The sequence below is a fragment of the Oerskovia sp. Root22 genome (genome assembly GCF_001429135.1).
Lineage (GTDB): Bacteria > Actinomycetota > Actinomycetes > Actinomycetales > Cellulomonadaceae > Oerskovia > Oerskovia enterophila.
Genome location: NZ_LMIL01000013.1, coordinates 57,185 through 110,863, shown reverse-complemented (window position 1 = coordinate 110,863; position 53,679 = coordinate 57,185). Strand labels below are relative to the sequence as shown.

The 53,679-nt window shown below is 73.4% G+C and carries 60 protein-coding genes, 1 pseudogene and 1 riboswitch (2 of these 62 only partly in view); of the genes and pseudogenes, 23 read left to right on the top strand and 38 right to left on the bottom strand.

From position 1 onward, the window contains the following. On the bottom strand, positions 1-170 hold the 5' end (the start) of the coding sequence (locus ASE15_RS19325) for a response regulator transcription factor (RefSeq protein ID WP_056765251.1). Its footprint begins 505 nt before the window's first position; 170 of the gene's 675 nt are visible here — the first part of the coding sequence; the start codon lies at positions 168-170; its stop codon lies off the left edge, out of view. Next, positions 167-1,345, bottom strand: a complete 1,179-nt coding sequence (locus ASE15_RS19320; RefSeq protein WP_157277290.1) for a sensor histidine kinase — start codon at positions 1,343-1,345, stop codon at positions 167-169. The genes ASE15_RS19325 and ASE15_RS19320 overlap by 4 nt, the downstream gene beginning before the upstream one ends. Positions 1,346-1,600: 255 nt before the next feature. Here ASE15_RS19320 and ASE15_RS19315 point away from each other — a divergent pair, with 255 nt between their 5' ends. From ASE15_RS19315 to ASE15_RS19305, 3 genes are read left to right on the top strand one after another with little or no spacing between them, the layout of a single operon-like run. Further along, positions 1,601-2,629 carry an alpha/beta hydrolase gene (locus tag ASE15_RS19315; RefSeq protein ID WP_200960586.1) on the top strand — a complete coding sequence of 343 codons (1,029 nt, stop codon included), beginning with the start codon at positions 1,601-1,603 and terminating at the stop codon, positions 2,627-2,629. After that, a complete protein-coding gene (locus ASE15_RS19310) occupies positions 2,626-3,603 on the top strand; it encodes an ATP-binding cassette domain-containing protein (protein WP_056765244.1) in 978 nt (325 codons plus the stop codon). The genes ASE15_RS19315 and ASE15_RS19310 overlap by 4 nt, the downstream gene beginning before the upstream one ends. Continuing rightward, a complete protein-coding gene (locus ASE15_RS19305; RefSeq protein WP_056765241.1) occupies positions 3,600-4,433 on the top strand; it encodes an ABC transporter permease in 834 nt (277 codons plus the stop codon). The genes ASE15_RS19310 and ASE15_RS19305 overlap by 4 nt, the downstream gene beginning before the upstream one ends. Positions 4,434-4,476: 43 nt before the next feature. On the opposite strand, the gene ASE15_RS19300 is transcribed toward ASE15_RS19305, so the two are convergent. Next, positions 4,477-5,331 (bottom strand): UbiA family prenyltransferase, encoded by an 855-nt coding sequence (locus ASE15_RS19300; RefSeq protein ID WP_200960585.1) that lies wholly within the window; start codon positions 5,329-5,331, stop codon positions 4,477-4,479. A gap of 64 nt (positions 5,332-5,395) precedes the next feature. Between ASE15_RS19300 and ASE15_RS19295 the strand changes: the two genes are divergently transcribed. The 3 genes and pseudogenes from ASE15_RS19295 to ASE15_RS21625 all read left to right on the top strand — a co-directional run. Beyond that, a complete protein-coding gene (locus ASE15_RS19295; RefSeq protein WP_056765239.1) occupies positions 5,396-6,577 on the top strand; it encodes a type III polyketide synthase in 1,182 nt (393 codons plus the stop codon). Continuing rightward, entirely contained in the window at positions 6,577-7,125 is a 549-nt protein-coding gene (locus ASE15_RS19290) for an isoprenylcysteine carboxyl methyltransferase family protein (RefSeq protein ID WP_056765237.1), read from the top strand. The genes ASE15_RS19295 and ASE15_RS19290 overlap by 1 nt, the downstream gene beginning before the upstream one ends. Positions 7,126-7,209: 84 nt before the next feature. Beyond that, positions 7,210-8,553: pseudogene (locus tag ASE15_RS21625) on the top strand (FAD-dependent monooxygenase); the annotation flags it as partial. Here the strand turns inward: ASE15_RS21625 and ASE15_RS19275 are convergent. The 5 genes from ASE15_RS19275 to ASE15_RS19255 all read right to left on the bottom strand — a co-directional run bounded on the left by ASE15_RS19275 (position 8,520) and on the right by ASE15_RS19255 (position 11,804). Then, the gene (locus tag ASE15_RS19275) at positions 8,520-8,951 is read right to left on the bottom strand and encodes a hypothetical protein (protein WP_056765234.1); all 432 of its coding nucleotides are present in this window, start codon (positions 8,949-8,951) and stop codon (positions 8,520-8,522) included. The pseudogene ASE15_RS21625 and the gene ASE15_RS19275 sit on opposite strands and share 34 nt — an antisense overlap. A 104-nt stretch (positions 8,952-9,055) precedes the next feature. Continuing rightward, complete coding sequence (locus tag ASE15_RS19270) at positions 9,056-9,373, bottom strand: cupin domain-containing protein (RefSeq protein WP_056765231.1); 318 nt, start codon at positions 9,371-9,373, stop codon at positions 9,056-9,058. Between the two features lie 144 nt (positions 9,374-9,517). Beyond that, the gene (locus tag ASE15_RS19265) at positions 9,518-9,766 is read right to left on the bottom strand and encodes a helix-turn-helix transcriptional regulator (protein ID WP_056654260.1); all 249 of its coding nucleotides are present in this window, start codon (positions 9,764-9,766) and stop codon (positions 9,518-9,520) included. A 129-nt stretch (positions 9,767-9,895) separates the two neighbouring features. Next, complete coding sequence (locus tag ASE15_RS19260; RefSeq protein ID WP_056765227.1) at positions 9,896-11,092, bottom strand: MFS transporter; 1,197 nt, start codon at positions 11,090-11,092, stop codon at positions 9,896-9,898. A gap of 61 nt (positions 11,093-11,153) precedes the next feature. Beyond that, on the bottom strand, positions 11,154-11,804 hold the full coding sequence (locus ASE15_RS19255) for a GntR family transcriptional regulator (RefSeq protein ID WP_068626035.1): 651 nt from the start codon (positions 11,802-11,804) through the stop codon (positions 11,154-11,156). A 144-nt stretch (positions 11,805-11,948) separates the two neighbouring features. Between ASE15_RS19255 and ASE15_RS19250 the strand changes: the two genes are divergently transcribed. Beyond that, on the top strand, positions 11,949-12,371 hold the full coding sequence (locus tag ASE15_RS19250) for a hypothetical protein (protein ID WP_056654250.1): 423 nt from the start codon (positions 11,949-11,951) through the stop codon (positions 12,369-12,371). 141 nt (positions 12,372-12,512) lie between these two features. Here the strand turns inward: ASE15_RS19250 and ASE15_RS19245 are convergent, their stop codons facing one another. Both ASE15_RS19245 and ASE15_RS19240 read right to left on the bottom strand, forming a co-directional pair. Then, the gene (locus tag ASE15_RS19245; protein WP_056765221.1) at positions 12,513-14,378 is read right to left on the bottom strand and encodes a sodium:proton antiporter; all 1,866 of its coding nucleotides are present in this window, start codon (positions 14,376-14,378) and stop codon (positions 12,513-12,515) included. Positions 14,379-14,440: 62 nt separating this feature from the next. Beyond that, entirely contained in the window at positions 14,441-15,058 is a 618-nt protein-coding gene (locus ASE15_RS19240) for a TetR/AcrR family transcriptional regulator (protein ID WP_056654243.1), read from the bottom strand. A gap of 145 nt (positions 15,059-15,203) precedes the next feature. Here ASE15_RS19240 and ASE15_RS19235 point away from each other — a divergent pair, with 145 nt between their 5' ends. After that, on the top strand, positions 15,204-15,590 hold the full coding sequence (locus ASE15_RS19235) for a DUF1304 domain-containing protein (protein WP_056654240.1): 387 nt from the start codon (positions 15,204-15,206) through the stop codon (positions 15,588-15,590). 131 nt (positions 15,591-15,721) lie between these two features. Beyond that, positions 15,722-16,726, top strand: coding sequence for an NADP-dependent oxidoreductase (locus ASE15_RS19230; RefSeq protein WP_056654238.1), 1,005 nt, complete (start codon positions 15,722-15,724; stop codon positions 16,724-16,726). 43 nt (positions 16,727-16,769) lie between these two features. On the opposite strand, the gene ASE15_RS19225 is transcribed toward ASE15_RS19230, so the two are convergent. Beyond that, positions 16,770-17,987: an LLM class flavin-dependent oxidoreductase gene (locus ASE15_RS19225; RefSeq protein WP_082618614.1), complete on the bottom strand. Its 1,218-nt coding sequence runs from the start codon at positions 17,985-17,987 to the stop codon at positions 16,770-16,772. A gap of 120 nt (positions 17,988-18,107) precedes the next feature. Beyond that, complete coding sequence (locus ASE15_RS19220) at positions 18,108-19,151, bottom strand: CPBP family intramembrane glutamic endopeptidase (RefSeq protein ID WP_056765219.1); 1,044 nt, start codon at positions 19,149-19,151, stop codon at positions 18,108-18,110. A gap of 137 nt (positions 19,152-19,288) precedes the next feature. Here ASE15_RS19220 and ASE15_RS19215 point away from each other — a divergent pair, with 137 nt between their 5' ends. The 4 genes from ASE15_RS19215 (at position 19,289) to ASE15_RS19200 (ending at position 24,158) form a co-directional block, all read left to right on the top strand. Next, positions 19,289-20,926: a histidine kinase gene (locus ASE15_RS19215; protein WP_056765216.1), complete on the top strand. Its 1,638-nt coding sequence runs from the start codon at positions 19,289-19,291 to the stop codon at positions 20,924-20,926. Then, on the top strand, positions 20,923-21,576 hold the full coding sequence (locus tag ASE15_RS19210) for a response regulator transcription factor (protein ID WP_056765213.1): 654 nt from the start codon (positions 20,923-20,925) through the stop codon (positions 21,574-21,576). The genes ASE15_RS19215 and ASE15_RS19210 overlap by 4 nt, the downstream gene beginning before the upstream one ends. 68 nt (positions 21,577-21,644) lie before the next feature. Next, positions 21,645-22,451, top strand: coding sequence for a M15 family metallopeptidase (locus ASE15_RS19205; protein ID WP_056765210.1), 807 nt, complete (start codon positions 21,645-21,647; stop codon positions 22,449-22,451). A 99-nt stretch (positions 22,452-22,550) separates the two neighbouring features. Further along, entirely contained in the window at positions 22,551-24,158 is a 1,608-nt protein-coding gene (locus ASE15_RS19200) for a PP2C family protein-serine/threonine phosphatase (RefSeq protein WP_056765207.1), read from the top strand. A 30-nt stretch (positions 24,159-24,188) separates the two neighbouring features. Here the strand turns inward: ASE15_RS19200 and ASE15_RS19195 are convergent, their stop codons facing one another. From ASE15_RS19195 to ASE15_RS19185, 3 genes are all read right to left on the bottom strand, one after another. Continuing rightward, positions 24,189-24,857 carry a response regulator transcription factor gene (locus ASE15_RS19195; protein WP_200960584.1) on the bottom strand — a complete coding sequence of 223 codons (669 nt, stop codon included), beginning with the start codon at positions 24,855-24,857 and terminating at the stop codon, positions 24,189-24,191. A 5-nt stretch (positions 24,858-24,862) separates the two neighbouring features. Next, positions 24,863-26,089, bottom strand: coding sequence for a sensor histidine kinase (locus ASE15_RS19190; protein ID WP_056765204.1), 1,227 nt, complete (start codon positions 26,087-26,089; stop codon positions 24,863-24,865). A gap of 209 nt (positions 26,090-26,298) precedes the next feature. Beyond that, positions 26,299-27,210 carry a histone-like nucleoid-structuring protein Lsr2 gene (locus ASE15_RS19185; RefSeq protein WP_157277289.1) on the bottom strand — a complete coding sequence of 304 codons (912 nt, stop codon included), beginning with the start codon at positions 27,208-27,210 and terminating at the stop codon, positions 26,299-26,301. A 223-nt stretch (positions 27,211-27,433) separates the two neighbouring features. Here ASE15_RS19185 and ASE15_RS19180 point away from each other — a divergent pair, with 223 nt between their 5' ends. Continuing rightward, positions 27,434-28,324: a pentapeptide repeat-containing protein gene (locus tag ASE15_RS19180; protein WP_056765200.1), complete on the top strand. Its 891-nt coding sequence runs from the start codon at positions 27,434-27,436 to the stop codon at positions 28,322-28,324. 124 nt (positions 28,325-28,448) lie between these two features. Here ASE15_RS19180 and ASE15_RS19175 read toward each other — a convergent pair whose 3' ends face one another. Then, complete coding sequence (locus tag ASE15_RS19175) at positions 28,449-29,399, bottom strand: zinc-binding alcohol dehydrogenase family protein (protein WP_056765197.1); 951 nt, start codon at positions 29,397-29,399, stop codon at positions 28,449-28,451. A 73-nt stretch (positions 29,400-29,472) separates the two neighbouring features. Beyond that, positions 29,473-30,294, bottom strand: a complete 822-nt coding sequence (locus ASE15_RS19170; protein ID WP_056765194.1) for a mechanosensitive ion channel family protein — start codon at positions 30,292-30,294, stop codon at positions 29,473-29,475. A gap of 266 nt (positions 30,295-30,560) precedes the next feature. Between ASE15_RS19170 and ASE15_RS19165 the strand changes: the two genes are divergently transcribed. Next, positions 30,561-31,370 (top strand): LppX_LprAFG lipoprotein, encoded by an 810-nt coding sequence (locus tag ASE15_RS19165; RefSeq protein WP_056765192.1) that lies wholly within the window; start codon positions 30,561-30,563, stop codon positions 31,368-31,370. 283 nt (positions 31,371-31,653) lie between these two features. Here ASE15_RS19165 and ASE15_RS19160 read toward each other — a convergent pair whose 3' ends face one another. The 5 genes from ASE15_RS19160 to ASE15_RS19140 form a co-directional block, all read right to left on the bottom strand. Continuing rightward, complete coding sequence (locus tag ASE15_RS19160; protein WP_056765189.1) at positions 31,654-32,034, bottom strand: hypothetical protein; 381 nt, start codon at positions 32,032-32,034, stop codon at positions 31,654-31,656. A 14-nt stretch (positions 32,035-32,048) separates the two neighbouring features. Further along, positions 32,049-32,258: a type II toxin-antitoxin system HicA family toxin gene (locus ASE15_RS19155; RefSeq protein ID WP_056654197.1), complete on the bottom strand. Its 210-nt coding sequence runs from the start codon at positions 32,256-32,258 to the stop codon at positions 32,049-32,051. Positions 32,259-32,383: 125 nt separating this feature from the next. Continuing rightward, positions 32,384-32,821 (bottom strand): alternative ribosome rescue aminoacyl-tRNA hydrolase ArfB, encoded by a 438-nt coding sequence (gene arfB, locus ASE15_RS19150; protein ID WP_056765185.1) that lies wholly within the window; start codon positions 32,819-32,821, stop codon positions 32,384-32,386. A gap of 79 nt (positions 32,822-32,900) precedes the next feature. Continuing rightward, complete coding sequence (locus tag ASE15_RS19145) at positions 32,901-33,539, bottom strand: SRPBCC family protein (protein WP_056765183.1); 639 nt, start codon at positions 33,537-33,539, stop codon at positions 32,901-32,903. A gap of 129 nt (positions 33,540-33,668) precedes the next feature. After that, complete coding sequence (locus ASE15_RS19140; protein WP_235534582.1) at positions 33,669-34,430, bottom strand: SDR family oxidoreductase; 762 nt, start codon at positions 34,428-34,430, stop codon at positions 33,669-33,671. A 55-nt stretch (positions 34,431-34,485) separates the two neighbouring features. On the opposite strand from ASE15_RS19140, the gene ASE15_RS19135 reads away from it, so the two are divergent. Beyond that, positions 34,486-35,085: a TetR/AcrR family transcriptional regulator gene (locus tag ASE15_RS19135; protein ID WP_056765177.1), complete on the top strand. Its 600-nt coding sequence runs from the start codon at positions 34,486-34,488 to the stop codon at positions 35,083-35,085. Positions 35,086-35,109: 24 nt separating this feature from the next. On the opposite strand, the gene ASE15_RS19130 is transcribed toward ASE15_RS19135, so the two are convergent. From ASE15_RS19130 to ASE15_RS19110, 5 genes are all read right to left on the bottom strand, one after another. Next, the gene (locus tag ASE15_RS19130) at positions 35,110-35,910 is read right to left on the bottom strand and encodes a class I SAM-dependent methyltransferase (RefSeq protein ID WP_056765173.1); all 801 of its coding nucleotides are present in this window, start codon (positions 35,908-35,910) and stop codon (positions 35,110-35,112) included. Positions 35,911-35,986: 76 nt separating this feature from the next. Then, positions 35,987-36,802, bottom strand: a complete 816-nt coding sequence (locus ASE15_RS19125) for an MBL fold metallo-hydrolase (RefSeq protein WP_056765169.1) — start codon at positions 36,800-36,802, stop codon at positions 35,987-35,989. A 201-nt stretch (positions 36,803-37,003) separates the two neighbouring features. Next, on the bottom strand, positions 37,004-38,404 hold the full coding sequence (locus ASE15_RS19120) for an MFS transporter (RefSeq protein WP_068626055.1): 1,401 nt from the start codon (positions 38,402-38,404) through the stop codon (positions 37,004-37,006). Then, complete coding sequence (locus ASE15_RS19115) at positions 38,401-39,393, bottom strand: polysaccharide deacetylase family protein (protein WP_082618612.1); 993 nt, start codon at positions 39,391-39,393, stop codon at positions 38,401-38,403. Before ASE15_RS19115 ends, ASE15_RS19120 begins: the two co-directional genes overlap by 4 nt. Then, positions 39,377-40,615: an ROK family transcriptional regulator gene (locus ASE15_RS19110; RefSeq protein WP_056765166.1), complete on the bottom strand. Its 1,239-nt coding sequence runs from the start codon at positions 40,613-40,615 to the stop codon at positions 39,377-39,379. Before ASE15_RS19110 ends, ASE15_RS19115 begins: the two co-directional genes overlap by 17 nt. A 339-nt stretch (positions 40,616-40,954) precedes the next feature. Here ASE15_RS19110 and ASE15_RS19105 point away from each other — a divergent pair, with 339 nt between their 5' ends. Beyond that, positions 40,955-41,689: a DUF4097 family beta strand repeat-containing protein gene (locus tag ASE15_RS19105; protein ID WP_056654175.1), complete on the top strand. Its 735-nt coding sequence runs from the start codon at positions 40,955-40,957 to the stop codon at positions 41,687-41,689. A gap of 72 nt (positions 41,690-41,761) precedes the next feature. Here ASE15_RS19105 and ASE15_RS19100 read toward each other — a convergent pair whose 3' ends face one another. The 3 genes from ASE15_RS19100 to ASE15_RS19090 all read right to left on the bottom strand — a co-directional run bounded on the left by ASE15_RS19100 (position 41,762) and on the right by ASE15_RS19090 (position 43,913). Next, positions 41,762-42,283: a hemerythrin domain-containing protein gene (locus ASE15_RS19100; RefSeq protein ID WP_082618610.1), complete on the bottom strand. Its 522-nt coding sequence runs from the start codon at positions 42,281-42,283 to the stop codon at positions 41,762-41,764. A gap of 192 nt (positions 42,284-42,475) precedes the next feature. After that, positions 42,476-43,108: a hypothetical protein gene (locus tag ASE15_RS19095; protein ID WP_056765163.1), complete on the bottom strand. Its 633-nt coding sequence runs from the start codon at positions 43,106-43,108 to the stop codon at positions 42,476-42,478. A gap of 4 nt (positions 43,109-43,112) precedes the next feature. Continuing rightward, positions 43,113-43,913 carry a helix-turn-helix domain-containing protein gene (locus ASE15_RS19090; RefSeq protein WP_056765160.1) on the bottom strand — a complete coding sequence of 267 codons (801 nt, stop codon included), beginning with the start codon at positions 43,911-43,913 and terminating at the stop codon, positions 43,113-43,115. Between the two features lie 93 nt (positions 43,914-44,006). Between ASE15_RS19090 and ASE15_RS19085 the strand changes: the two genes are divergently transcribed. Next, complete coding sequence (locus ASE15_RS19085) at positions 44,007-44,810, top strand: sulfite exporter TauE/SafE family protein (RefSeq protein WP_056765158.1); 804 nt, start codon at positions 44,007-44,009, stop codon at positions 44,808-44,810. Between the two features lie 295 nt (positions 44,811-45,105). Here ASE15_RS19085 and ASE15_RS19080 read toward each other — a convergent pair whose 3' ends face one another. From ASE15_RS19080 to ASE15_RS19060, 5 genes are all read right to left on the bottom strand, one after another. Next, positions 45,106-45,909, bottom strand: coding sequence for a C40 family peptidase (locus ASE15_RS19080; RefSeq protein ID WP_056765156.1), 804 nt, complete (start codon positions 45,907-45,909; stop codon positions 45,106-45,108). After that, positions 45,910-46,104: riboswitch (cyclic di-AMP (ydaO/yuaA leader) on the bottom strand. 172 nt (positions 46,105-46,276) lie between these two features. Further along, positions 46,277-46,567, bottom strand: a complete 291-nt coding sequence (locus ASE15_RS19075; RefSeq protein ID WP_056654164.1) for a DUF4287 domain-containing protein — start codon at positions 46,565-46,567, stop codon at positions 46,277-46,279. Between the two features lie 73 nt (positions 46,568-46,640). After that, positions 46,641-46,925, bottom strand: a complete 285-nt coding sequence (locus tag ASE15_RS19070; RefSeq protein ID WP_056654161.1) for a response regulator transcription factor — start codon at positions 46,923-46,925, stop codon at positions 46,641-46,643. A gap of 158 nt (positions 46,926-47,083) precedes the next feature. After that, the gene (locus tag ASE15_RS19065) at positions 47,084-47,698 is read right to left on the bottom strand and encodes a DUF305 domain-containing protein (RefSeq protein WP_056765154.1); all 615 of its coding nucleotides are present in this window, start codon (positions 47,696-47,698) and stop codon (positions 47,084-47,086) included. Positions 47,699-47,887: 189 nt separating this feature from the next. Then, positions 47,888-48,418 carry a DoxX family protein gene (locus tag ASE15_RS19060; RefSeq protein WP_200955981.1) on the bottom strand — a complete coding sequence of 177 codons (531 nt, stop codon included), beginning with the start codon at positions 48,416-48,418 and terminating at the stop codon, positions 47,888-47,890. 212 nt (positions 48,419-48,630) lie between these two features. Here ASE15_RS19060 and ASE15_RS19055 point away from each other — a divergent pair, with 212 nt between their 5' ends. The 3 genes from ASE15_RS19055 to ASE15_RS19045 all read left to right on the top strand — a co-directional run bounded on the left by ASE15_RS19055 (position 48,631) and on the right by ASE15_RS19045 (position 51,467). Continuing rightward, positions 48,631-49,230 carry a hypothetical protein gene (locus ASE15_RS19055; protein WP_056765151.1) on the top strand — a complete coding sequence of 200 codons (600 nt, stop codon included), beginning with the start codon at positions 48,631-48,633 and terminating at the stop codon, positions 49,228-49,230. A gap of 84 nt (positions 49,231-49,314) precedes the next feature. After that, positions 49,315-49,701: a helix-turn-helix transcriptional regulator gene (locus ASE15_RS19050; RefSeq protein WP_056654155.1), complete on the top strand. Its 387-nt coding sequence runs from the start codon at positions 49,315-49,317 to the stop codon at positions 49,699-49,701. After that, a complete protein-coding gene (locus ASE15_RS19045; protein WP_082618609.1) occupies positions 49,698-51,467 on the top strand; it encodes a SulP family inorganic anion transporter in 1,770 nt (589 codons plus the stop codon). The genes ASE15_RS19050 and ASE15_RS19045 overlap by 4 nt, the downstream gene beginning before the upstream one ends. On the opposite strand, the gene ASE15_RS19040 is transcribed toward ASE15_RS19045, so the two are convergent. Further along, positions 51,457-51,750: a DUF1905 domain-containing protein gene (locus ASE15_RS19040; RefSeq protein ID WP_056654153.1), complete on the bottom strand. Its 294-nt coding sequence runs from the start codon at positions 51,748-51,750 to the stop codon at positions 51,457-51,459. The genes ASE15_RS19045 and ASE15_RS19040 overlap by 11 nt on opposite strands. Before the next feature lie 103 nt (positions 51,751-51,853). On the opposite strand from ASE15_RS19040, the gene ASE15_RS19035 reads away from it, so the two are divergent. Next, on the top strand, positions 51,854-52,636 hold the full coding sequence (locus ASE15_RS19035; RefSeq protein ID WP_056654150.1) for an SMI1/KNR4 family protein: 783 nt from the start codon (positions 51,854-51,856) through the stop codon (positions 52,634-52,636). 56 nt (positions 52,637-52,692) lie between these two features. Here ASE15_RS19035 and ASE15_RS19030 read toward each other — a convergent pair whose 3' ends face one another. Both ASE15_RS19030 and ASE15_RS19025 read right to left on the bottom strand, forming a co-directional pair. Continuing rightward, positions 52,693-53,097 carry a hypothetical protein gene (locus ASE15_RS19030; protein WP_056765148.1) on the bottom strand — a complete coding sequence of 135 codons (405 nt, stop codon included), beginning with the start codon at positions 53,095-53,097 and terminating at the stop codon, positions 52,693-52,695. Further along, on the bottom strand, positions 53,094-53,537 hold the full coding sequence (locus ASE15_RS19025; protein ID WP_157277287.1) for an SMI1/KNR4 family protein: 444 nt from the start codon (positions 53,535-53,537) through the stop codon (positions 53,094-53,096). The genes ASE15_RS19030 and ASE15_RS19025 overlap by 4 nt, the downstream gene beginning before the upstream one ends. A 124-nt stretch (positions 53,538-53,661) precedes the next feature. Between ASE15_RS19025 and ASE15_RS19020 the strand changes: the two genes are divergently transcribed. Next, positions 53,662-53,679, top strand: partial view of a type II toxin-antitoxin system VapC family toxin gene (locus tag ASE15_RS19020; protein WP_056765144.1) — the start only. 390 nt of this gene lie beyond the right edge of the window; 18 of the gene's 408 nt are visible here — the first part of the coding sequence; the start codon lies at positions 53,662-53,664; the stop codon falls past the right edge of the window.

Here is a 53,679-nt window from a genome sequence, read left to right as displayed (position 1 = left end):
ATGCGCACGTCCATGAGGATGACGTCCGGCCGGAGGCTGCGCGCACGTGCCACGGCCTGTGCCCCGTCCTCGGCCTCGCCCGCCACGGTGATGTCGCTCTGCGCCTGGAGGATCGCGACCAGCCCGACCCGGAACATCTCCTGGTCGTCGACGACCAGCACGCGGATCATGCGGTCCCTCGCGGTGCCGTCGCGACGACCTCGAAGCCGCCCGGGACGGGCCCTGCCGTGAGGGTGCCGCCGATCGCCGTCATGCGCTCGATCATGCCGCGGATGCCTGAACCTCCGCGATCCGGCGCTTCGGCGGACGGGGCGCCACGACTCGTGATCGTGAGGACGACGTGCTCGCCCGCCTCGACGGTGAGGCACGCGGTCGCGCTCGGGGCGTGCCTGGCGATGTTCGCGACGGCCTCTTGCGCCACGCGGTACAACGCGAGCTGTACCGACTCCGGCGGATTGGGCTCGATGGTGTCGATGCGTGCCGAGAGGTCGATCTCGGCGGCGCGCGCGCCGTCGACCAGCTCGAGGAGCTGCGCGATCCCGGGCTGCGGTGCGAACTGTGCCACGTCGTCGCCGCGAAGCACCCCGAGGACTCCCCGCATCTCTCCGAGCGCCTCGCGCGCCTGGACGGCGATGCCGTCGAACTCGGCGACCGCCGCGTCGGAGAGGGCCGGGACGCGGTACTTCGCCGACGTCGCGCGCATGTGCACGATCGACATCGAGTGCGCGACCACGTCGTGCATCTCCCGCGCGACACGGGCGCGCTCCTCGGCCCACGCGCGTGCCGCGTGCTCCTGCTGCGCCTCGAAGCGCGCTTCGTCCAGGTCGGTGCTCGCACGCGACCAGGCCATCAGGAGCAGCCCGATCGACAAGGTGGCGAGCGTCACGCTCGCCGTGACGATCAGGTTGCCGACCGCGTCGTCGGCGGGTCGCGTCGTCCCGGCGATGACGACCAGGCCGAGGCACGCGACCGCCCAGGTGCCGACGCTCACCCACCAGCGGGTCACGGTGGCGAGCACGAGCAGCATGGCGACGAGGGCGAGGATCGTGACCACGGGTGCCGGCCAGGGTTCTCCGGTCGAGAACAGCGCCGTCGTGAAAACGCCCGCCACGTGCAGCACGGCGCCGGTCACGGGCCGCTCGAGAGCGACGACGATCGATCCTGTCAGCAGCAGCGTCGCGATGAGCGCTGCGCCCAACGGCATGCCGTGGACCATGGACCCGAGCGCGAGGCCGAGCACGAACAACGTGAGCAGGAAGACCCCCGCGATCACCCAGGCCCACATGCCCAGGCCCCGCAACGGAGCGGGCAGCGCCGCACGGGCAGCATCGTTGGCCCGGGTCACGACGCGCACCGTGACGGCCTGTCGACGAGGGTCCGGACGGGGTCGAGCGACACGGGGTCGAGGGACAGCAGCATACGGTCGACGGTAGACGGTTCGGCGGTGCCACCGCGTCCCGCTCGAGGGCCACCCACCCCCGTACCGGAGAGTGACACCGCCCCGGCGCACGGCGTCCGGCTCGCAGCCGTACCCGGGTACGGGAGGAATGGCTCCGGGGCGGGACGCGGCCGGTGAGAGCCGCTTCCTACCTTCGCCTGCATGACAGCGAAGACACTCGTCCCGACGCCGCAGCACCCGGCGGACGCGCGCAGCGACGTCGGGCAGAACCTCGACCGGTCCCCGCAGCGCTCCCTGCCCCCTCTGCCACGACGCGCACGACGCGCACGACGGCACCACCCTGCGTCGCACGGTGCAGCCGCCCACCACCACCTGAGCGGCCCGCGCTCGGCAGGAGGCGTCCTGACGGTCGACGCGGCACCGGGCACGCCACCCAGCACCGGCATGCTGCGATACGGGCTCCAGGAGTTCGGCGATCGCACGATCCTGGCGTGCGACCCCCCTGGAGGGGCTCGTATCGTCGAGGCCCTGGGTGATGTCGCCACGGCCGACCACATCGCGGTCATCGTGCCGGGAAACGGCCACCACCTCGGGAACTACCTCACCGACGACGGGCCGGACAGCCCCCGGGCACGGGGCGAGCTCCTGCTCCGCACCATGCGGGCCCTCGACCCGGACGCTCGCGTGGCCGTCGTGGTGTGGGTGGGTTATCACACGCCGTCGGACCTGGCCGCGGCGGTGTCCAACGTCCCTGCCCAGGAGGGCGCCCCCGAGCTCGCGCGACTCACCCACCATCTTCCTCGGGCCGCCCACCTCACCCTCGTCGGTCACAGCTATGGCAGCACGGTCTGCGGCCTCGCCCTGGCCACGGCCCGGGTGGACGACTGTGTGGCGCTCGGCAGCCCGGGCATGGGGGTGTGGCACCGGGACGAGCTCGGGACGGGCGTGCGCCTGTGGGCCGCCCAGGCCGAGACCGACTGGATCCGGCACTTCCCGCACGCCAGGCTCGGCCCTCTCGGGCTGGGGCGCCCGCCGCTGCACCCCGCGCTGGGGGCGACGCGGTTCGCGACCGGAGACGTCACGGGCCACTCCGGCTACTTCCTGGAGGACAGCGAGTCGCTGCTCAACATCGCCCGCATCGCGCTCGGACACGTCAGCGGCGTCACCTCGAGGCACTTCGGCGCGGTCCGAGCGGAGCGACCCGTCTCCCTGTCCGCGGAGCACGCATGACCGCGGCCGACGGCCGCGAGCCGGCCGTCCTCGTCGAAGGCCTCCGGAAGTCCTACCCGGGCCGGGGAGCAGCACTGGACGGCCTCGACCTCTCCGTCGCTGCAGGATCGATCCACGGGCTCCTCGGCCCGAACGGGGCAGGCAAGACCACGACCGTGCGGATCCTCGCGACGCTCCAGCGGCTCGACGCCGGCCGTGCCCGTGTCGCCGGCCACGACGTGTCCACCGATCCGTCCGGGGTCCGCGCGCGCATCGGGGTGGCCGGGCAGCATGCGGCCGTGGACGGGGTCCTGAGCGGACGGCAGAACCTGGAGATGTTCGCTCGACTGCACCGGATGGGTGCCCGGCCGGCCAGGCGACGCGCCGAGGAGCTGCTGGAGCGGTTCGACCTCGAGGCGTCGGCCGACCGTCCTGCCCGCCAGTACTCCGGCGGTATGCGTCGGCGCCTCGACCTGGCGGTCAGCCTGATCCGCAGTCCCCTCGTGCTCTTCCTCGACGAGCCGACCACCGGTCTGGACCCACGGAGCCGGAGCGAGGTCTGGTCCGCGGTCCGCGAGCTGGCGTCGTCCGGCACCACGGTGGTGCTCACCACCCAGTACCTCGAGGAGGCCGATCGGCTGTGCACGCGGATCTCGCTCGTCGACCGCGGCAGGGTCGTGGCGGAGGGTTCGCCCTCGGACCTCAAGGCCCGGCTCGGCGGCGCCCGGGTCGAGGTCGTGATCCCGGTCGGACGTGACCTGCACGCCAGTGCCGCGACGATCTCCGGGACGTTCGGCGAGCCCCCCGAGATCGACCCGGCCACGCGCAAGGTCTCGTTCCCCGTGCGCGGCGGGGGCGAGGTCTTCGCCCGGCTCGCGCCGGTCCTCGACCGGGCCGGGCTGCAGGTCGAGGACGTCTCGCTGCTCCGCCCCGACCTCGACCAGGTGTTCCTCCACCTGACCGAGGGACCCGCGCGCGAAGGAGCAGGACGATGAGCGCCCCCTCCGGCGCTGCCGTCCCTCCCGCCGTCCTCGCGAGCCCGTTCTGGCTGCTCTCCGACACATGGGTGGTGGCTCGTCGACACCTCCTGCGCCTCGTCCGGCGCCCGGACGAGCTGCTCGGCACGCTCCTGATCCCGGTGATGGCCGTGGGCATGTTCGGGTTCGTCTTCGGTGACGCGCTAGGGACCGCGATGGCCGTGCCCGGGGCCGAGTACCGCGCGTTCCTCCTGCCAGGGCTCTTCGCGCTCACCATGGCGTTCGGCATCGGCAGCACCACCGTCGCGATGGCCGCCGACGCGCGGGACGGTGTGCTGGACCGGATGCGGACGCTGCCCATGTCCCCCACGGCGGTCCTCGCCGGGCGGGCGCTCGCAGACGTCCTGACCGCGGTCGTCGAGCTGACGATCCTCATGGCTCTGGGATCGACGCTCGGCTGGCGATGGCATGCCGCCACCGGCTTCGCCGCGCTCGGCCTCCTGCTCCTTCTGCGCATGGCGTTCTCGTGGACCGGCATCCTGCTGGGGCTTCTGGTCAGCGGCCCCGAAGCGGCGATGAAGTACTTCTCGCTCGTGTTTCCCCTGGCCATGGTGGCGGACACCGTCGTACCCACCTCGCTCATGCCGGGATGGCTGGCCGTGCCCGCCGGGTGGAACCCGCTGTCGGCCACGGTGACCGCCACGCGAGGGCTGTTCGGCGCGCCCTCCAGCCCCGCGATGACATGGCCCGCCGAGCACGCCACGCTCCTGGCCGTGGCCTGGCCGCTGGGGATCACGGCGGTGTGCATGGTGCTCGCCCTGCGTCGCTTGCGCCGTCTGGACCGCTGACCGGGGCCGGCAGCGCGGGACGCGGGTCGCCCGACGGCGCCGCTCACCCCGCCAGCGCGACGTCCGGTCCCGCGAGGACCAGCAGGACCGCGCACACGGCCGCGACGGCCATGCTGAGCGCGAACGGCAGCCGGCTCGTGGTCCGTCGCACGGCGACCACGCCCGCGGACACCGCGAGCACGACCGAGACCGCTCCGCCCACCCACGCGACCGTGGTCGGCGGTCCGGGCGGCCCGAGCACCACGACCCCGACCGCCGCGACGAGCACGGCGGGCGCGAGCACGCTGGCCCCCGTCCGCCCGAGCCGGTGCGGCAGCCCCCGGACGCCGGTCGCCCGGTCGTCCTCGAGGTCCGGCAGGGTGTTCGCGACGTGCGCCCCGACGCCCAGCAGCGCGGTCGCGGCCATGGCCCAGGGTGCCGCGACCCGGTCGCCGGGCGCGGCGAGCACCACGAACAGCGGCAGGAGACCGAACGAGACCGCATAGGGGGCCCAGGACCACACGGTCGACTTGAGCCACGCGTTGTAGGACCACGCGCTCGCGACGGCCACGAGGTGCACGAGCCCCGCGACGAGCCCGGTCGCGAGCGACAGCACCACGCAGGCCGCTGCCGCGAGGAGCGCGGCCGCGTGCACCTGCCGCACCGAGACCAGCCCCGCGACGACGGGCTTGTCGGCGCGCTCGACCGCCCGGTCGCGTCGCGCGTCGAGCCAGTCGTTGGACCAGCCGACCGAGAGCTGACCGGACAGGACCGCGGCCGTGACGAGCGCCGTCGTGCCTGCGCCGGACCCGACGCCCACGGCGAAGAAGCCCGCGAGCACCGTGACCAGGACCGTGGGCCCCGCATGGCTCGCGAGCGCGAGTCCCCGCAGCGTCGTCGTCGCTGCTCGCGTCCTCACGAAGTCTCCACCCGCCCGACGCTAGCAACGCGCGGGCTGCGCGTCCCCGTGACACGATGCGTGGATGTCGCGGTTGCTCGCGGTCGGACCGGCCCTGCCGGGCACCGCGCACCCTCAGAGCGAGATCACGGACACGATCGGGCCCCTGCTGACCCGCTCGCCCGCGACGCGCGCCGTGCTCGCCCGGCTCCACGCCGCGAGCGGCGTCCGGACGCGCCACACGGCCCTGGCCCTCGACGAGTACGCGGGGCTCACGTCGTTCGGCGCGGCCAACGACCACTTCATCCGCGTCGGCACGGACCTCGCCGAGGAGGCGTGCCGGACCGCTCTCGACGCCGCGGGCATCGACCCCGGCGAGGTCGACTTCCTGCTCTTCACCTCTGTCACCGGGATCGCGGCGCCCTCGATCGACGCGCAGCTCGTGACGCGCCTGGGGCTGCGGACCGACGTCAAGCGGCTGCCGTCGTTCGGGCTCGGCTGCGTCGCGGGCGCGGCAGGGATCGCGCGCGTGCACGACTACCTCGCCGGGCACCCGCAGGACGTGGCCCTGCTCGTGTCGGTCGAGCTGTGCTCGCTCACGCTCCAGCACGGTGACGACTCCATGGCGAACCTCGTGTCGACGGGGCTGTTCGGCGACGGCGCGGCGGCCGTGGTCATGGTCGGGGACGCGCACCCGGCAGGCCGCCCGCCCACGCTGCCCGACGGCGCCACGCGAGATCCGGGGGCACGTGGCACCCGGGCGGAGCGTGCCACGGGAGCAGGTGCGATGCCCCAGGGCGTCGAGGTCGTCGACACCCGCAGCCGCCTCTACCCCGAGACCGCCGACCACCTGGGCTGGACGATCCGCGACAGCGGGTTCGGGATCGTGCTGTCCGCGGGCCTGCCCGAGGTCATCGCGGCCCACCTCGCGGGCGACGTGAAGTCGCTGCTCGTCGAGCACGACCTGACGACCGAGGACGTCGGGACCTGGGTCGTGCACGCGGGCGGGCCGCGCATCCTCGACGTCGTGCGCGACTCGCTGGGGCTCGACGAGGCCGACCTGAGGCACAGCCGGGAGTCGCTCGCCGCCGTCGGGAACCTGTCCTCCTCCTCGGTGCTGCACGTGCTCGCCGCGACGCTCGACGCCCAGCGCGACGACGTGCCCGGCGACGGCGCCGGGCAGCACGGCGTCCTCATGGCGTTCGGCCCCGGGGTCTCCGCCGAGCTCGTGCTCCTGCGCCGCACCGCGTCACCGCTGGAGGGTTGATGCTCGCCTTCTTCTACGTCGTGCTCGGGGCGACCGCGCTCGAACGCCTCGCCGAGCTCGTCGTCTCGGCCCGCAACGCGAGGTGGTCGTTCGCGCGCGGGGGCGTCGAGACGGGCCGTGGCCACTTCCCCGCGATGGTCGCCCTGCACACGGGCCTGCTCGTCGCGTGCGTGGTCGAGGTCAACGTCGCGGACCGGCCGTTCATCCCGTGGGTCGGGTGGCCCGCGTTCGTGCTCGTGCTCGCGAGCCAGGCGCTGCGCTGGTGGTGCATCGCGTCGCTCGGGCCGCGCTGGAACACGCGCGTGATCGTGGTCCCCGGGCTGCCGTGGGTCGACAAGGGCCCGTACCGCTGGATCGCCCGGCACCCCGGGCAGCGCTGGTTCCGGCACCCCAACTACCTCGCGGTCGTCGTCGAGGGCTTCGCGCTCCCGCTCGTCCACTCGTGCTGGACCACCGCGCTCGTGTTCACGCTGCTCAACGCCGTGCTGCTGCTGCAGTTCCGGCTGCCCGCCGAGGAGCGCGCGCTCGACGCGCTGCCGCACGCGTGAGCCGGGCGAGCTCGTGAGACGGGCACAGGCGCAACCCATGACGACCGGCGCGGGCGTACCCCTGACGACCGGCGCAGGCGCACCCGTGACGACCGGCGCAGGCGCACCATGACCGACACCGACGTCCTGATCGTGGGCGGCGGCCCGATCGGCCTCGCCGCCGCGATCGAGGCACGGCTCGCGGGCTACGACGTCGTCGTGGTCGAGCCGCGCGACGGCCCCGTCGACAAGGCGTGCGGCGAAGGCCTCATGCCCGGTGCGCTGCGCGCCCTCCAGGCCCTCGACGTCGACCCCGACGGCCACGTCCTGCGCGGCATCAGCTACCGCGACGCGCACCGCCACGCCGACCACCTCTTCACCGAGGGCCAGGGCAGGGGCGTGCGCCGCACCACGCTGCACGCCGCGCTCGCCGAGCGCGCGGCCGCCCTGGGCGCGACGACCGTCCGCGGCCGCGTCGAGCAGATCGACGAACGCCCCGAGACCGTGACCGCGGCCGGGATCAGCGCGCGCTGGCTCCTGGGGTGCGACGGGCTCCACTCGACCGTGCGGCGCCTCGCAGGGCTCGAGGTGGGCGCCGACGCCCACGCGCACGAGTCCCTCCTGGCGCACGCGCGCCACGACCCCGACGCCCCGGGGCGATCCCCCGGCGGGCCGAGCGCTCGTGCTGCGGGGCAGGGCGGGCCGGGGGCCGGGAGTCCCGGGTCGGGCGGGCCGGCCACCTCGCGCGACGCCGCTCTACCGACCCCGCGCGACGCTGCTCTACCGACCCCGCGCGACGCTGCTCTACCGACCCCGCGTGCCGCCGCTCTACCCACTCCGCGTGCCGCAGCCATACCCACCGAGCTCGGCGGCACCGCCCCACCCGTCCGCCCCGGTCCCGACCCGCGGCGCCGCTTCGGCCTGCGCCGCCACTTCCGCGTGCCCGCGTGGACGGACCTGGTCGAGGTCCACTGGGGAGACCGCGTCGAGGCGTACGTGACGCCCGTGGCGCCGGACGTCGTCGGGATCGCGATGCTCGGCCCCACCGGGACGCACTTCGACGAGGCCCTCGCGGGATTCACCGAGCTGAGCGAGTGCCTGCGGGACGCCGAGCCCCTGGGCCCGGTCCGCGGGGCGGGCCCGCTCAGGCAACGGTCCCGACGGCGCAGCACCGGCCGGGTGCGCCTCGTCGGGGACGCCTCGGGGTACGTCGACGCCCTGACGGGCGAAGGACTGCGGGTCGGGCTCGCGCAGGCGAGCGCCGTCGTCGGGCACCTGGACGATCCCGACGCGTACGAACGCGACTGGACCCGCGTGACCCGCGACTACCGCGTGCTGACCTCGGGGCTCGTGGCCTGGGCGACCTCGCCCGCGCGGCGCGCGATCGTGCCGCTCGCGGCGCACGCGCCCTGGCTCTACGGGAGGGTCGTGGAACGGTTGGCGCGCTGACCGGGGCCGTCGGGACCCTGCCGGACGTCCTGTCGTGTGCCGTCACGCGCGACCTCTCGCGCGACCATGTACTCGGTTCCCCACACGCCGACCGCAGCGAGGGCGACCACCCAGGTCTCGGTGAACCGGAACGCCAGGTACACAGCCACCAGGAAGAGCAGCAGCACGGCCGCCCAGACCCCGGTCCGCGACGGGGCGTCGGCCGCGTCGGTGACCTTCTCTCCCCGACGACGGACCACCGCACCGAACGTGAGGAGCCCACCGGGCACCCCGGCCAGAGCCATCACGAGGACCAGGAACGGGACGTCGAGAAGCGCACCCGCGACGACACCCCCGACGGACATGACGAAGGCCGAGTACCACGAGAGCCGTCGGACCTTCTCGTTCAGCCGCTGCATGCCCGCGAGCGCCCGGTCCTGGTCGATGGTTGCCCCCGCGTCATTGTGCCGTCGAGCCAGAAGAGCGACGGGTCGAGGCTCCTTCGCCCTCCGACGTGGTGACACTACTCCTTGAGCTCGAAGAAGATCGCGTGGGTCGCCGTCGACCCGGTGTTCTCACCCACGTGCACCTGGCCCGGCAGCCAGCGCGTCTCGCCCGGTTCGAGTGCAACCTCCATGACGCGGTCCCCCGCCGAGATGCGGCGCTCGAACCCGCTCAGCGTGTACATGACGCTGTCGGGGTGGTGGTGCGGGTGCGTCCGGGTCCCCGGTTCGTCGCGGTACTCCAGCACCCGGACCCGCTCGTTCTCGAAGATCGTCCGGTAGTGGTCCGGGTCGGTGACGGTCGGGTCGTCCGGTGCAGCGTTCTGGTCCTGTCCCATGCTCGCCTCGGAAGGTCGAGGCCCGCCGCCGTCGGCAGGCGTTCCTTCGAGCATCCCACCGCTGACCGGCGTCGCACCCTGACCGGCACGGCGGCACCGTGACGGCGGTCCGTCGTGCCGCGCCCGCGCAGGACGCGGCAGCCGTCAGCGGTCCGAGACGCCGTTCGCCCGCGCCCACGCGACCGCCTCGGAGCGCGTCGAGACGCCGAGCTTGCGGTAGATGCTGCGCAGCTGTGACTTGACCGTGTTGCGCGTGACGAACAACCGCGCGGCGACCTGTTCGAGGGTCACGTCCTCCGACAGGTTCGCCAGGACGACGAGCTCGCGCCGGGACAGCACGACCTCGTCCTCGACCTGTGGTGGCTCCGGTGCCACTCGTTCGGTGATGGACATGGTTCCTCCGCTCCGCCGGCCGTCCGCGGGTCCACGTCACGGTCGGTCCAGTGCTGTCTCTCTATGGGAAGAGACACCCCGGACCGGGGATCATGACGCGACTTCCCGTCATCTCGTCCCGGGAGTGCCTCACGCCGTGCGGCGCAGCCCCCGAGCGACCGCCAGCAGGCAGCCCGCGCACAGCACCGCGACCACGGCGAGGAGCACGGTGTACCCCGCGAGCGCCGTCGCGCCGGCCAGGACCACGGGGAGCAGGAAGCCCACGTAGGACAGGCTGTAGTAGACGCCCGTGAGCCCCGCGAGGTCCGTCGGGGTCGCGATGGCCTGGACCTCGATCAGCCCTGCGACCACGCAGATCCCGTACGCAGCCCCCAGCGTCACTGCGGCGACCCCGCCGAGCACGGGTGACAGGACAGCGCCGTTGGCCGCGGCGAGGACCATGCCGACCAGCATCAGGACCATACCCACGACGATCGCGCGCCCGCCCGTGCGGACGTTGATCCCCTTGACGAACGGTTGGACGGCGGCGCCCGTGCCCAGCGTCAGGACGGTCAGGAGCGTCGCGTACGCGAGCGACAGGTCGCCCGTCTGCTCGGTCACGAGCTGCGGCATGACCGCGTAGGCGATCCCTGCCGCCCCGAAGATCCACGGCGCGGCGGGCACGACGACCCGCACGAACCGGCGGTGGTGCGCGACGGGGACCCGCAGGTCGGCGAGGAGCGACGTCGTCGACCGATGGCCCCCGATGGTCTCGGTCGCGGTCGCGAGCAGAGCGAGCGCGAGCAGGCTCAGGACCACGTGACCGACGTAGGGCGTGATCGTGGGCCACGGCCCCCACTGGGCCAGCGCCCCCGAGACACCGGCGCCGACCCCGAACCCCAGGGTGAGCGAGAGCGACGGACGTCGCGCCCCTGCGGTCGCGTCGGCGACCAGGTCGAACGGCGCGCTCGACAGCTCCTTGACCCAGCTCGTCCCGACCGACATCGCGACCCCCACGCTCAGGCCCGCGAGGAGGCGTCCCAGGCAGATGACGAGCTCGCTGCCGAAGCCCAGCGCCAGCAGGACGCTGGCGCCGATCCCGCCCAGGACCCCGACGACGGCGAGCGGCTTGCGCCCGTACCTGTCGGACAGCGGCCCGGCCACGAGGAGGCCGGGCACGAGCCCCACGACGTACATGCCGAGGAACAGGTCGACCGTGACCACGGAGTAGTTCCCGAGGTCCTGGTACATGTGCAGGAGGGGCGTGAAGTGGTTGCCACCCCAGGCCATGACGACGAGGGCCGGTGCGACACGCAGCCAGCCGGGGAGCACGCGAAGGCGGTTCATGATCTTTCTCGAAGGACGACGAAACGGGTGGAGCAGGCGAGGTGGTGGGTCCGGCGGGACGTCAGCCGTAGTTGCCGCGCTGGACGTGCGCGCGCAGCGCGGCCTCGTAGGCGTCCGCGTCCCCGGCGCGGGCGAGCGTCGCGAGCTCGCGGTGGTCGGCCAGGAGGCGCGTGGGCGAGGTCGCGTCGCGACGGACCGCGCGGTGCGTGAGGAGCTCGAGGCGCGGGCCGAGCTGGGTGAAGAGGTCCTCGATCACGTCGTTGTCCCCGGCCCGGATGACCCGGGAGTGGAACGCGAAGTCCGCCTGCGAGAACGCGAGCAGGTCGCCCTCGTGCTCGGCGACCACCTGCTGGGCGACGAGGTCGTCGAGGTCGCGAGCGACGCCGTCGGGCAGCGGCTGCCCACCCAGGGCGCGGATCGCGGACGACTCGAGCATGATCCTGACCGCCAGGAGGTCCGCGACCTCCTTGTCCGGGACCGAGGCGACCACCGCGCCGCGCTTGGGGAACAGCGTCAGCAGGCGGCACGTCTGGAGCTGGAGGAACGCCTCGCGGACCGGGGTGCGGCTGATGCCGAGCTCGTCGGCCACCTCACCCTCGGTGAGGAGCGCCCCGGGCGCGATCTCCCCGGTGATGATCGAGGCGGACACCGCGGCGAACGCACGCTCGACCGCGCTGGGGGCCAGGTCCTCGGGCTTCTTGCGGGGCGACATCATTCGACGATAACACCTTAGATACAAGGGGGCATCTAAGGTTCCCGTGCAACGGTGTGGTCACAGGTCCGCGCGCCCCGTCGCCCACCCCTTCCCCGGCGCATAGCCTCGTCCGACCAGCCGACCCGACCGGATGGAGCACCCGTGCAGAAGACCGGCAACGACCCCGACGAGTACCTCGCGACCGTCCCCGAACGATTCCGCGCCGACGCCCTCCGGCTCGACGCCGCGATCTCGGAGGTGATGGCGGGCCGGTCCCGGGTCCTGTGGGAAGGGGTCTTCTGGGGCGGGACCGACCAGAAGATCATCGGGTACGGCGACCTGCTCCAGGCCCGCCCCCGCGGCGGGAGCGTCGAGTGGTTCACGGTCGGCCTCGCCGTCCAGCAGAACTACCTCAGCGTGTACGTCAACGCCACCGAGGACGGGCAGAACGTCGCCCAGAAGTACGCCGACACCCTGGGGCGCGCCAAGATCGGCAGCTCGAGCGTGGGGTTCAAGGCGCTCGCGGACATCGACCTCGAGGCGCTGCTGCACCTCGTGCGGATCGCGCGGGACCAGACGGCGTAGCGCGGAACAGCCGGGCACCAGCCGGGCACCAGCCGGGCACCAGCCGGGCCGAGAAGTGAGCAGATGCCCCTGGATCCGGCGATCCAGGGGCATCTGCTCACTTCTCGGCAGGGGCGGTAGTGCTCCGCAACCCGCGCAGCGCTACCGCTCCGCGGCCGGTGCGTGCATCTCGACGCTGATCTGGCTCGCGTCGAGCACCTTGAGCGTCTCGTCCATGGCCCCCGAGCTGTAGGTGCCGTGGTCGCGCACGTGCAGCAGCTCCTCGCGCTGCGCGGCCAGCACCGCGAGCCGCAGCTCGCGGTACTGCCGGTGCTGCTCGTCGGCCTCGGTGGCCTCACGGTCCACGAGGTCGTCGTGCGCGATCTCCTGGCGCACGCGCTCGATCGTCTCGGGTGCGTAGGGCGTCCCGTCGGGGCGCACGAGGCCGGGGGCGTCGATCACCTCGGAGGCCACGCGCGACAGCTCGCCCAGGAGCGCGAGGCGCTCGTCGCTCTCGGTCGAGGTGTCGACCGTCAGGTCGAGCCTGCGCACGACCCACGGGAGCGTGCCGCCCTGGACGAGCAGCGTCCCGGCCGCGACGAAGAACGCGATGAGGATGAGCAGCGCCCGGTGCGGGGTGTCGGCCGGGAGCGACTGCGCCGCGGCCAGCGTGACCACACCGCGCATGCCCGCCCACACGAGCAGCACGCCCTCGCGGCGCCCGAGCGGCTCCTGCGCCAGGTAGTCGATGTCCGCGATGCGCCGCGTGAGGAACGTCTGGACGCGGGCCATGCGGGACTGGAACCGCGGGTCGTCGGCCGCGAACGGCTCGGCCCCCGGTCCGCCACGGGCCCCGGCCAGGCCGCCAGGCCCACCCAGGCCCGGGACTCCCGCGCCGCCCGGCCCACCGGGGCCGCGGCGCGCTCGGCGCTTCCGCCGCCCTGTGCCGCGCTCACGGTCCTCGATCGTCGGCAGCTCTCCGCGCTCGAGCTTCTCGGTGACCGCCGAGAGCTTCTCGCGGACCTCGGGGTTGCGCCGGTTGGAGCGCTTCATGAGCCACAGCAGCACCGCGACGAACACCGACCGCAACGCGATGACCACGACCGCGGCCATGAGCGCGAGCCCCGCGGCCATCCACAGGCTGCCGTGCTCCTCGCGGACCTCCTCGACGAGCCCGAACACCTCGAGGCCCATGAGCAGGAAGACCCCGCTCTCGAGCAGGAGCTCGACGGTCCGCCAGTTGGCCTTCTCGGCGATCCGGTCCTGAGGGCTCAGGTGCCTGGGCGCGCCGAGCCCCGTGACGATGCCGGCCGTCACGACCGCGACCAGCCCGGACGCGCCCAGGTGCTCCGAGGGCAGGAACGCGATGAACGGCACGACGAACGAGATGGCCGTGTTGGACGTCGCCTCCCGCACGCGCGAGCGCAGCCACAGGTTGGCCTTGCCGACGACGAACCCGATCGCCACGGCGACCGCGACCGCGTAGACGAAGTCGCCCGCGACCTGCCCGACCGAGACCGTCGCAGCCGTGGCCGCGATGGCCGAGCGCAGCAGCACCAGGGCCGACGCGTCGTTGAGCAGGCTCTCGCCCTCGAGCACCGTCACGACGCGCGGCGAGACCCCGGCCTTCTTGACGATCGAGGTCGCGACCGCGTCGGTGGGGCTGATGATCGCGCCGAGCGCGATGCCCGTCGCGAGCCCGATCCCCGGGATGAGCAGGTGGAAGAGGAAGCCCAGGACCACGGCGCTGATGACCACGAGGACCACGGACAGCCCGCTGATCGCCTTGAGATCTCGTCGGAAGTCCATCGCGGGCATGCTGACCGACGCCGAGTACAGCAGCGGGGGCAGCACGCCGGCCAGGATCCACTCGGGGTCGACCTCGACGGCCGAGACCGCGGGCAGGAACGACACCGCGACGCCCAGCAGCACGAGGATCAGCGGGGCGGCGACCCCCAGGCGCGGCGCGAGGGCGGTCACGCCGACCACCGCCAGGACGCCGGCGATCAGGTAGGGGGCGAACTCCATGGGCATCTCGTCTCGCTCGGGGAACTACTTCCTATCAGACGAAGCATCGGCCGGAGCGGGCGCTACGCGTCGCGCGAGACCCACTCGGCGGCCTGGTCGCGCGCGGTGCGCAGCATCGCGGTCGCCTCGTCCTGGTTGACGCGGGCGAGCGCGAGCGCGCCCAGCAGCAGCGAGAGCAGCATGCGTGTGCGCTGCTCGACGACCGGGTCCGCGAGCGCCGGGGTCGCGGCGCGCAGCGCGCCGGAGAGGGCGTCGCTCAGCTCGGCCCGGTAGGCGTCGACCACGGCGCGCAGCGTCTCGTCGTGCCCGGCGGGACCGGTCGCGCAGTCGACCAGGAGGCAGCCGCGTCGCGGGGAGTCCGCGGGAAGCTGCCCGACGGCGGAGGCCAGGCCGTCGAAGTACGTCACCACGGCGGCGCCCGCCTCGCGCGGGGTGGTGCTCGCCCGGGCCGCGGCGACGAGGATGCGCAGGCGGGGGCGGATCACGGTGTCGAGGTAGTCCTCGACGGCCGCGTCGAAGAGCCCGCGCTTGGAGCCGAACGCGTGGTAGAGGCTCGACCGGTTCAGCCCGGTGGCGCGCTCGAGGTCGGGGAGAGATGCTCCCTCCAGGCCCTGGTCCCAGAACACGTCCCGGGCCGCCTGGACCACCGTGGTGGTGTCGAACGACTGCGACCTGCCCACGTGAACCACCTCACTTTCCGCGTCTCATATTGCACCGACCGGTACACAACTGTACCGTCGATTAATAGACCGAGCAGTTCACAATACCTTTCCGCCGGCAGCGGCAGGCACGAGAGCCCGCCCCTCACCCCCAAGGACACCTCCCATGACCGCGACCGCACTGGTCTTCGCCGGGCTCGCCGCAGTGATCCACGTCTACATCTTCGTGCTCGAGTCCGTGTCCTGGACGTCCCCCCGGACCCGGGCCACGTTCGGGACCACCGAGCAGGAGGCGCAGGCCACCCGCGAGCTCGCGTTCAACCAGGGCTTCTACAACCTGTTCCTCGCGGTCATCACGGCGATCGGGATCGTCGTGATCGCGACCGGGAGCACGGGCGTGGGCGCGGCCCTCGTGCTGAGCGCGACGGGCTCGATGGTCCTCGCGGGGCTCGTGCTGATCGTCTCGTCGCCCGCCAAGGCGCGCGCCGCGCTCGTCCAGCTCGTCCCGCCCGCGATCGCGGTCGTGCTCCTCGTGATCGCCCTGGTGTCCTGACCGCGGGCAGTCCCGCACCCACCGACCACCCCACCTGCCCGGACCACCGCACGCCGCACCGGCCCACCCGGCCGGAGCGGCGCCGTCGGGCATGCCGTACAGAACAACGACCGAAGGACCGAGAGACCCTCATGACCTCCTCCACGCAGATCCAGCTCGTCGCCCGCCCCACCGGCTGGCCCACGCACGACGACTTCCGCACCGTCCAGGTCGAGCTCCCCGAGCTCGCCCCCGGCCAGGTACGCGTCCGGAACGAGTTCGTGTCCGTCGACCCGTACATGCGCGGGCGCATGAACGACGTGAAGTCGTACACCCCGCCCTACGCGCTGGGCGAGACCATGACGGGCGGCGCCGTCGGGCGCGTCGAGGCCTCGACGGCCGAGGGCTTCGCGGTCGGCGACGTCGTGCTGCACCAGCTCGGATGGCGCGACGTGTCCCAGGCCGACGCCGCCGCGTTCCGCGTCGTCCCCGAGATCCCGGGCGTCCCGCTGTCCGCGTACCTGGGCATCCTGGGCATGACGGGGCTCACGGCCTACGTCGGGCTGCTCGAGATCGCGGGCCTGCGCGAGGGCGACACCGTGTTCGTCTCCGGCGCGGCCGGAGCCGTGGGCACCGCCGCGGGCCAGATCGCGCGCCTCAAGGGCGCGGGGCGCGTCGTCGGATCGGCCGGGACCCCCGAGAAGGTCGCGCTCCTGACCGAGCGCTACGGCTACGACGCGGCGTTCAGCTACAAGGACGGGCCGGTCGCCGACCAGCTCGCCGTGGCCGCGCCCGACGGGATCGACCTGTACTTCGACAACGTCGGCGGCGAGCACCTCGAAGCCGCGCTGGGCGCGTTCAACGACTTCGGCCGCGCGGCCCTGTGCGGCGCGATCTCGCAGTACAACGAGACCGAGCCCGCGGTGGGCCCGCGGAACATGGGCAACATGGTGACGCGCAGCCTCATGCTCAAGGGCTTCACGATCGGCAATCACCTCGAGCACTTCCCCGCGTTCTCGCGCGACATGGGCGCCTGGCTCCAGGCGGGCGAGGTCGTGTTCGACGAGACCGTGGTCGACGGGATCGAGAGCTCGGTCGACGCGTTCCTCGATCTCATGCGGGGCGCGAACACGGGCAAGATGGTCGTGCGCGTCTGAGGTTCTCCGGCCGGCCTCGTGCCGGCCCGGCCCGGGGCCGCGCCTAGAACGCCACCGAGTGCGTCCTGAGCGCGGCCTCGTCGCGTGCGGGCCGGGCACCCGCCGGACCGTCGCTCCCCTGGTCCCCCTGCCCGACGGCGCCACGCGCCCCGACAGGTCGCGTCACCCCGCGCTGGTCGAGGATCGGGCGCACGCCCTCGGCGAACCAGTGCGCCTCCTCGAGGTGCGGGTAGCCCGAGAGCACGAACTCGTCGAAGCCCGCCTCGTGGTACTCCTGCACGAGGTCGGCGACCTCCTCGTGGCTGCCCACGAGGGACGTCCCGGCCCCGCCGCGCACGAGCCCCACCCCCGCCCACAGGCCCGGGTGCACCTCGAGCGACCGCGAGCGGCCGTCGAAGCGGTCGCCGTTGAGCGCGGCCATGCGCCGCTGGCCCGTCGAGGACGACGAGCGGAACTGGGCCTGCGCGGCCGCGACCTGCTCGGGCGACCACGCGTCGAGGAACTTCTCGGTGACTCCCCACGCCTCGGCCGACGAGTCGCGGCTGATGGTGTGCAGCCGGATGCCGAACCGCAGGGTCCGGCCCCGCTCGGCAGCAAGCTCGCGCACCCGGTCGATCTTGGCCTTGGCCTGGGCGGGCGGCTCGCCCCACGTGAGGTAGACGTCGGCGTGCTCGGCCGCGACGGGCAGCGCGGCCTCTGAGGAGCCGCCGAAGTAGATGGGCGGCGCAGGGTCCGGCGGCACCGGGACGCGACCGTCGCGGATCCGGTAGTGCTGCCCGTCGAGGTCGAGCGGCTCGCCCGAGAACAGCCCACGCACGACGGCCAGGAACTCGGCCGTGCGCGCGTAGCGCTCGTCGTGCTCGAGCCAGTCGCCGAACCTGCGCTGCTCGCTCTCGTCCCCGCCCGTCACGACGTTGAGGCGCACGCGCCCGCCCGAGAACCGCTGGAGCGTCGCGGCCATCTGCGCGGCGAGCGTCGGCGACACCAGGCCCGGGCGGAACGCGACGAGGAAGTGCAGCCGCTGCGTCTCGCGCAGCAGCGCCGCGGTCGTCAGCCATGCGTCCTCGCACCAGGTCCCGGTCGGGGTCAGGACGGCCTCGTAGCCCAGGCGGTCGGCCGTGCGCGCGACGTCGGTGAGGTAGTCGAGCGTCGGGGCGCGGAAGGCCTGCGCCGTCCCGGGGGTCGTCGCGGCGTGCGAGGACCCGACGACGGTGCGCCCGTCCCCCGACGTCGGCAGGAACCAGTGGATCGCCGCGGTCATGTCTCCTCCGTCCGGCGCGAACCCTCCTGTGGACGGTCCTCGTGGGCCCGGCGGGCCGTTCGGTCGAGGAGGTCGCGGGTCGCACGCGTCGGCGGACCGTAGGCCGCGACGAGGGGCCGGTCAAGCCGTTCGCGGAAGCTCTCGCGGGCTGGGACGGGGTGTGCGCTCACCCAGGAATGCGAAGGCCACGATCGCGAGGCCCACGTAGAGCGGCACGAGCAGCAGGACGTCAGGGCTCGCCAGGTCGACCTCGACCCCCGTCCCCCGCGCCGACAGCACGACCCGGTTGACCGTGAGGAAGGCCAGGTGGGCGCCGACGCACGTCCACACGCTCGCGGTCCGGCTCGCGTCGCGCGCGTAGGCGAGCATGAGCCCGAACACGGCGAGCAGCAGGGCGTACGAGACCGGGTCCTCCCCCGGAGGGACGACGCCCCACGGGAACGGCTCGACGCCCAGCAGGCGCGTGAGCCCTGCGCCCACGACGACCGACGTCGAGGCTGCCGCCAGGAACAGGGCCGTCGTGACCACGATCGCGACCCAGCGCGCATACCGGGACCGGAGCGTCGTGAGCACGTAGCCACGGAGCGAGATCTCCTCCGGCACGGCCTCGTAGAGCAGCGCGATCAGCGCGTTGGTCACGAGGAACAGCAGCAGGTCTCCGGCCGCGATCGCACGCCAGGTCACCCACCCCGCTGCGGTCGCTCCGCCCAGGACGACCAGGGCCGCAGCCAGGACGACGCCGAACCCCAGCACCGCCGTCCGGACCGCGGTGAGCGGGCCGACCAACCCGATGCCGCGCAGCGGACGGCCGTCGACCCGGCGCCGGAGGAACAGGATCGTCGGGACGACCAGCGACGTCACGAGCAGCGCGGGGACGAGTCGGGCGAGGAACCCGTCGAGTCCCCAGAGCTCTGCCGCCGCGATGCCGAGCGCGACCGAGGCACCGAGCCCGACCCCCATGACGGCGGCGCCGAGCACCGCGCGGGCGAGCGCGTGCGGGAGCGGCGGTTCGGTGGAGACGGGCGAGTCCCGACGGGCGGGCGTGGGCGGTTCTCGTCGCCCCGGCGCAGGAGGCGTGGCGCGTGCGGCCACCGGGGTCGCGGCATCGGCCGGTCGAGGGGTCCTCGTGCTGGGCGTGGTGGGATCCGCGTCGTCGGGGGCCATCGGTCCATCCTGCCGTCGGACCGGTGCGCCACGCCAGGCCGCTTCGGGGGCGACGCGCGCTCCTCCCCCGCAGGAGGGAGACGTGGTCCGTCGCGGGCCGGTGCCGCGGAGCTCCGGGACCCGCAAGAATCGTCCGCATGGTCATCGCCGCCCGGGCCCCCGGGTCCACCGCCCCGCCGTCGTCCTCCGGTCCCGACGGCACACCCGGACGCTTCCGGGTGGCCGGAGCCAGTCCCGGAAGCGAGCGAGCGGGCCGGCGCGGCTGGGTCTTCCCCGGCGTCCTCGCGCTGCTCGTGGGGCTGTTCGCGATGATCACTCCCTTCATGTATCTCGAGGGAGCCCCGCCTGGCCTGTGGGGCGACACCCTCGCCACCATGCCGCTGATCAAGCCGGTCATGGAGCTGGGCAGCCTGAGCGCGACCATCGGGGTCCTCCTCTCGCGGCGTTCGCTCGGTCTGGCCTGTTCTCTCGCTGCCTGGCCCTTCCTCCTGGCGCCACTCGTCGCGACCTTCGTCTGGTCCTGGTGGCTCGCGCTGCTCGCGATCGCCGTGGTCTGCGCGTACGACGGGTGGCGACGGGCGGTCGTACCGTTCGTCCTCGCCGTGGGAATCGCCGCGGGGTACTGCCTCACGGGCATCTACGCGCTGCTCCCCGTCGGCCCGGTGACCCCTGGAGACGGGTCCAGCGGGTTGACGTTCGTCCTTTACATCGTCTACTCGGTCGCCGTGCTGGTCACGAGCGCTGCGATCGGCGCTGGCCGCCGTGCCAGGCTCCGCACGGTCGCAGCCGACCGCGCGTCCGAGCAGGCGCACGAGGTCGAGACCGTCGCGCTCGAGCGGGCCCGGATCGCGCACGACCTGCACGACGTCGTCGCGCACCACATCTCGCTCGTCGCCGTCCGCGCGGAGTCGGCACCGTACGTGCACCCGTCGATCGACGCCGAGTCCCGGGTCGTGCTCGCGGAGATCGCCGACGACGCCCGGCACGCGCTGGGAGAGCTGCGCCAGGTGCTCGCGGTGCTGCAACGCACCGAGGGTGCCGACCGGGCCCCGCAACCTGGGTCCGGTGACATCGTGGCGCTCGTGGACGCCGCCCGCTCGGCCGGGCAGCAGGTGAAGGTCGTCGGTGACCTGCCGGTGCTGCCGTCAGCCCAGGGTCTCGTGCTCTACCGCGCGGTCCAGGAGTCGCTCACGAACGCGCGTCGCCACGCCCCGGGGCAGCCGGTGACGCTGACGCTGACGCTCGGGACGGGAGCGGCGCCGTCGGGCACGGACCAGTTGTCAGAACTGAGCCGGGCGATACCCCGGGCCACTTCCGACAACGAGTCCCCGCTGGCGGGCTCCCACCAACCCACCGGTGCGTCCGACGCCGCAGCCGACACCGCTCCCCCTGAGCCCACCGGCACCCCCGGCACCACCGCTAACGCCGAGCCCACCGGCACCTCCGGCGCCGACAGCACCACCGGCACCCACAGCGCCTCGGCCACGCTGACCGCCCGCATCTCCAACCCCCTGGTCCCCCGCACGTCGCCCGCCGCCCCCGGCCGCGGACTGCTCGGGATGCGCGAGCGCGTCGAGTCGATCGGTGGCTCGCTCACCGCGGGCGAGGAGGGCGGCTCGTTCGTCGTCGAGGTCTCGCTGCCGGTCCACGCACCGGAGCACGTCGGCGCCCCGGAGCTCACAAAGACCACGCCTACGACGCTCGCCACACCGAGCGACGCACCCGCGCCCGACATGCCCCACGGAACCGACGCACCCGACGGGACCGGCGCATGACCCGCGTCGTGGTCGCCGACGACCAGCCCGTGGTCCGCTACGGCTTCGCCGCGATCCTCGACGCGGCCGACGACATCGACGTCGTCGGGTCGGCGGGGAACGGGGCCGAGCTGCTCGACGTCGTCGCCGCCCGCCGGCCCGACGTCGCTGTCGTGGACGTGCGCATGCCCGTCATGGACGGGATCGCCGCGACGGCCGAGATCTGCGCACGCCACCCCGGCACGAGCGTCCTCATCCTCACGACGTTCGACCTCGACGAGTACGTGTTCGACGCGCTCCAGGCCGGGGCCTCGGGCTTCCTGCTCAAGGACACCCCGGCTCCCCGGCTGGTCGAGGGTGTGCGTCTCGTCGCGGACGGCTCGATGCTCCTGGGACCGACCATCACGCGCCGCCTGGTCGGCGACTTCGCGCAGCGCACGACCCGGGCCGCCCCCGGGATCGAGAACCTCACGGGCCGCGAGCGCGAGGTGCTGCTCACGGTCGCCCGCGGGCTGTCGAACGCGGAGATCGGTGCCGAGCTGTTCATCACCGAGCAGACCGTGAAGTCGCACGTCTCCGAGGTGCTGCGCAAGCTCGCGTGCCGCGACCGGGTGCAGCTCGTGATCGCGGCGTACGAGTCGGGGCTGGTCGGGCTGTCGGAGCGAGCCTGACCTCGACGCCGCGCCGCGCCGGGTCCCGAGCCCTGGTGCGGGCGACCGCCCGCGCGGATACTGGCCGGATGCGCCGCACGTCCTCGAGCAGGTCGCGGGTCGCCGTCCTCGTGGGTGGCGGTCTGCTCCTGGGTGCGCTGAGCGGGTGCGTCGCGGGCAATCCTCCGCCGACCAGCACCTCGGCCGCGCCGAGCGTGCCCTCGGCGGGCAGCACCGCACCGACGCCCACCCCCTCGAAGCGCTCGCCCCCGGCGCCGCAGGCCCTTCCCGAGCCGACCACCGCGTCACCGGAACCCGGCGTGCCCGAGTTCAGCGCCGCCGTCGGGCCGGTCACTCCCGAGCTCGCAGAGCGCATGACGCCCACGTCGTGGCGCGAGGGCTGCCCCGTCGCGCTCGCCGACCTGCGCTACCTGACCGTGTCCCACCGGACGTTCGACGGGGGTGTCGCGACGGGCGAGCTCGTCGTGCACGCCGACGTCGCGGACGGTGTCGTCGAGGTGTTCCACGACCTGTTCGACGCGGGCTACCCGATCCGGTCGATGCGGCTCGTCGACGACTTCGGGGGCGACGACGACGCCTCGATGGCCGCCGACAACACCTCGGCGTTCAACTGCCGCCCGGTCGCGGGCACGGACCGGTGGTCCGAGCACGCGTACGGCCGCGCCCTGGACCTCAACCCGGTCGAGAACCCGTGGGTCTCGGGCGACGCGGTCGAGCCGCCCGCCGGAGCCGAGTTCGCGTCGCGCCCTGCGGTCGCAGGCGTGATCGCGCCCGACGACGCCACGGTCCGCGCGTTCCTGGCCGCCGGGTGGCAGTGGGGCGGGTACTGGACCGGGCCGGTCGACCATCAGCACTTCTCGACGAACGGGACCTGACGTCCTCACGGGCACTCGATCGTCCCTGCGCCCAGGCGGTGCAGCAGGCCGACCGACCGACGATGCACGCACATCGGCAGATGGCTCCTACGATGAGCCGTGAGTTCCGACTGGTTCGACCTGGCCACCCAGGGCACCGAGAGCGGTGAGCTGGCCCGGTCGATCGACTGGTCCGCCACCTCGATCGGCGCGCCCGACACCTGGCCCAAGACCCTGCGCGCCGCCGTGCGGCTGTGCTTCAGCACGCGCTTCCCCATCTTCATCGCCTGGGGCCCCGAGCTCCTGATGATCTACAACGACGGCTACCGTCCCATGCTCGGCGAGGACAAGCACCCGGCAGCGATGGGCGCCCCGGCGAGCGCCGTGTGGGCCGAGATCTGGCCGGAGATCGAGCCGCTGTTCGACTCGGTCCTCGCCACGGGCGTCCCTACGTGGTCCAAGGACCAGCCCCTGATCATGAACCGCTCGGGGTTCGACGAGGAGACGGCCTTCACCTTCTCCTACAGTCCCCTGCGCGACGAGGAGGGCACGATCTGCGGCGTCATGGACGTCGCGACCGAGACCACCGACCACGTGGTCGACGCCCGGCGCCTCCAGACCCTGGGCACCCTGACCGCTGCGCTCCAGCGCCTGCAGGGCGACGTGGACGAGCTCGCGGCCGCGACGGTGGCCGTGCTCGGACGCAGCCAGGACGTGACCCGGGCGGACCTGTACCTCGACACCTCGGCCGGGCTCGTGCCCTTCGCCTCGACGCACGAGCGTCATGACGAGTCGGTCCCACCGCACGTCCTGCGTGAGGTCGCCGACCGGCGCCGCCTGGACCACGTCGGCAACGCGCTCGTCGCACCCCTCGCTGCGACGCGTGACCGCGTCGCAGCGGGCGTCATCGTCCTCGAGGGCAACCCGCACCGGCCCGACGACGACGCCCAGCGCTCATTCCTCCAGCTCGTGGCGTCCGCGGTGGGCACGGCGCTGAGCAGCACGCTCGCCCAGATCCGCCAGGTCGACGAGCTGCGCACGGTCGCGAACGCGCTCCAGGACGCGATGCTCCCCGACGACCCGACGGCCCCCGGCTGGCACACCCGCTACCGACCGGCCGACGACAGTCTTCTCATCGGTGGCGACTGGTACGACGTCGTCGACCTGTCGGACGGGCGGTTCGGCCTGGTCGTCGGCGACTGCGTGGGCAAGGGCCTGCGTGCTGCCGCCGTCATGGGTCAGCTCCGCAGCGCGAGCCGCGCCCTGCTCCTCGAGAACCTCGGTCCGGCCGCGACGCTCGAGGGCCTCGACCGCTTCGCCCGGACGCTGCCCGGGGCCGAGCTCGCGACCGTCCTGTGCGCGATCGTCGACGAGAACGCCCGGACCATCACCTACTCGGCCGCAGGTCACCTGCCGCCGCTCGTCGTCAACAAGCTCGAGACGTGCTGGCTCAACGACGGTCGGGGAACGCCACTCGCGCTCACCGCGCTTCCTCGCCAGGAGGCCACCGCGGCGCTCGACAGCGGTGACGCCGTGATCCTCTACACCGACGGGCTGGTCGAGCGTCGCGGCGAGCACCTCTCGGAGGGCCTGCGGCGGCTCGCGGACGTCGCGCTCGCGATCCGCGAGGAGCGCCCCGCGGCCGACCTCCCGGACGCGCTGCTCGCCGAGCTCCTCTCCGGCGGAGCGCGCGACGACGTCGCGCTGCTCCTCTACGAGGTCCCCTGACGCCGCAGGTGCGCGAGCCGCACGCGCGCATCAGGCCAGGCCGGCGTCGTGCACGCAGATCGCGACCTGCACGCGGTTCTCGGCCCCGAGCTTGTCGAGCACCCGCCCCACGTGGGTCTTGACGGTCGCGACGCTCAGGAACAGCGCCGCGGCGATGTCCGCGTTGGACAGCCCGGACCCGATCGCGACCGCGACCTCCCGCTCGCGCTCGGTCAGGCGCGACAGGCGCTCGCGCGCGGAGGCCGCGCGGTCGTCGGCCGGCGCCCGCGCGACCGCGGCGATGAGCTGCTGCGTGACCGACGGCGACAGCATCGAGCGCCCCTCGGCGACGAGGCGGACCGCCGCGACCAGCTCGGCGGGCGGGGTGTCCTTGAGCAGGAACCCGGCCGCGCCCAGCCGGAGCGCGGACAGCACCATGTCGTCGGCGTCGAACGTCGTGAGCACGATGACCTTGAGCCCCGGGTCCGCAGCGCGCGCGATCTCCAGGGCCGCGAGGCCGTCGCGGCGCGGCATCCGGATGTCCATGAGGACGACGTCGGGCCGGGCGCGCGCGATCTCCGCGACCGCCGCGACGCCGTCGGCGGCCTCACCCACGATCTCGATCGACCGGTCGCCGCCCAGGATGAGGCGCAGCCCGGCACGCACCAGGGTCTCGTCGTCGACCAGGACGACCCGCAGGGGTACCAGATCGGGGGTCACGGGGGTCACGTCCACGGGAGCCACGCTCTCACGACGAAGGACCCGGCCCCGTCGGGCGCGGCACGGAGCTCGCCGCCCGTGAGGCGGGCGCGCTCGGCGAGCCCGGTCAGCCCCAGGCCCGACGGCGGCGCACCCGACGTGCGCGAGGCGGCGCCGTCGTCGGGCACGCGGACAGTGCAGACAGTGACGAGCGGGTTGGTGACCCGCAGCACGAGCCCCTCCCCCGGCTCCCCCGAGATCTCGACGCGCACGGGCGCTGCGGGAGCGTGCTTGCGCGCGTTCGTGAGCGACTCCTGGAGGATCCGGTACGCGCTCCGGCTCGTCTGCTCCGGCAGGTCCGGGAGCCGCTCGGCCGTCGCGGGGGCGATCTCGCAGCCGACGTCCGCGTCGCCACCACCGAGACCGCGGACCTCGTCCAGCAGGTCGGGCAGGGAGACGAGCGTCGGCTGAGGGCGCTCGGGCACACCCGCCGGGACGTCGGTCTCGCGCAGGACGCCCAGGACCTCGCGCAGCTCGGTCATCGCGAGGTGCGCGTTGTCCTGGATCACGGCCGCGGCGGCCGACGTCTCCTCCCGCGTGAGGTCCGTGCGGTACGCGAGCGCTCCGGAGTGCATCGCGACGAGCGAGATGCGGTGCGCCAGGACGTCGTGCATCTCGCGGGCGATGCGCGTGCGCTCGGTCGTCCGCGCCTGGTCGAGCCGCGCGGCCTGCTCACGCTCGGCCGTCTCGGCACGCTCGCGCAGCGAGACCAGGAGGTCGCGACGGTTGCCGATCGAGACGCCGATCGCCACGAGGAGACCGTAGACGAGCACCGAGAGCACCACGAGGACCGCGCCCCACCACGGGAGGTCGAGCGTCGGGTGCAGGGCCTCGAACGCGAGCGTCGACGCCAACCACACGATCCCGACCGCAGCGATCTCCTGCCAGCGGCGGCGCGTCGCGAGCGAGACCAGCACGATGCAGACGGCACCGAGCGCGAAGCCCGAGAACCCCGAGAGTGCCGCGAGGATCAGGGCGATCGTCAGGGGCGCGTGCCGGCTGAACGGCATCAGGACGATCGCGACGACCCCCAGGAAGAGGTCGAGCAGCACGAGGAACCCCTGGCGGGCGGTCGGCTCGACCGGGATGTCCGAGAGCATGAGCCCGAAGGTCAGGAACCCTGCCCCCAGCGCAACGGCCAGGCGCCAGAGGATGCCCCAGGCGGAGCGGGGGACGTACGTGTCGGTCGGCATGCCGCGAGATTATGCGCGCGGCCCGCCGGGGCACATCGGCAGTCGCGACGACCCTGCGTCAGACCAAAGGATCAGTGGGGGGCGGCCCTGGCGGTGCACCCCCCGGCGGGCGGCGGGGCTGACGGCTGGCGGCCTGGCCCGTGAGTGCGGAGTTCTTGCGTGACACGCCGGGCGTTTCGCGCAAGAACTCCGCACTCAGCGCGCGATCGTCAGCTCGCGCCGTTCGCCGCACGGTACGCGGTGAGGACCGCCTTGGGCAGGCGGCCCTTGGGGCTCACGATGTGGCCGTTCGCGAGGGCCCACGCGCGGATCGCTGCGGTCGTCTCGCCGGGCAGCAGGTAGGCGGTGCTCTTGGGTGCCACGGCGGTGGCGGGCTCGACGGCGGCTTCAGCCTCGACGGCGGGCTCGACGGCGGCCTCAGCCCCGGCGACGGGCTCGACGACCTGCTCAGCAGGCTCGACGGCGGGCGCCGTCTCGAGGACGGGCTCTCCTGCCTGCTCGGCCGCTTCCGGGGCGACCGGCTCGGCCGGCTCGGGCGCGGTCTCGGGCTCTGCGGCAGCAACCGTCTCGACCGCGTCGACCTCGATCTCCACGACGGCCGACTCGTCGACCGACGTCGCCGACGCTGCGTCGACCTCGGTAGCCGCGACGTCCGTGTCGGACTCGGTGACCTCGGTGACCTCAGCGGTCTGGGGCTCGACGGGTGCGTCGGCCACGGCGGGCTTCGCCGCGGCGACCGGCTCGGCGACCGGCACGACGGGCGCGGACTCGAGGACCGTCTCAGCAGGCTCGGACGCAGCCGCCGCGACCTCGGCAGCCGGCTCGACCGGCTTCACCGGCTCGACCTGCTTGACCGTCGCGACCTCGACGACCTCGACAGCGACCTCCGACTCCAGCACCTCCTCGCGCTCGAGGACCGCGATGGCGACGGGCGTCGCCGCGGGCTCGACGGCAGCAGAGGGGGCGGAAGCCGGTGCTGCGGCGGGCGTCTCGACGGGCGCCGCCTCGACGGCCGGTGCGACGGGGGTCTTCTGAGCGTCGTCGAACAGCGACGCGACGCTCACCACCGGTGCGTCCTCCGCCTTCTTCCGACGACCCTTGAACCAGCTCAGCAGACCCATGACGACCTCTCCGCGAACGATGCCCACACCGACCGATGTGCGCGCGTCAACTCTTTCACATCTCGGACGAAGGCCCCGCGGGCGCCCATGTCCTTCCGGCTGCCCTCCGGGCCCGGCGTCTCGACAGCTCGCTCGACCCGGGCACCCGGGGCGCGATGTACTGGGAACGAGCACGCCCCGCACCGCCGATCGACCACGACCCCCGCAACCCGCCAGGAGCCCCATGCCCCCGACCACCGCGCACCCCGCCGCCGACCGCGAGCGCCTCGGCCTGCACGCGGACTGCGAGAGCTGCTTCGGGCTGTGCTGCGTGGCGCTGGCGTTCACGCGCTCGGCCGACTTCCCGATCGACAAGGACGCCGGCGACCCGTGCCGGAACCTGCGTCCCGACCACAGCTGCGGGATCCACCCCGAGCTGCGTGAGCGCGGGTTCGTCGGCTGCACGGTCTACGACTGCTTCGGCGCGGGCCAGAAGATCTCGCGCTCGACCTTCGCGGGCCAGGACTGGCGCGAGCACCCGGAGGTGCGGTCGTCGATGTTCGCGCTGCTGCCCGTGCTGCGCCACGTCCACGAGCTGCTCTGGTACCTCACGGAGGCCCAGGCGCTGACGCTGGGCCACGACGTGTCGCTCGCTGCGGAGCTCACCCAAGCCGTCGAGCGGATCGACCTCCTCTCGACCGGCTCACCGGACGAGCTGCTCGCCCTGGACCTCGGGGCGCTGCGCGACGGCGTGAACCCGCTCCTGGTGCGCGCGAGCGAGGCGGCCCGTGCCCGCTCGGTGCACCAGCCGCGGGGCAGGCGCGCGGACCGCCGGGGTGCGGACCTGGTCGGGCGGCGGTTGGCGGGCGCGGACCTGCGGGGCGCGAGCCTCCGCGGCGCGCTGCTCGTGGGGGCGGACCTGCGGGGCGCGGACCTGCGCAGCGCCGACCTCGTCGGGGCGGACCTACGTGGGGCGGACCTCTCGGGGGCCGACCTCACCGACGCGCTCTTCCTCACCCAGGTCCAGGTCGACGCCGCGCGGGGCGACGCGGCCACGCGGCTCCCCGCGGGCCTGACGCGCCCAGCGCACTGGGGCGCACCGCCCGTGGCGAGGTCGCGCGCCCGGCGCGCGTGACGCCGTCGGGCAGGAGGACGGCCCGACGGCGCAGTGGCGCCCCCGGCGAGTCACCTCACCGGGGGCGCCGCTCCCGTCGGATCCGGCGTATGTCACCCGCTCGTCGAGGGACGAGCGGCGGGCGTCACGGGACCAGGACGACCCGCGTGCCCGACGCGGTCCTCGCCTCCCAGGCGGCCGCGACCTCGCGCAGGGGGACCGTGACGACGTCGACCGCGGGCCGTACCTGCGGCAGCAGCGTCGCGAGCTCGGTGATCGCAGCGACCATGCCGCCGGGCGACACCGAGCCCTGCCCGCTCCCGCTGACCTGCACGTTGGTCTTGCGCAGGGTCGCCGCCGGCAGCGTGATCGTAGGCCCTGCGGTCGCGCCGACGTGCACCCAGCGCAGGAGGTGGGCAGGATCGCTCCGAGCACCCGTCACGGCCGCGAGCGCCTGCTCGGTCGGGGCTCCCCAGACGTAGTCGACCACCACGTCGACGTCGGCGGCCTCCCGGGCGAGACGTTCGGCGACGTCGTCGGCCGTGAGCGGCACGATCGCGTCGGCCCCCAGGCGACGCACGACCTCGAGCGAGGTCGCGTCACGCCCCGCGCCCACGATGCGCCGGGCCCCCAGGTGCCGTGCGAGCTGCACGGCCAGGCGGCCCGCGTTGCCCGTCGCACCCAGGACCAGGACGCTCTCGCCCGGCTGCAGGTCCGCGCGGTGCCGCAGCGCGAGCCACGCCGACATCGCAGGGTTCATGGCCGCGGCGATCGTCACGTCGTCGAGCCCGGGGGGAAGATCGACGAGGCGCCCCGCGGGGACGGCGACGAGCTCGGCCATGCTGCCGCGCGGCGCGTGGAGCCCCGCGAAGAACACCCGACGGCCGTCCTCGGTGCGGCCCACGCCGTCGAACCCGGGGACGAGAGGCAGCGCGCCGTCGCTCGTGTAGTGGGTGCCGGTTGCCCCCGACCGGACGCGGGGGTGCAGCCCCGCGGCGAGGACGTGGACCAGGACCTCATCCGGTCCGGGCACGGGGTCCGGGACTTCCGTGTACTGCGGGGGCTGGTCGAACGACGTGACGAGGGCGGCGTGCACGGTGGGTCCTCACTCTCGGTTGCTGGACGGGTCCGACGCCCGCCCGGTCGGCGGGGTGCGAGCACGACGCCCGTCAGACGGGCGCGGGCGGGACGAGCGGCGGTGCGGGTACCTGACCCGTGACGGCCCACTCGCCGGGGCGGTCGCGCAGCGCCTCGCCGATGGCCGCGACGACCGCCGACGTCACGTGCGGCTCGGTCGTGGGCGCGTGCCAGTAGCGGACGTGGACGGTCGTCCGGGCGGGCTCGACCGAGACCGTCAGGAACTCCGGGGCAGGCCGCTTGTGGACGCCGTGCGCCGCACCGACCGCGTGCAGGACGGTGGTCGCGACCTCGTCGGGCAGCGCGTCGCCGAGCCGCACCTCGACCGTGGCACGGCGTGCGCCGAGCACCGAGTGGTTGGCGAGCGGGGCGGCGAGCACCGCGGCGTTGGGCAGGTGGACCTCGCGCCCGTCGACCGTGCGGATGACGACCGACCGGCCGTTGAGCTCCTTGACGACGCCCGTCCAGTCCATCGACTCGATCTCGTCGCCCAGGCGCACAGGCATGCGGGTCTGGAGGATGATCGCGGCCCCGAAGTTGTCCGCGATCCCCCGCAGCGCGAGGACCGCGACGATCACGACGACGATCAACGCGCCGAGGATCGGCTCGGTGCGGAAGCCCAGGAACGCCAGCGCCAGCCCGATCCCCACGAGGAGCAGGAAGTAGTGCACCACGCGGGTCGCGACCGCGAGGAGCTGCGGCGAGAGCCCCTTGGTGCGGGCACCGATCGCGACGATCGCCTTGCGGGACAGGCGCGACAGGATCCAGGCGCCGAGCACCGCGAGGACCGCGAACAGGACGTCCCACCCGGTGATGTCGCTGCCGGAGAACCAGCTCGTCACGGTGTCGATCACGCGGCTCCTCCCGGGGCGTCGGGGCGCAGTACCCGCCCTGCCCCACGGGCCCGACGGCGGCACGCGCCACGTCGATGCTCGCACCCGAGGAGGGGGTCGGCATCCGGGCCGGGACCCGAGGACCCGCTCCGCAGGGCGGACCGCGTCAGGGGCAAAGATCATCCCTCCGGGGGACAACTCCCCATTGCGCAACGTCCGCCCACCACGGAGAGTGGAGAGGTGGCCCCACGCCACACCACCCCACCACCCTTGAGGGAGCCTTCTTCGTGCGTCTCGTCCGCGGTATCGCCGTCCTGTCCGTCGCCTCCGTCGGGGTCCTCGGCCTCGCCGCCTGCTCGTCCGACTCGGACGCGCCCGCCTCGTCGTCCTCCGCCTCCGCCTCGTCCGGGTCGGACAAGGCTCCCGCCAAGGAGGCCTCGTCGGACCTCACGGCCGAGAACTTCGTCCAGCGCATCACCGACGCGCAGATCGCCGCGGGCAGCGTCTCGATGGCCACCACGACCGAGGTCCAGGGCACGAGCATGGACATGGCGGGCGACATCGTGTTCAAGGACGGGTCGCAGAACCTCGCCATGACCATGACGGTCCCCGGCTCGGGCGAGATGCAGATCCGGTTCGTCGACAACATCTTCTACATGAACATGGGCGAGCTCAGCCAGAACAAGTTCGTCGCGATCGACCCCGCGGACGAGTCCAACCCCATGGCCTCGTCGTTCGAGGGCCTAACCGAGCAGATGGACCCCGCCGCGAGCGTCGAGGCGCTCGAGGGCGCGATCACGAGCGTCGAGAAGGAGGGCGAGCCGGTCGACCTCGACGGCGTCAAGGCCCAGCAGTACACGGTCGTGGTCGACACGACCAAGCTCACGGGTTCGATCAAGGAGCAGGCCGACGCCGCGGGCACGGCCCTCCCCGAGACCCTGACCTACCAGTACTGGATCGACGCCGACGACCTCATGCGCAAGGTCGTCATGGACGTCATGGGCACGAGCATGGAGATGACGTTCTCGAACTGGGGTGAGGACCTCGAGGTCGTCGCCCCGTCGGCCGACGAGATCTCGACCGAGCCGCTCTTCTGATCCGAGCGATCTCCTGAGGCCCTGGGCCTCGGCTGTCGCGCCCACCCGATCGCGCTCGTCTCCGTTGTACGCACGTAGCGTGGATGTGGCCGCTGTAGTCGCTTGTGCAAGCCCGTGGGGCTCCGGTCTTTGACTGCCAGAGCCCCACGGCCCCTACTTGTCAGGAGTCAACGAACCCGTTGGGCGAGGGTGAGTTTCGACATCCTCCCGCGCATGCGGCAGTGGCTTCGAAGACCCGGTAGTCCATGACCACCGGGCACGTGGTCGCGGTCGGTGGGCCTGTCTAGCTGTGAATGAGTTGGCTGACGCGCTGTTGGCTGATGCCGAGGGCGCGGGCGCTGTCGGCCTGGCTGATGCCGTCGTGGGTCATCTTTCGGATGGCTTCGCGGCGCATAGCTGCGGCGGCGGCGACGGCTGCGCGGGCTTCGGCTTCGCGTTCGGCGGCGACGGTCCATAGCTCACGTGCCGCTTCGGGGAGTTCGATCTCCAGTTCCACAGACACGGTCTCAGGCTCGATATCGAGGTAGAGGCCGATCACCTCTTGGGCAACGTCGTGGGCTTCTGACAGGGTGCGTGCCTGACCGGCGGTGTCGAGTTCGGGAACGTAGACGAACCACCACCGGCCGTCTCGGCGCACCTGTGCTTGATAGGTCGTGCTGCTCATGATGCTTGCTCCTTTCATCGCCAGTTCTGCGGGGCCTGGTCGAGCTTCTTGATCAGTTGTCCAACGATCCCGGCCGAGACCTCGCCGTGGCGAGGGATCGACGCCTTCTGGCTCTCGTCCGGCAGCCCCCACAACTCGTGGCTCCCCTTGCCGTCGCGCAGAAGCACCCAGCCGTTGGCCTTGAGGGCCTTGATCACGTCACGGTACTTCTGTGGCTTCGGCACGATTCTACTCTACCCCCCTCTTGTTCTTCACGTGAAGGGGGGACTAGTAACTGCCGTACTTGTCTGGGGCAGGGGCCAATCGGGACCCGACGGCGGTGCGCCGGCGCGTGGCGCCGTCGGGCCGATCAGTCCATGGGGCGGCGGCGCATCTGCTTGGTCGTGGTGCGCTGCTTCTTCGCCGCGAGGCGACGCTCCTGCGAGCCGCGCGTAGGGCGCGTCGCTCGCCGCTGGCGCGCGGGCGGGGCGAGCCCCTCGGCAACGAGCGCCGCGAGCCGGGTGCGCGCCGCCGCACGGTTGCGGAGCTGCTCGCGGTGCTCGGAGGCCACGACCGTGAGCACGCCCCCGACGAGCCGCTTGTCGAGGCGCTCGAGCAGGCGGGTCCGCTGCGAGTCGCTCAGGACGACCGACGCGGCGACGTCCCACGAGAGCTCGACGCGCGAGTCCGTGGTGTTGACGCCCTGGCCACCCGGGCCCGAGGCGCGCGAGAAGCGCCACGCGAGCTCGCCCTCGGGGATCGTCAGGGCAGGGCTCACCGCGAGACCTCGGTGCGGGGCGACGGACACGAGACCATCATCCCGGTTCGGGCGGGGCTCGGCGTCCTCGTCACCAGGACGCGCGTCCTGCCCGACGGCGGCGCTCGCCTCAGGCGCTCGCCGCGCCCACGCGTCCCTCGGCGCGGTCGCGGATCCCGCGCAGCATGCCGGCGCTCATGACGAAGCTCACGGGCTGGACCGGCTCGACGACCGCCCCCGCCCACCAGCGCGTGTAGCCGTAGCGCTCGCGCACGATCAGGCGAGTGCCCCCGTCCGGGGCGGGACGCAGCACGAACGACCAGCTGAAGTCGTAGGGAGGCGCGGACGCCTCGGCAGGGCCTGCGCCTCGCAGCACCAGGTGACGCTCGGGGACCATGGCGACGACGCGCAGCGCGAGGTCGGGATGGAGCCGGACGTCGTCGCCCACCGCGAGGCGCTGCCACTGCGGGTCGATCCGGTCGGCGTTCTGGATGTCGCAGCCGACGAGGTTCTCGAGCCACTCGTAGCTGTAGAAGCCGCCCCTGCCCTGGCCGAGCTGGACGAGCCAGCGCCACACCTCGTGCGGCGGGGCGTCGATGCTGACCGCCCGGGTCGCGACGGCCTCGGCCTGCGGGACGATCTCGTCGCCCGGGAGCACGTCGGACGGCTCGCCGTCCCTGGTCCCCCAGGTCATGGTCAGACGCCGGGTCAGGAGAAGGGCGCCGATCACGGTCGCCGCAGCGACCGTCCTTCTGACGAGCGGACGCATGGCACTCTCCTTCGGCGGGGGACCTCGGACCGTCTCGATCGTCCCATCTCACCAGACCCCTGGACGGTGCTTGTGACGGATTGCACAAGCGGCCCCGGGCCCTCGGGGCCCGCTCCGTGGAAGCCGCCGTCAGGCGATCCCGCCGTTGGCGTACAAGACCTGACCGTTGACCCAGCGGGCGGGGCCGGCGAGGAACGAGACGACCTCGGCGATGTCGTCGGGGACCCCCAGACGTTCGAGGGGCGCGGCCTTCGCCAGGCCCGCGACCTGCTCGTCCGACTTCCCGTCGAGGAACAACGGGGTCGCCGTGGGGCCGGGCGCCACGGCGTTGACCGTCACGTCGCGCCCGCGCATCTCCTTGGCCACGACGAGCGTGGCCGCGTCGACCGCGCCCTTGGTCGCGGCGTAGGCGCTGTAGGTCGGGAACGCGAGGCGGGTGACCGACGACGAGAAGCTGACGATCGCCCCACCCTCCCGAACTCGGCGCGCGGCCTCGCGCAGGACGACGAACGTCCCGCGCACGTTGGTCCGCACCATGCGGTCGAAGTCGTCGAGGTCGAGCTCGACGAGGGGCGCGAGGAGCATGACGCCGGCCGTGTGCACCACGACGTCGGCTCCCCCGTGCTCGGACTCGGCGTGCGCGAAGAGCGCGGCGACCTGCTGCTCGTCGGCCACGTCGGCCTGGAAGGCCGTCGCGGTGCCGCCCGCGGAGCGGATCGTCGTGACGACCTCGTCCGCCCGGGCCTTGTTGCCCGCATAGGCGACGACGACCGTCTGGCCGTCCTGGGCCAGGCGCTCGGCGACCGCTCGGCCGATGCCGCCCGAGGCTCCGGTGACGATCGCTACGCGGTTCGTCGGGTGGGCTTCCTGATTAATGGACATGCCATCCATATAACGCTGGATATGGACAGTGTGTCAATATGTAGGTCGACGGAAGGTGGACACAGTGGCGAACGAGGAACCCGCCAAGCGGCGAGGGCGCGGGCGACGCCCCAGCGACGAGGTCCGTCAGGAGATCCTCGCGGCGGCCGGCGACCTGCTGCTGCGCGAGGGCATGGCGGCCTTCACGATCGAGAAGGTCGCGACGCTCGCGGGGGCGAGCCGCATGACGATCTACAAGTGGTGGCCCTCCAAGGGAGCGCTCGCGTTCGACGGGTACCGCGCGACCGTCGAGCCCACGCTCGCCTTTCCCGACACGGGCGACCTCACGGCCGACCTGCGCACGCAGCTCCACGCGTTCGTCCGCCTGCTCACCGAGACCCCCGCGGGCAGGGTCATGGCCGAGCTGATCGGGCAGGCGCAGACGGACCCCGAGCTGCGTGCCTCGCTGCTCGAGCACTACACCGTGCCGCGGCGGGAACGTGCTGCCGAGGTCATGCGGCGCGCGCAGGAGCGTGGCCAGATGCGCGCGGACGCCGACCCGCAGGTCGTCGTCGACCAGCTCTGGGGCGCCTGCTACCACCGGCTGCTCACGCCCGACCACCCGCTCACGGTCGACTTCGCGGACGCGCTCGTCGACAACGTGCTGCGGGGCGTCGCGGCGTAGGACGGGCTCGCCGGGCGGGGCGCGTCAGACCACCCGACCGACCGCGAGGAAGTGCGGGCTCGCGCAGATCATGGCCGGGTCAGTCTCGAGCAGGCGGGCCGCACGGATCGCGGACCCGAGCATGGGCTCGGCCTGGTCGAGCGGCAGGTTGTCGAGCGCCGGAGCGCTGGGCCCCTCGACCCCGTAGACCGTGACCGCGTCGAGGCCAGCCTCGACGAGCTCGCCCGAGAGCTCCTCGGGGAGGTGGAAGTACGCGGTCGTGAATCCCGAGCGCGGGTCGTGCAGTCCCGTCGCCACGGCCCGGCGCAGCGACGGCTCGGACTCCTCGGAGACCTCCCCGAGGGCCGCGAGCTCGAGCAGGCCCGCGTAGCGGCTGATCGCCGCCGCGACCACGAGGCCGCCCGGGCGCGCGACGCGAGCGGCCTCGCGCAGCGCGAGCACCCGGTCGCGGCGCTCGGTCAGGTGGTAGAGCGGCCCGAGGAGGAGCACGACGTCGGCCGACGCGTCGTCGAAGGGCAGCGCCCGCGCGTCGCCGGTCTGCGCCCGGACACCGGGGATCTCGCCCGCCCGGGCGACGTGCGAGGGCACGGGGTCGATCAGGTCGACCGCGTGGCCGGCCTCGGCGAGCCATCGCGCGTGCACGCCCGTGGCACCGCCGACGTCGACGACGTGCGCCGGGGCAGCCGGGAGGAACCGCCCGAGGAGCTCGCGCGTGCGCAGCATCTCGAGGCGGCCGTGGGCGGTGCGCCGGAGCCGCGTGTCCTCCTCGTAGCGGTCGGAGTAGAACGCGAGGATCTCGGGGTCCAGTGCAGGGCCGGTGTTCACGCGGTCATCCTGCCGGGGTCGCGCGACGCTGTCCACGGTCTCCGGTCCTCGATCCCGTCGGCACGCACCGGCCCCGTCACGTGAGGTGGTCGAAGTCCCCGCGCACCCAGGCCGCGTGCCGGTCGGCCGAGCGCCGCACGACGGCCCGCGCGTCCACCGGGATCACGCCCTCGAAGTTGTTGTAGAGCCGGTCGAACGCGAAGCGCTCGACGTGCGTCGCGACCCGGTCCACGACGGCCCCCGACAACGGGATCCGGTTGGGGTAGCTGCGCATGAAGCTCACCGAGGTGCGGTCCGGGTTGGCGAAGATCGTGTCCCCGCTGAGCAGGACCCCGCGCCCCTCGGCTCCCGCGGCCCAGTGGACCACCGCGCTGCCGGGGAAGTGCCCGCCGGGCTGGCTCAGGGTCACGCCCGGCAGGACCTCGCGGTCTCCCGACCAGGTCTCGATCACCGGGTCGGGGCGAGCGACCCATCCCGCGTCGGCCTCGGCCACGAGGACCGGCACGCCGCCGAGCGCCCGGCTCCACTCGACCTGGACGCCGAACATGTGCGGGTGGCTCGCGACGACCGCGACGACCTCGCCCAGCGCGCGCACCTGCCGCACGACCTCGTCGTCGAGGTACCCGACCGGGTCCCACAGCAGCATCCCGGCCGGGGTCCGCACGATCTTGGACTCCTGCCCGATCCCCACGCCCGGGTGCCCGTCGAGCGCGAACAGGTCGGGCTCGAGCTCGGTCACCGAGACCTCGTGCCCCTCGGCCGCGAGCTCGTCGAGCGTCGTCCACGCCTGGCCGTCCGCAGGCACCCACTGGCGCTCGTCGGCGCAGATCGCGCACACCTCGGGCCGTTCGGCGTGCTCCACGGCGCACGTCCGGCAGATCCACCACGTCATCGGGGTCGTCCTCTCCGTCGTCGGTCCGGCAGGCAGCCGGAGCGAGCACGACCCATGCAACACCCACCCACCGACACAAGCTGCGTCGTCAGAGCCGGCCCGGGCTATGGCCCGGGCCAGCTCTGACAACTCGTCCAACTCGTCGGGGGCGCGAGGAGCAGGGCCTCAACGGCTCAGCACGCCGCCCTGGCACCGCGAGGGTCAGCGGCTCAGCACCTCGGCATCGCGAGGCTCGTCGCCGTCCGCCACCGCGTCACCGGCCGGCGGCACGTCCTGCCCGCGCAGCGGGTACGCCCAGAAGCAGAGCCACGCGAGCCCCGCCACGACGAACGGCACGCCGCCCATGAGCACGCGGATGCCCGTCGACACGGTCTCGGGCTGGTCGGCCACAGAGAGTCCCGCGTCGTAGCCCGACGTCGTGAGCACCACCGCGATCACCACGGCCTGCACGATGACCGAGCCGCGCACCACGAACCCGTTGACCCCGAAGTACATGCCCTCGCGGCGCAGCCCGGTGCGGCGCTCGTCGTCGTCGATGACCTGTCCGAGCGCGACCTCGAGGAGCTGCATCATGCCCGCGACGCCGATGCCGACGAGACCCGCGACGGCCATCGCGCCCGGCATCGAGCCCGGGACCATGAACAGCCCCACGGCCACGCCGTACGCAGCGACCGACCACAGCAGCGCGTTGCGCGGCCCGACCTTGCGCACGACCCACGACCACCCGACGATCGCCGGGATCGCGACCACGAAGATCGGCGCGAGCACGAGCGTCGCGTCGGCCTCGGCCCCGCCGAGCACGTAGCGCACGTAGAACGGCACCGAGGCCAGCAGGATCGCGGTCGTCGACTGCAGCAGCAGCGATCCCAGGACGTAGGTCACGAACGCCTTGTTCGCGAACGTGTACCGCAGCTGGTCCTTGAGGGGCAGGGCGGCCTCGCGGGCCTTGACCGCGACCTCGTCGACGGGCCGCTCGATCATGCCCAGGAGCGACCACAGGTAGAACCCGAGGCACAGCGCCCCGAGCACGACCGCCATGCCGACCCAGCCGAGCGGCGACCCGTAGAGCAGCGGCGCGGCCGCGGTCCCCAGGATCATCCCGACCAGGCCGAAGATCTGGCGGGGCGTGTTGCCCCGGGCGCGCTCCGCCGTCGTGCGGAAGATCTCCGGGAAGAGCGCCGAGGTGTTGAGGACGACCACGACGTACGCCACGTCGTAGACCGCGACCACGACGAGGAACCAGACCAGCAGGCCCTGCGCGCTCAGGTCCGGCGGCATCCACACGAGCGAGAACGCCGCGACGAGCGGGATGATCCCCAGGCCGATCCACGGGACGCGGCGCCCCCAGCGCGTGCGGTGGCGGTCGGAGGCCGCGCCGACGAGCGGGTTGAGGACCGCGTTGAGGATGCCGTGGGCGATCATCGCGCCCGCGACCCAGCCCGCGGGGAGCTTGAGGTGGTCGACGTAGAAGAACACCACGAACGCCGAGAACGTCTGCGCCATGAGGTTCGCGGGGAACGCCGAGGCGCCGTAGGCGAGCGTCTGGCCGCGCGTGGGCAGCCCGGTCAGGCGGCGGTCGCGCAGCGTGGTCAGGGCGCTCATCGCGCACCCCCGACGGCGTCGCCCACCCGTGCGGCCGGGGTGCCCGAGGCGTCGCGCACCCGGGGCGGCAGGCCCCGTTGCACGTCGCGCAGGTCGCGCCAGCCCACGCGCACGATCCCTTCCTCGGCGAGCGTCGCCGCGACGTCGGGGTCGGCCAGGAGCCGGCGCTCGAACCCGCGCTTGGCGACCGCGAAGTCCGCGACGTCGCCGAGCTCGTCGTCGTCGAGCATGGGGTGCAGGAAGAACTCGGTGACCCCGGGCTCGGTCGCGCGCACCAGGTCGAGGAAGGCGGCCTTCATCGAGGCGTAGTCCTCCTCCTCCGCGGTGCCCTCGCCCAGCAGCTCGAACGGGTGGGTCAGCAGGTGGTCGAGGATCACCACCCCCGCGGCGTCTGCCGCGGCCGTGGCCTGGTCGAGCACCCCCTGATAGGCGTCGGGCATGCCCATGCCGCCGATCGTGCGCGGGAGGCGGAAGGGCAGGCCGTGGCGCGCCGCGAGCTCGAAGACCTGCGGCAGGAACGTGCGCCCCGTCTCGACGCCGTAGACCGAGCCCATGTGGTTGTCGAGGTGCGTGACGTCCATGCCCGCGGCGAGCGCGGCGTCGATCTGCGCGGCGAGCTCGGCCGCGACGTCCGCGTCGCTCGCCTGCTCCTCGACCGTCCGGCAGTCGGCCGGGAAGTACCCGGCCGCGTCCACGAGCGTGGTCCCGACGCCCGTGAGGGGACGCCAGCGGTAGCTCGTCCACTCGCTCGTGAGCACCAGGTGGACGCCGAGGTCCAGGTCGGTGCGGCTCGCGGCGAACGCGAGCGCCTCGGGGGCCCAGGGGCACGGCACCATGAGGGTCGTCGAGTCCAGGTGGCCGTCGACGAGCAGCTCGGTGATCGCGCGGTTCGCGGCCCGGCACATCCCGAAGTCGTCGGCGTTGAGGATGAGCGCCCGCGCGCCCGGCGGGAGGCCGAGCCGGGCGACGAGGTCAGAAGGTGCGGGCATCGTCGGGTTCCTGGGAGGTGAGGTCGGAGTCGGGGTGCGCGGCGTCGTCGGGCACGTCGCCCGACTCGGCCGCCCGGCGGACCGCGGCCGAGAAGGCCTGGTCGCGGAGGGTGTCCCGCGCGAGGGCTGCCGCGCCGAGCAGGACCGCGTCGGCCGCGACCCTGCTGGGCTCGACCACGATCGGCAGGATGCCGACCCTGTCGGCGAGGTACGCCTGGACGCGGCGCAGGACCGCGTCCTCGGAGGCCACGCCCGCGAGGAAGATCTTCTGCGGCTCGAGCAGGAGCGAGATCGAGGCGATCAGCACGGCGAGGCGCCCCGAGAGCTCGTCGACGACCGCGACCGCGCGCTCGTCGCCGCCCGCCGCGAGGTCGAGCACCTCGTGCGGCGCCAGGTCGGCGGGCAGGCCCGCGTCGCGCGCGGCCGTCGCGAGCGACGCGGCGCCGATGCTCTCCGCGCCGAGCGCGCGGCCGGGCTGCGGCAGGAACGCGACCTCGCCGGCGCCGCCGGACGCGCCGCGGTAGAGCTTGCCGTCGATGACGATCCCGGCCCCCACCCCGATCCCGAGGCGCAGCAGGACGAACGAGCTCAGGTCCTTGCCCGCGCCCGAGCGCTGCTCGGCGATCGCGGCGAGGTTGACGTCGTTCTCGAGCAGGACGGGGCAGCCGAGGCCTTCCTCGAGGGCGGCGTGCAGCGTGGGCCCGCCCTTCTCGAGGCCGGGGACGCGGCGCACCATGGCGTGGTCGAGGTCCACGATCGCGGGAAGCCCGACGACGGCGCACCGGATCGCGACGGACGCGGTCCCCACGTCGTGGCCCACCGCGGCGACGCAGTGGGCGGCGAGCTTCTCGACGACGCTCGCGCGGGCCGCGGGGTCCTTGGCCGACAGGGGTTGCTCGGCGCGGGCGCGGATGCGGCCGACGAGGTCGATCAGCGCGACCCGGACGCGCACGTGGCCGATGTCGACCGCGAGCGCGTAGCCGTGCTCCGGGTCGACCCGGTAGAGCGTGGCCGCGGGGCCGCGGCGCTCGTGGTCGAGCCCGGCCTCCTCGACGACACCCTGCTCGACGAAGGTGCGCAGCGTGTGGGCCACGGTGGTCTTGGACAGGCCCGTGGCCGCGACGATCTCGGGTCTGCCGAGGGTGTCGTGGGCGTCGAGCACATCGAGGACGGCCCGGGCGTTGATCTCCCGGAGCAGTCGCTGGTCTCCTGCAAGAAGCATGTCTACCGCTCTCCGTTGACGGTCGTTCCCCTGGGACATGAGTAGGTCGGAAGGTTACCTACCGAGCGAGAGTACATCGGGGGTGTTTCGGGCGCGCGTCGAGCCGGGACTGCCGTCCCAGTCCGGCTCCCCGCCCGGATCCTCCGACCCTCACGCGCGGATCTCTGCGGCTCTCGGGGTGAACCCCGAGCCGGAGATGGGGGGAATGCCCGATGTCCGCGGGGCCCTCGGCGGCCTAGCCTCGATCGTGGTGGGCCCCGCTGGGGGGGTGGGGCCCACCGAGCAGACCTCGCCGGCATGCGCCCGGCCACCGACCGATCTCGACGACAGGGGCACGACATGCAGGCCACACACCGACGGCTGGCCACGGCGGGACTCGTCGCCGTCGCGGCGCTCGCCCTCGGGGCGTGCGGGTTCGGACCCCGTACGACGGCCACCGACACCTACACCGAGGACGCCGGGATCACCTCGGTCCGGCTCGACCTCGAGGCCGGGTCCGTCACGCTCCGCGGGTCCGACGACGCGACCGCGCTGTCGATCGAGCGGACGGTCGACTACGTGGGCGAGCACCCCGCGAGCGAGACGCACCGCATCGAGGACGGCGTCCTGGTGCTCGCGGGCTGCGGTCGCCGCTGCTCCGCGAGCTACACCGTGGACCTGCCCGCGGGGCTGCCCGTCACGGGCCAGACGTCGCACGGGAGCATCGACCTGGACCGGACCGGCGCGGTCGACGTCCGGACGAGCAACGGGTCCGTCACGCTCACCGGGGTCGACGCCAGGGTCCTTGCGCGGACCTCGAACGGGAAGATCACCGGGACCGGGCTGGGCGGCACCGAGGGCGTCGACGTCGAGACCTCCAACGGGTCGATCGAGCTCACGCTCGCGACCCCGCAGGACGTCCGCGCGACGACCGACAACGGCACGGTGCAGCTCACGGTCCCCGAGGGCAGCTACCGCGTGAGCGCGTCCACGGACCTCGGCGGCACCGACGTCTCCGTGCCGGACGACCCCGACGGCGAGTTCCACCTCGACGCGCAGTCGTCGAACGGGCGGGTCACGGTCGCCCAGGGCTGAGGTGCTGGGCGGGCGGGGGCGGCTTGCCCGCCGTCCCGCCCGCCCCGCCGACCTCGATCGCCCCGCCGCCGCTCAGAGCGGCCCGAGCACCTCGCGCACGTCCGCGTCGAGCGCCAGGGTGTCGAGCACCGTGAGGAGCATGCGTTCCTCGTACCGGAAGTGGGACTCCATGATCGCGGCGACCCCCTCGAAGTGACGCTCGAGCTCGTCCGGGGGCGCCGCCCGGTCCACCGCGGCCGTCAGGCCGCCCAGCAGGTGCGCGATCATCGAGTGGTCCTGCCTCAGGTTCCGCAACGTCCCGACCAGCTCGGGGTGCGCGGCCGCGATCGCGGGGAACAGCTCGCGGTCCTCGCCCTCGTGGTGCCCCGTGAGCGCGGTGCAGAATCCGTGGCAGAACAGCAGCAGGTCGCGGGTCGCGGGTTCGGCGGGCTCTCCGTCGTCGAGCGCCGCACGGGTCACGCGCAGCGCCTCGCGCAGCCGGTCGTGCACGGCCCGCAGCTCGCGGCTCCAGGCGACGAGCCGGGGTGTCTCGGGGAGACCGGTCTCGACGAGCTCCGGCGTCTCGGCGAGGTGGTTCTTCTCGCCCTCAGTCACGTGAGGGCGAAGGGGGCGACGTGGTCATCGTCGGGCTCCTTCGTGTCCGGCGCCTCCATGCCTGACACGGTCTGCCACCGGCACGCGACGCTGCCAGACCCTACCGGACGCTCGCGTGCGGGGCGCGCGCCGTCGTCGGGCCGCGGGAGGTCTCTGCCGCCCGACGACGTCGCTCCCCTTCTGCGCGACGCCTCACGCTCGCGCGACCCATGCCGGGCGGCGCGCGTCGTCGACGCGCACGACCACGTCGGCCGTCCGCTCGGGCGCGACCTCGCCCCGGTACCGCGCGTACGCGGGCAGGGTCCAGGCGTCGGCGGGCGGCGTGCGCCGAGCGACCGTCGCGTCCTGGAGCGCGAGGTGGACGGTCAGGTCGACGTCGAGCCCGCGGCCGAGCGACAGCGACCCGTCGAGCAGCACGACCAGCCCCGGGAGCGCCTCGACGTAGCCCGCCCGCGTCGAGCGCGAGGTCACGGGGTCGCGCAGGCTCGGGAGGTAGCGCCCCTCCCCCGCAGGCCCGACGGCGGACAGCACCTCCCGGTTCAGCGCACCGACGTCGATCCACTCGTCGAGCAGGGCGTCCGGGTCCTCGTGGCCGTGCTCGAGCCGCACCGACGCGGGCCGCAGGAAGTCGCGCACGCTGACGCGCGCCGTCGGGCGGCCCGCGACGCGCAGGGGCTCGACGAGCAGGTCGGCGAGCGTCTCCGGGTGCGTCGAGGGGTGGCCGTCGACGAGCACGCGCAATGCCCCGTCCGTGCGGGGCCGCTCAACGACGAGCGCGGCGACCCGCGCGACCAGGACCTCAGGGCTGACCGGCTCGACGCGCATCGCGTCAGGATGTCACGGCGCCGAGACGGCTCGGTCGCGCTCCCGTGCCGAGGTACTCGTGCGGGCTCGCGTCGAGGACCCGGCGGAACATGGTCGAGAAGGCGGCCGGGCTCTCGTACCCCAGCGCGCCGGCGACGCGCGTCACGGACTCTCCCGCAGAGAGCCGGGGCAGGGCGGCCAGCACGCACGCACGCTGTCGCCACCGGTCGAAGGTCAGCCCGGTCTGCGCCCCGAAGCGGCGGTTGAACGTCCTCAGGCTCACGTGCAGCGCGGCCGCCCAGACGACGGGCGAGGCGTGCGCGTCCGGCTCGTCGAGGAACGCTCGGCACATCGCCAGCAGCGCGCGGTCGCTCGGCAGCGGGACGTGCAACGGCAGGGGCGTCATGCGCGACACCTCGAACAGGAGCAGCCGGACCAGCGCGCCGTCCCGGCCGTGCTCGTCGTACTCCACGGGGAGGTCGGCCGCCTCGAGGAGGAGCTGCCGGGCGAGAGGCGAGACCGTGACGACCTCGCACGTGGCCGGTCCCCACGGCGCGGCGGCGGGCTCGATGTAGAGGGAGCACGTGCTGACGCCGTACATCGTGACCTGGTGGACGGTCTCCGGGGGGATCCACACGGCGCGGTGCGTCGGGACGACCCAGCTGCCGTCGTCCGTCTCGACGTGCATGACCCCGGTCGCTCCGTACAGCAGCTGCGCCCTGCGGTGACGGTGCGGGGTGAGCACCTCGCCCGTCGCGTAGTCGGTGCCGATCGGGAGAACGTCGCGCGGGACGTCGTCGACCTGGTCGAGCGGGGTGTTGCGCACACCGCGACCCTACCCAGCGCTGGCGTGATCGCGAAAGAACCTGGCACATCCGCGGATGCACGCCACGGGGCTTGCTTCTTAGCGTGGACCCTGATGTTTCTCGTCCTGCTCCTGTCCGGATGCCTCACCGGCGTCACCACCGTCCTCTTCGGCTTCGGCGGCGGCTTCATGATCGTCCCGTTGCTGCTCTGGCTCCTCTCGGGGCCCGGATCCGCGCCGCTCGCCGAGGACATGGGGATGCACGTCGCGGTCGCCACCTCGTCCGCGGTCATGGTCGTCAACGCGGGCGTCGCGACGTTCGCCCAGCACCGTGCAGGGACCTTGAGGACCGACGCGCTCTGGCCCCTCACGGCGTTCATCGCCATCGGCGCTGCGCTCGGCGCCTCGGTCGCCGGCCTGGTGCCCGGCGAGGCGCTGCGATGGGCGTTCGTCGTCTACCTCGCCGTCACGCTCCTCAACGCGGTGCTGCGCCCGGGGTTCCTCGCCACAGCACGCCCCGCGCGTCCGCTGGGCCGAGCGACGACCTTCGTCGTCGGGCCCGCGGTGGGCGCGGTCGCGGCGCTGCTGGGCGTGGGCGGCAGCGTCATGACGGTCCCGCTCTTCCGTCGCCACGGCTGGTCCATGACGGACTCGGCCGGTCTCGCCAACCCGCTCGGCCTGCCCGTCGCCGTCGCCGCCTCGATCACCTACGTGGTGGCCGGCGGCGCCTCGGCATCGGTCCTCGGGGCCGGTCACCTCGGCTACGTCGACCTCTCGGCCTTCGTCGGCCTGGCGATCGGATCCGTCCTGGGGATCGTCCTCACGCGCCGGTTCGTCGGGCGGATGCCGGACCGCGTGCACGCCCGGGCCTACCTCGTGCTGCTCGCGGTGGTCCTCGTGGCGACCGTCGTCGTCTGACGGGCTCGGCTTCCGATCAGTTGTCAGAACGTGGCCGGTGGTGACCCCGGGCCGCTTCTGACAGCTCGGCGGTAGCGGCGGGTCCGGCCGACTGGCTGCGGAGCCCCCGGATCAGTTGTCAGAACGTGGCCGGGGTATGGCCCGGCCACGTTCTGACAACTCATCCGCGGCGGTGGTCGTGGAGCGCACCTCGGGAGCGACGTCCCGGGGTCACCGCCCCGCTCGCACGCTCGTGCCCGGGAACGCACGAGGCCCCGTCCACAGTGCTGTGGACGGGGCCTCGTGGGCGGGAAGATCAGCCGACGCGGACGAACGTCGGGTTGTTCTGCCAGATCTTGCTGTACTTGACCGTGCTGCCCGGGGTCGTGGCCTCGATCTGCATGCCGTTGCCGGCGTAGATCGCGACGTGACCGGGGGTCCAGATGATGTCTCCGGGGCGAGCCTCCGAGGCCGAGACGGCCGTGCCCGCGTTGCGCTGCGCACCGGACTGGTGCGGGAGCGAGACGCCGAGCTGTCCGTACACGTACTGGACCAGGCCCGAGCAGTCGAACCCGCTGGGCGAGGAGCCGCCGTACACGTAGGGCACGCCCACGTACTTCATGGCGATGTCGACGACCGACGAGCCCGAGGCCGCGGGCGCCGGGGCGGCGGCCTGGACGGTCTTGGTCGCGGCGGGCGCGGCACGCTCGACCGAGCGCGACGGCGCGGCGGCACGCTGCGGTGCAGGCGCGGGAGCCGGCTCGGGCTCGGGCTCCGGCTCGGGCTCCGGTGCGGGGGTCACGGCGACCGGGGCCTGCTCGATCGCGAGCGCCGCGTCGGCGGCGACCGTGACCACGGGGCTGGTCTGCAGGGCCTCGCGGGCCTGAGCGGTGACGGCGGCGAGGTCGACCGTGCCGACCAACGTCTTCGCCTGGTCGGTCGAGGGGGCCGCGTTCGCCGGAGCCGTGAAGACCGAGATCAGCAGGCCGGACGAGGCCGCGACGACGGCGCTGCGGCGGGCGACCGAGCTGACGCTCGACGCGGCGGATCGTCCGAGGGACGTCAAGGGGGTGATGGGACGGTGCGCAGCACGATGGCGCGCGGACGTGCGTGAGGTCACGAGTGTTCTCCTGGACGCCTGAGAGGTCAGCTGTCGGGTTCGGGTCGGAGAAGCTCACCCGGCCGTGCGGACCGAGGTCCGTGCGGCTTCACCCCAAGGACACCGTCTCCGGTGCCCACAAGAATGGGTCCCCCACCCCTGTCATGGGTGTAGTTCGTGGCCTCGGGAGGTGACAGGGTTCGGCGTCCACCTGAGGGCTCCGGCGAGAGGGTTCTCTGCGAAGCAGAATCGACGGTACATGGCAAGAGAGGGATTGTCACAGTGAGGTAACGAACTCCGCGAGTCGGACATCGATCCCTTTCGTCGACGAACCGCACCTTCTGCGAGAGGGCGCGCGCCGCCGTCGGGCACGGCGGGACGCCCCGCCTCAGGCTGGCTTGGTCGCCTTGCCGTCCAACCACAGGGTGTCCGACTCGTCGCGGTGCGTACCGGTCGACCCGACGTGCTTGCTGTCGATCGTGGGCCCCTTCTTGATGACGTGGACCAGCGCCATCGCGTGGCCACGACCCAGGTCGTAGTCCTCCTTGAGCCACTCCACGATCACGCCGGCCTTGACCGACGGGTCGTCGTAGCCCTTCTGCTGCGCGATCGTCAGGAGCTCGCGCGGGGTGAGCCCCGTCTTGTCCTCGATGGTGTCCAGGTACGCCTGAAAAGACATGGGGTCCTCGGTTCTCTCGGTCCAGCAGGTGCGGTCGAGGGGTCAGACCGCACCGACCAGCAGAACTCATCGGTCAGGACGGCGCACCTTCTGGTCGGTGCCGCACGCGCCGCGCGACCCAGCCGCGCTGCGCGGCCAGGACCCCCGCCTGGAAACGGCTCGTCGCACCGAGCACCTGGAAGAGCGTCGCCACGTGCCGACGGCACGTGCGGACGCTGATGCCGAGGCGACCGGCGATGGCCTCGTCCGTGAGCCCCGCGCTCAGCCCCGACAGGATCGAGACCTGCACCGTCGTCAGCACGGACCTGCCCCCGTCCTGGGGCGTCCCGACGATCTCCGACAGCTCCCTGTCGACCATGCTGCCCCCCTTCTCCCGACGTCCGGGAGTGTAGCCACGGCGGGCCGCTACCGGCCGGTAGCGTTCGCGCGGGGCGGGGCGGGGCGGGGCGGGGCGGGGCGGGGCGGGGCGGGGCAGGCGCGAGGCGGCGCGAGGCGGCGCGAGGAAGGCGCGCGGTGCTACCGCCCGAGCAGCCCGTCGATCTCGGCCATCTCGGCCGTCTGCACGTCGACCATCTGCTGCGCGAGGTCCTGCAGGTCGGTGTACCCACCGTCCGCGATCTCGCCCTGCGTCATCGCGATCGCGCCCTCGTGGTGCGAGTGCATGAGCTCGAGGAACGTCTTCTCTGCCTCTGCCACCGCTGTCGCGTCCCCCGCGCTCGCGTCCGCGAGACGTTCGAGCGACCCCATCTGGTCGCCCGTCAGCATGCCGTTCGCGACGTGCACCGAGTGCATCTGCATGAGGTCGTCCTGCCCCCACGCGTCGGCCCAGCCGCGCATGATCCCGATCTCCTCGGCCTGCCCGTCGAGGATCCGCTGCGCGAGGTCGCGCGTCGCGTCGCTCACGCCGTCGACGGCCAGGATGATCTCGCTCATCTCGACGGCCTGCTCGTGGTGCGGGGTCATCATCGCGAGGAAGTGCAGGTCCGTGTCGTTCGCCTCGGCCGGCGCCGCCCCCTCCGGGGCGGCCGACGAGGCCGGCGCCTCCGCCTGGGGTGCATCCCCTCCGGTCGAGCACCCCGCGAGGGCTGCTGTCACGACGAGCGCGGTGAGGACGGCGGGCAGCTTCTTCATGAGGACTCCGGTGTGTCTCGGGATCGCCGGGGCACGCGGGCGCCGGTGCGGCGAGCGTCCGAGCAGCGTAGGTGCCGAATCTGGGAGTCGGCTGTGCCTCGCGAGGCGAGCCCCGCGGGACCGCAGCCCGACGGCGCCGCGCGCGTGGCGCCGTCGGGCTGCGGTTGCGGACGTGGTGGGCCTAGGCCCTCAGCGGGCGTCACGCGTCAGACGGGCCCCGAGCGTGGCCGCAGCGATCACGCCCGCCGCCGCGACGAAGACGATGTCCTTGAGCACGTACTGCCCCATGAGCGTCATGCCGTCACCGAACAGCTCGCCGGCGAACAGCACCACGGGCGACATCATGCCGACCAGCGCGACCGCGAGCACGACGAGACCTGCCTGCAGCCACCGCCCCGTCAGGAGCGTCAGCCCGATGAACGTCTCGACGACCGCCGTCAGGAGCACGGCCCCCAGGCCCTCGACGACGCCGAACGTCAGCGCGCCGACCGTCTGCGTCACGATCTCCTCCGCGGGGCTCGCCCCGGGAAAGAACTTGAGGACCCCGAAGCCGAGGAACACCAGGCCCAGCGTGATCCGGAGTGCCGGGATCGACCACCGGGCGAGGTGGACCGCCAGGGCGGTGATCGCGGACTCGGAACGGCGCGCAAACCCCTGCCGCGCGGGTGCGTCACTGGGGAGCGTCTGCGGGGTCGACACGTCGGTCTCCGTGCTGGGCATCTGTTCTCCTCGTCGAGAGCGCGCAGACGACGAGGCGCTCTGCGGAGAAAGCCCCCTGACGTCCGCATGGATGATGAGCCGCCGAGCGTAGCCACCGCGGATGAGGGCCAGATGAGGCCGGTCGAGAGCTCGGCCCGCGACGGGGTTGCGAAGCGGTCACGGTTCCGAGGGTGTCCTCGCCGTGCGCGGGACGGCGCTGCCAGGATCGCTCCATGTCGTCGAACCCGGGGCCGATGCCGCCGCTGTCACCCGCCGAGCTCGCGCCCCGGCGCCGCGGGTGGGGACCCTTCCTGGCGTGGCTGTTCGGCGCCGTGGGCCTCGGTCTGGCTGCGGCGTGCGTCTGGGGAGCGGTCACGGTCCTGGGGCCGTACCTGTCGCACGACCCGCCCGAGCTCATCGACAACCCCCCGATGATCGCAGCGCTGGCCGAGCCCTGTGCGGCCGTCCAGGCTGCTGCCGCAGAGGTCGACGTGTCGGCGCCGGGGACTGAGCAGGCGACGCAGCTCGCCGACGTGGTCGTCGCGATCGACGGCCTCGCCGCCTCGGTCGGGGCGCTGCCTGCCGACCTGGTCGACGGCGACCTCCCGACCCGGTACTGGGTGATCGACTGGGAGACCCTCGGGGCGCGCATCACGGACTACTCGGTGGCGCTCACGAACGGGGCACAGGTCGGGCTCGACACCCCGGTCACGGCGGACGGTTTCACCATTGTGACGCGCATGGACGTCGCCGCTCCGCTCGGGTGCGGTGTCCCCGCCGTCCTCGTGGCCCTGGACCCGACACCGCCCCCGGCGCCGTCGATCGAGGGCTGAGGCCGATGCCCGCCGCTCGCACATGGGCCGAGGCATCCTCTGACTTGAGGAGTTGCTAAACTCACCAAGTCCCCAGGAGGTCCTGTGCCCACCACCGCCACCACGGCGCCGCTCTACGCGATCAAGGCCGAGCTCTTCCGCTCGCTCGCGCACCCCACCCGCATCCAGGCCCTCGAGGTGCTCAGCGCCGCGCCCGACCACGAGGCCCCCGTGGCCGACCTGCTCGCCGCGACCGGCGTCGAGGCCTCGGTCCTGTCCCAGCACCTGGCGGTCCTCAAGCGCGCCGGTGTCGTGACGTCCTCGCGCACGGGCAACACCGTCGTCTACCGGCTGAGCCGCCCGCTCGTCGCCGAGCTGCTCGTCGTGGCACGCGCCTTCCTGCGCGAGACGCTCGACGCGTCCGGCCGACAGCTCGCCGCCGCGGACGAGCTGCCTCCGCTCCAGGGGGCGAGCGAACGGACCGGGCAGTGAGCCGGGCGGACCGCTCGGTACGCGACCTGCTGCCGTCCCGCGCCGACGTCGACCTCCGACCGCGGACGCTGCGCGCCGACCTGCTCGCGGGCATCACGGTCGGCGTGGTGGCCCTGCCGCTCGCCCTCGCGTTCGGCGTGAGCGCCGGGGTAGGGCCCGGCCCGGGCCTCGTGACGGCCGTGGTCGCGGGCATCGTGGCCGCGGTGCTCGGCGGCTCGCGCGTCCAGGTCAGCGGGCCGACGGGCGCGATGGCCGTGGTCCTGGCCCCGATCGTCGCCCAGCACGGCCCCGCGGCGGTACCGCTCGTCGCGATCCTCGCGGGCGTCGTCGTGCTCCTGGCCGGGGTGACGCGTCTCGGCCGCGTCGTGACCTTCATCCCGTGGCCCGTGGTCGAGGGGTTCACGGCCGGGATCGCCGCGATCATCTTCCTCCAGCAGGTGCCGGCGGCCCTGGGTGTCACGGGCGCGGTGGGCGGCAACCCGCTGCGTGTGGCCATCGACTCCGCCGTCGCCGCGTCCGGGGACGGCCCGACAGTCCTGTGGACCCTCGGCACCGTCGCCCTCGTGGCCGTCGTGATGCTGGTCCTGCCCCGCGTCGCGCCGGCACTGCCCGCCTCGCTCGTCGCGGTCGTGCTCGCCACCGTGGTCGCCCAGCTCGTCGGCGCCCCCGTCGCGCGCATCGGAGCGCTGCCCGACTCCCTGCCCCTGCCGTCCGTGCCGCACCTCGACGCCGGGATGCTGCGGTCGCTGATCGGCCCCGCGGTCGCGGTCGCGGCGCTCGCCGCGATCGAGTCCCTCCTCTCGGCCCGCGTCGCCGCGGCCATGCCGTCCCCCGAGCCGGCCGGGCGGCGCGGGGCGACCGGGAGCGCGATCGTGCCCGACGACGCGACGCACCGCTACGACCCCGACCGGGAGCTCGTGGGCCAGGGGCTCGCGTCGATCGCGAGCGGCGCGTTCGGCGGCATGCCCGCGACCGGTGCCATCGCGCGCACGGCCGTCAACGTGCGCGCCGGTGCCCGCACGCGGCTCGCGGCCGTCGTGCACTCGGTCGTGATCCTGGGCGTCATCTACCTCGCGACCGGTCCCGTCTCCGTCATCCCGCTCGCCGCGCTGTCCGGGGTCCTCATGGTCACCGCGGTGCGCATGGTCTCGGTCTCGACCCTCCGGGCCGTGCTGACCTCGACGCGCGCGGACGCCGTGGTGCTCGTCGTGACGGCGGTCGTGACCGTCGCGGTCGACCTCATCGAGGCCGTGCAGATCGGGCTGCTCGTCGCGGCGTTCTTCGCGCTGCGCTCGGTCGCGCAGGCTGCCGCGGTCCATCGCGAGCCCCTCCCGGGGCCGGCGCAGCCGGGCGACGAGCACATCGCGCTCTACCGGCTCGACGGCGCCATGTTCTTCGGTGCCGCGGACCGCATCCACGCGCAGATCCGCGACGACCAGGACGCCCTGGTCGTCGTCCTGCGGCTCTCGCACCTGCGCCTGGTCGACGCGACGGGTGCCCACGCGCTCGGTGAGCTCGTCGCGGACCTCGAACGCTCGGGCGTCACGGTCCTGGTCAAGGGCATCCAGCCCGCCCACCTGCCCGTGCTCACGCGCGTCGGCGTCCTCGACGAGCTGCGCCACGAGAAGCACCTGTTCGCCGACCTCCCGCCCGCGATCGAGCACGCGCGCTCGCACGTCGCGCGGGCTCAGGCGGGGGTCGGGGCCGTGACCCGGCCCCCGGGCCCTGCCGCGGTCGCGGCTCCCGGGGACGCCCTCAGCGGTTGACGTCGAGCGTCAGCACGACCGTGACCGTGTCGCCCAGCTCGACGTCCTCGGCCGCGCGGATCCGGTCCTTGAGCGGGACGACGTAGAGCCCGTCCTTGGCGAACAGCGACGTGGTCCACGTCGTCGCCCCGATCCGGGCCGAGACGGGGATCATGCCCCAGCCGTAGGTCACGAGCGACGCGACCTCGCGGATACGGGCGCTCTCCGCATCGGGCACGGACACGAAGTGGAAGGGCGCGGGTCCACGCCAGTGCCACACCTCGCCGACGGCCTCGATCTCCATCTGCCCAGCATCACCCCTGCGCGCGGAGCCCGCCGCACCGACGCCCGGGCGGGCACGTGTCGACGCGCGCCCGCAGGCACGAAGGCTGGCAGGCTCTGCCTCCATGACGCCCGACCTCGCCATGCTGCGCGACCTCGTCGAGTCGACACCGGAGATCCGGCGGTGGCCGGGGGACGGGGCCTCTGAGAGCTGGGTACGGGCGGCCGAGGCCCGGGTCGGACGGCTCCCGGCGTCGTACCGCTGGTGGCTCACGGAGGCCCGCACGAGTCGCGTCGGTCACGTGGACGTCGCGTCGCTCGTGGACCCGGAGCACGTCGCGGAGGCCGACGACGCGCTCACCGCCGAGTGGCGCCTCACCGGGGACAGGTTGTGCTTCGCGAGCAACCCCGACGGAGCCGAGACCTTCTTCTTCGCGCCCGACCGGACCGAGGGCAGCGGTGAGCGCGCGGTCCTCCGCGTCGACGGCATCGACGGGTCCGGGGAGGTCGTCGCCGAGACGTTCGCCGGGTTCGTGTCCGTGCAGGTCGCACTCCTGCGCGGCCTGGGTGACGGACCGAACCCCACGATCGCCGAGACGTGGCGCTCGACGCCGGGCGTGCGGCGCCCCGACGGCTTCACGGTCCACGGCCCGCACCGCTTCGCCGAGGCCAACGAGGCCCACGACATTGCCGACCTCGCCCCGCACTGGGTCCTGGTCGGTGAGGACGGTGAGGGGGCGGGTCTGTTCATGCGGCGTCACGGCCGCGACCGGACGAGCGTCCACCGCCTCGACCTCTCGGCGTTCGCGAGGTCACGCTCCGGCGAGGGCGGGTCGCGCATCGAGGCCGAGGGCGAGCTCGTCACGACCGACCTGCTCTGCCTCCTCGGGGGCGACCCCGCCGCCTGAGGGCGCCGCGCGGGACAGGTCGGTCGCCGTCGGGCCTGAGACGACCGGTCGCTGCCCTAGCGACTCGTCGCGGCCCCCACCGCTCGCTCGAACGCGCCCGCGAGCGCCTCGCGCACCGCGTCCGGTTCGGCGGGCACGCACCGTGACGCCACGGTCGCGGCCAGCTCGGCGAGGTAGGGCAGCAGCGCGTCGATCTCCGGGCTGGCCGCGTCGAGCTCGGCCGCAGGGACGGTGACGGTCGCCGTGATCCGTCGCCGGGCCCGCGAGAAGCGCACGTTCCGCACCCCCGCCTGGCCTGCCGAGGAGGTGATCGAGCCGCCGAGCGCGAGCATCACGTCGAGCTCGTCGAGCCCGGGGACCTCGACCGCAGCACACTCCGCCTGGAGCGCCCGGCGCAGGACGATCGCCGCGGCGAGGTCTCGCTCGGGGCCGCCCAGCACGTTGCGCTGCGTGAGGATCATCTCTCGCCCTCCGGCGGTGCGAGGTCGGGAACGTTCTGGTCGAGCAGGTCCGCGAAGGTCTCCGCGAGGACGTACCGCTCCCCCGTGTCGTGGTCGGACGTCGCGACTGGTCCGTCGTTCGTGACGACGAGCGGGTTTCCCGACCCGTCGAACCCGATCACGAGGCCTTCCTCCGCGACGTCCCAGCCGTCCGTGCGGAAGGTGCGCGTCAGGGTCGCGACGTCGGTGTCCTCGAGCAGTGGAGCGTTGCGCAGCCCGTGGACGGGGACACCCACGAAGCAGCCGCCGTGCCGCCCGACGAGCTCGACGTAGCCCGGGTCGAGAGCTACCCCGAGGCCGCGCACGGCCTCCTCGAGCTGGGCGCGCGTCGCCGGCTCGCCCGCACCGTAGAGGGCGACGGCCGCGTCGAGCCGGGCCAGGAGGTCGGGTGGGAGTGCCATGCCGGCCACCGTAGCCGCGGGGTGGGACACGCGGCCCGACGGCGCCGCGCACGCGGGTGCGTGCGTCACCGGTGAGCGTGACGATGGGTGCGACCCGTCCCGCCCCTGACCCGCGAGGTGCACCATGACCAGGTTCGTCGTC

Coding starts and splice junctions, on each gene's coding strand:
- ASE15_RS19205 (WP_056765210.1), top strand. CDS start 21,645: ATGCGCCGCACGTCCTCGAGCAGGTCGCGGGTCGCCGTCCTCGTGGGT.
- ASE15_RS19275 (WP_056765234.1), bottom strand. CDS start 8,951: ATGCAGCGGCTGAACGAGAAGGTCCGACGGCTCTCGTGGTACTCGGCC.
- ASE15_RS19140 (WP_235534582.1), bottom strand. CDS start 34,430: ATGGATGGCATGTCCATTAATCAGGAAGCCCACCCGACGAACCGCGTA.
- ASE15_RS19055 (WP_056765151.1), top strand. CDS start 48,631: ATGTCGTCGAACCCGGGGCCGATGCCGCCGCTGTCACCCGCCGAGCTC.
- ASE15_RS19230 (WP_056654238.1), top strand. CDS start 15,722: ATGACCTCCTCCACGCAGATCCAGCTCGTCGCCCGCCCCACCGGCTGG.
- ASE15_RS19215 (WP_056765216.1), top strand. CDS start 19,289: ATGGTCATCGCCGCCCGGGCCCCCGGGTCCACCGCCCCGCCGTCGTCC.
- ASE15_RS19220 (WP_056765219.1), bottom strand. CDS start 19,151: ATGGCCCCCGACGACGCGGATCCCACCACGCCCAGCACGAGGACCCCT.
- ASE15_RS19160 (WP_056765189.1), bottom strand. CDS start 32,034: ATGAGCAGCACGACCTATCAAGCACAGGTGCGCCGAGACGGCCGGTGG.
- ASE15_RS19225 (WP_082618614.1), bottom strand. CDS start 17,987: ATGACCGCGGCGATCCACTGGTTCCTGCCGACGTCGGGGGACGGGCGC.
- ASE15_RS19065 (WP_056765154.1), bottom strand. CDS start 47,698: ATGAAGAAGCTGCCCGCCGTCCTCACCGCGCTCGTCGTGACAGCAGCC.
- ASE15_RS19125 (WP_056765169.1), bottom strand. CDS start 36,802: ATGACGTGGTGGATCTGCCGGACGTGCGCCGTGGAGCACGCCGAACGG.
- ASE15_RS19110 (WP_056765166.1), bottom strand. CDS start 40,615: ATGCTTCTTGCAGGAGACCAGCGACTGCTCCGGGAGATCAACGCCCGG.
- ASE15_RS19025 (WP_157277287.1), bottom strand. CDS start 53,537: ATGGCACTCCCACCCGACCTCCTGGCCCGGCTCGACGCGGCCGTCGCC.
- ASE15_RS19190 (WP_056765204.1), bottom strand. CDS start 26,089: ATGCCGACCGACACGTACGTCCCCCGCTCCGCCTGGGGCATCCTCTGG.
- ASE15_RS19310 (WP_056765244.1), top strand. CDS start 2,626: ATGACCGCGGCCGACGGCCGCGAGCCGGCCGTCCTCGTCGAAGGCCTC.
- ASE15_RS19035 (WP_056654150.1), top strand. CDS start 51,854: ATGACGCCCGACCTCGCCATGCTGCGCGACCTCGTCGAGTCGACACCG.
- ASE15_RS19145 (WP_056765183.1), bottom strand. CDS start 33,539: ATGCGTCCGCTCGTCAGAAGGACGGTCGCTGCGGCGACCGTGATCGGC.
- ASE15_RS19180 (WP_056765200.1), top strand. CDS start 27,434: ATGCCCCCGACCACCGCGCACCCCGCCGCCGACCGCGAGCGCCTCGGC.
- ASE15_RS19185 (WP_157277289.1), bottom strand. CDS start 27,210: ATGGGTCTGCTGAGCTGGTTCAAGGGTCGTCGGAAGAAGGCGGAGGAC.
- ASE15_RS19255 (WP_068626035.1), bottom strand. CDS start 11,804: ATGTCGCCCCGCAAGAAGCCCGAGGACCTGGCCCCCAGCGCGGTCGAG.
- ASE15_RS19075 (WP_056654164.1), bottom strand. CDS start 46,567: ATGTCTTTTCAGGCGTACCTGGACACCATCGAGGACAAGACGGGGCTC.
- ASE15_RS19070 (WP_056654161.1), bottom strand. CDS start 46,925: ATGGTCGACAGGGAGCTGTCGGAGATCGTCGGGACGCCCCAGGACGGG.
- ASE15_RS19040 (WP_056654153.1), bottom strand. CDS start 51,750: ATGGAGATCGAGGCCGTCGGCGAGGTGTGGCACTGGCGTGGACCCGCG.
- ASE15_RS19265 (WP_056654260.1), bottom strand. CDS start 9,766: ATGTCCATCACCGAACGAGTGGCACCGGAGCCACCACAGGTCGAGGAC.
- ASE15_RS19120 (WP_068626055.1), bottom strand. CDS start 38,404: ATGAGCGCCCTGACCACGCTGCGCGACCGCCGCCTGACCGGGCTGCCC.
- ASE15_RS19305 (WP_056765241.1), top strand. CDS start 3,600: ATGAGCGCCCCCTCCGGCGCTGCCGTCCCTCCCGCCGTCCTCGCGAGC.
- ASE15_RS19060 (WP_200955981.1), bottom strand. CDS start 48,418: ATGCCCAGCACGGAGACCGACGTGTCGACCCCGCAGACGCTCCCCAGT.
- ASE15_RS19295 (WP_056765239.1), top strand. CDS start 5,396: ATGTCGCGGTTGCTCGCGGTCGGACCGGCCCTGCCGGGCACCGCGCAC.
- ASE15_RS19245 (WP_056765221.1), bottom strand. CDS start 14,378: ATGGAGTTCGCCCCCTACCTGATCGCCGGCGTCCTGGCGGTGGTCGGC.
- ASE15_RS19235 (WP_056654240.1), top strand. CDS start 15,204: ATGACCGCGACCGCACTGGTCTTCGCCGGGCTCGCCGCAGTGATCCAC.
- ASE15_RS19210 (WP_056765213.1), top strand. CDS start 20,923: ATGACCCGCGTCGTGGTCGCCGACGACCAGCCCGTGGTCCGCTACGGC.
- ASE15_RS19270 (WP_056765231.1), bottom strand. CDS start 9,373: ATGGGACAGGACCAGAACGCTGCACCGGACGACCCGACCGTCACCGAC.
- ASE15_RS19315 (WP_200960586.1), top strand. CDS start 1,601: ATGACAGCGAAGACACTCGTCCCGACGCCGCAGCACCCGGCGGACGCG.
- ASE15_RS19105 (WP_056654175.1), top strand. CDS start 40,955: ATGCAGGCCACACACCGACGGCTGGCCACGGCGGGACTCGTCGCCGTC.
- ASE15_RS19030 (WP_056765148.1), bottom strand. CDS start 53,097: ATGATCCTCACGCAGCGCAACGTGCTGGGCGGCCCCGAGCGAGACCTC.
- ASE15_RS19290 (WP_056765237.1), top strand. CDS start 6,577: ATGCTCGCCTTCTTCTACGTCGTGCTCGGGGCGACCGCGCTCGAACGC.
- ASE15_RS19095 (WP_056765163.1), bottom strand. CDS start 43,108: ATGCGCGTCGAGCCGGTCAGCCCTGAGGTCCTGGTCGCGCGGGTCGCC.
- ASE15_RS19085 (WP_056765158.1), top strand. CDS start 44,007: ATGTTTCTCGTCCTGCTCCTGTCCGGATGCCTCACCGGCGTCACCACC.
- ASE15_RS19115 (WP_082618612.1), bottom strand. CDS start 39,393: ATGCCCGCACCTTCTGACCTCGTCGCCCGGCTCGGCCTCCCGCCGGGC.
- ASE15_RS19260 (WP_056765227.1), bottom strand. CDS start 11,092: ATGAACCGCCTTCGCGTGCTCCCCGGCTGGCTGCGTGTCGCACCGGCC.